Annotated in this window: 58 protein-coding genes and 1 riboswitch (2 of these 59 only partly in view); of the genes, 29 read left to right on the forward strand and 29 right to left on the reverse strand. The window is 66.2% G+C overall.

The annotated features are described in order from the left end of the window. Window positions 1-441, reverse strand: the 5' portion of a protein-coding gene (lipB, locus tag ACO05N_RS09520) for a lipoyl(octanoyl) transferase LipB (RefSeq protein ID WP_422056870.1). 219 nt of this gene lie to the left of the window's left edge; 441 of the gene's 660 nt are visible here — the first part of the coding sequence; the start codon lies at window positions 439-441; the stop codon falls past the left edge of the window. Between the two features lie 92 nt (window positions 442-533). Here lipB and ACO05N_RS09525 point away from each other — a divergent pair, with 92 nt between their 5' ends. Continuing rightward, entirely contained in the window at window positions 534-1358 is an 825-nt protein-coding gene (locus ACO05N_RS09525) for a hypothetical protein (protein ID WP_422056871.1), read from the forward strand. After that, on the forward strand, window positions 1355-2098 hold the full coding sequence (locus tag ACO05N_RS09530; protein ID WP_422056872.1) for a hypothetical protein: 744 nt from the start codon (window positions 1355-1357) through the stop codon (window positions 2096-2098). The genes ACO05N_RS09525 and ACO05N_RS09530 overlap by 4 nt, the downstream gene beginning before the upstream one ends. Here ACO05N_RS09530 and ACO05N_RS09535 read toward each other — a convergent pair. Genes ACO05N_RS09535 through ACO05N_RS09545 form a run of 3 tightly spaced genes read right to left on the reverse strand, consistent with a single transcriptional unit; the run spans window position 2062 to window position 3963 of the window. Then, complete coding sequence (locus ACO05N_RS09535; protein ID WP_422056873.1) at window positions 2062-2661, reverse strand: GNAT family N-acetyltransferase; 600 nt, start codon at window positions 2659-2661, stop codon at window positions 2062-2064. The two genes, ACO05N_RS09530 and ACO05N_RS09535, sit on opposite strands and share 37 nt — an antisense overlap. Before the next feature lies 1 nt (window position 2662). Further along, window positions 2663-3517 (reverse strand): oxygen-dependent coproporphyrinogen oxidase, encoded by an 855-nt coding sequence (gene hemF / locus ACO05N_RS09540; protein ID WP_422056874.1) that lies wholly within the window; start codon window positions 3515-3517, stop codon window positions 2663-2665. Then, window positions 3514-3963, reverse strand: coding sequence for a tRNA (cytidine(34)-2'-O)-methyltransferase (locus tag ACO05N_RS09545; protein ID WP_422056875.1), 450 nt, complete (start codon window positions 3961-3963; stop codon window positions 3514-3516). Before ACO05N_RS09545 ends, hemF begins: the two co-directional genes overlap by 4 nt. Before the next feature lie 193 nt (window positions 3964-4156). Between ACO05N_RS09545 and petA the strand changes: the two genes are divergently transcribed. The 5 genes from petA (at window position 4157) to ACO05N_RS09570 (ending at window position 8338) form a co-directional block, all read left to right on the forward strand. Then, window positions 4157-4729 carry a ubiquinol-cytochrome c reductase iron-sulfur subunit gene (petA, locus tag ACO05N_RS09550; RefSeq protein ID WP_422056876.1) on the forward strand — a complete coding sequence of 191 codons (573 nt, stop codon included), beginning with the start codon at window positions 4157-4159 and terminating at the stop codon, window positions 4727-4729. A gap of 13 nt (window positions 4730-4742) precedes the next feature. Next, window positions 4743-6029, forward strand: a complete 1287-nt coding sequence (locus ACO05N_RS09555; protein ID WP_422056877.1) for a cytochrome b — start codon at window positions 4743-4745, stop codon at window positions 6027-6029. A 14-nt stretch (window positions 6030-6043) separates the two neighbouring features. After that, window positions 6044-6877 carry a cytochrome c1 gene (locus ACO05N_RS09560; protein ID WP_422056878.1) on the forward strand — a complete coding sequence of 278 codons (834 nt, stop codon included), beginning with the start codon at window positions 6044-6046 and terminating at the stop codon, window positions 6875-6877. A 68-nt stretch (window positions 6878-6945) separates the two neighbouring features. Continuing rightward, the gene (locus ACO05N_RS09565; protein ID WP_422056879.1) at window positions 6946-7485 is read left to right on the forward strand and encodes an adenine phosphoribosyltransferase; all 540 of its coding nucleotides are present in this window, start codon (window positions 6946-6948) and stop codon (window positions 7483-7485) included. Between the two features lie 328 nt (window positions 7486-7813). Beyond that, complete coding sequence (locus ACO05N_RS09570; protein WP_422056880.1) at window positions 7814-8338, forward strand: hypothetical protein; 525 nt, start codon at window positions 7814-7816, stop codon at window positions 8336-8338. Here ACO05N_RS09570 and ACO05N_RS09575 read toward each other — a convergent pair. From ACO05N_RS09575 to ACO05N_RS09585, 3 genes are all read right to left on the reverse strand, one after another. Continuing rightward, window positions 8335-8784: a MaoC family dehydratase gene (locus ACO05N_RS09575; protein WP_422056881.1), complete on the reverse strand. Its 450-nt coding sequence runs from the start codon at window positions 8782-8784 to the stop codon at window positions 8335-8337. The genes ACO05N_RS09570 and ACO05N_RS09575 overlap by 4 nt on opposite strands. A gap of 68 nt (window positions 8785-8852) precedes the next feature. Then, on the reverse strand, window positions 8853-10145 hold the full coding sequence (locus tag ACO05N_RS09580) for a hypothetical protein (protein ID WP_422056882.1): 1293 nt from the start codon (window positions 10143-10145) through the stop codon (window positions 8853-8855). 51 nt (window positions 10146-10196) lie between these two features. Continuing rightward, the gene (locus tag ACO05N_RS09585; RefSeq protein ID WP_422056883.1) at window positions 10197-10508 is read right to left on the reverse strand and encodes a hypothetical protein; all 312 of its coding nucleotides are present in this window, start codon (window positions 10506-10508) and stop codon (window positions 10197-10199) included. A gap of 51 nt (window positions 10509-10559) precedes the next feature. Between ACO05N_RS09585 and ACO05N_RS09590 the strand changes: the two genes are divergently transcribed. Together ACO05N_RS09590 and ACO05N_RS09595 are read left to right on the forward strand one after the other, a co-directional pair. Beyond that, window positions 10560-11399 (forward strand): oxygenase MpaB family protein, encoded by an 840-nt coding sequence (locus tag ACO05N_RS09590; RefSeq protein ID WP_422056884.1) that lies wholly within the window; start codon window positions 10560-10562, stop codon window positions 11397-11399. Window positions 11400-11433: 34 nt separating this feature from the next. Further along, complete coding sequence (locus tag ACO05N_RS09595) at window positions 11434-12219, forward strand: hypothetical protein (protein ID WP_422056885.1); 786 nt, start codon at window positions 11434-11436, stop codon at window positions 12217-12219. Window positions 12220-12228: 9 nt separating this feature from the next. On the opposite strand, the gene ychF is transcribed toward ACO05N_RS09595, so the two are convergent. From ychF to ACO05N_RS09610, 3 genes are all read right to left on the reverse strand, one after another. Beyond that, window positions 12229-13329: a redox-regulated ATPase YchF gene (ychF, locus tag ACO05N_RS09600; RefSeq protein ID WP_422056886.1), complete on the reverse strand. Its 1101-nt coding sequence runs from the start codon at window positions 13327-13329 to the stop codon at window positions 12229-12231. Between the two features lie 122 nt (window positions 13330-13451). Next, window positions 13452-13916, reverse strand: a complete 465-nt coding sequence (locus ACO05N_RS09605; RefSeq protein WP_422056887.1) for a glycine zipper 2TM domain-containing protein — start codon at window positions 13914-13916, stop codon at window positions 13452-13454. A 61-nt stretch (window positions 13917-13977) separates the two neighbouring features. Then, on the reverse strand, window positions 13978-14577 hold the full coding sequence (locus ACO05N_RS09610; RefSeq protein ID WP_422056888.1) for a TIGR02466 family protein: 600 nt from the start codon (window positions 14575-14577) through the stop codon (window positions 13978-13980). Window positions 14578-14687: 110 nt separating this feature from the next. On the opposite strand from ACO05N_RS09610, the gene ACO05N_RS09615 reads away from it, so the two are divergent. Beyond that, entirely contained in the window at window positions 14688-15227 is a 540-nt protein-coding gene (locus ACO05N_RS09615; protein WP_422056889.1) for a hypothetical protein, read from the forward strand. Between the two features lie 161 nt (window positions 15228-15388). Continuing rightward, a complete protein-coding gene (locus tag ACO05N_RS09620; protein ID WP_422056890.1) occupies window positions 15389-16414 on the forward strand; it encodes a hypothetical protein in 1026 nt (341 codons plus the stop codon). 53 nt (window positions 16415-16467) lie between these two features. Here the strand turns inward: ACO05N_RS09620 and pth are convergent, their stop codons facing one another. The 3 genes from pth to ACO05N_RS09635 form a co-directional block, all read right to left on the reverse strand. After that, window positions 16468-17040 (reverse strand): aminoacyl-tRNA hydrolase, encoded by a 573-nt coding sequence (gene pth, locus ACO05N_RS09625; RefSeq protein ID WP_422056891.1) that lies wholly within the window; start codon window positions 17038-17040, stop codon window positions 16468-16470. Window positions 17041-17125: 85 nt separating this feature from the next. Further along, complete coding sequence (locus ACO05N_RS09630) at window positions 17126-17806, reverse strand: 50S ribosomal protein L25/general stress protein Ctc (protein ID WP_422056892.1); 681 nt, start codon at window positions 17804-17806, stop codon at window positions 17126-17128. Window positions 17807-17916: 110 nt separating this feature from the next. Continuing rightward, window positions 17917-18762 (reverse strand): TraB/GumN family protein, encoded by an 846-nt coding sequence (locus tag ACO05N_RS09635; RefSeq protein ID WP_422056893.1) that lies wholly within the window; start codon window positions 18760-18762, stop codon window positions 17917-17919. Window positions 18763-18843: 81 nt separating this feature from the next. Here ACO05N_RS09635 and ACO05N_RS09640 point away from each other — a divergent pair, with 81 nt between their 5' ends. The 5 genes from ACO05N_RS09640 (at window position 18844) to ACO05N_RS09660 (ending at window position 27111) form a co-directional block, all read left to right on the forward strand. After that, window positions 18844-19737: a glycine--tRNA ligase subunit alpha gene (locus ACO05N_RS09640; protein ID WP_422056894.1), complete on the forward strand. Its 894-nt coding sequence runs from the start codon at window positions 18844-18846 to the stop codon at window positions 19735-19737. Then, on the forward strand, window positions 19734-22013 hold the full coding sequence (glyS, locus tag ACO05N_RS09645; protein ID WP_422056895.1) for a glycine--tRNA ligase subunit beta: 2280 nt from the start codon (window positions 19734-19736) through the stop codon (window positions 22011-22013). Before ACO05N_RS09640 ends, glyS begins: the two co-directional genes overlap by 4 nt. Window positions 22014-22282: 269 nt before the next feature. Then, window positions 22283-24946 carry a pyruvate, phosphate dikinase gene (ppdK, locus tag ACO05N_RS09650; RefSeq protein WP_422056896.1) on the forward strand — a complete coding sequence of 888 codons (2664 nt, stop codon included), beginning with the start codon at window positions 22283-22285 and terminating at the stop codon, window positions 24944-24946. A gap of 150 nt (window positions 24947-25096) precedes the next feature. After that, complete coding sequence (locus ACO05N_RS09655; RefSeq protein WP_422056897.1) at window positions 25097-26449, forward strand: protoglobin domain-containing protein; 1353 nt, start codon at window positions 25097-25099, stop codon at window positions 26447-26449. 110 nt (window positions 26450-26559) lie between these two features. Continuing rightward, window positions 26560-27111, forward strand: a complete 552-nt coding sequence (locus ACO05N_RS09660; RefSeq protein ID WP_422056898.1) for a hypothetical protein — start codon at window positions 26560-26562, stop codon at window positions 27109-27111. A gap of 12 nt (window positions 27112-27123) precedes the next feature. Here the strand turns inward: ACO05N_RS09660 and ACO05N_RS09665 are convergent, their stop codons facing one another. The 8 genes from ACO05N_RS09665 to ACO05N_RS09700 all read right to left on the reverse strand — a co-directional run bounded on the left by ACO05N_RS09665 (window position 27124) and on the right by ACO05N_RS09700 (window position 35077). Next, a complete protein-coding gene (locus tag ACO05N_RS09665) occupies window positions 27124-27777 on the reverse strand; it encodes a hypothetical protein (protein WP_422056899.1) in 654 nt (217 codons plus the stop codon). A gap of 133 nt (window positions 27778-27910) precedes the next feature. Continuing rightward, window positions 27911-28906, reverse strand: coding sequence for a type II secretion system F family protein (locus ACO05N_RS09670; RefSeq protein WP_422056900.1), 996 nt, complete (start codon window positions 28904-28906; stop codon window positions 27911-27913). A gap of 7 nt (window positions 28907-28913) precedes the next feature. Continuing rightward, window positions 28914-29891 (reverse strand): type II secretion system F family protein, encoded by a 978-nt coding sequence (locus tag ACO05N_RS09675; protein ID WP_422056901.1) that lies wholly within the window; start codon window positions 29889-29891, stop codon window positions 28914-28916. Between the two features lie 45 nt (window positions 29892-29936). Further along, window positions 29937-31220, reverse strand: coding sequence for an AAA family ATPase (locus ACO05N_RS09680; RefSeq protein ID WP_422056902.1), 1284 nt, complete (start codon window positions 31218-31220; stop codon window positions 29937-29939). Continuing rightward, window positions 31217-31855 (reverse strand): CpaD family pilus assembly protein, encoded by a 639-nt coding sequence (locus ACO05N_RS09685; RefSeq protein ID WP_422056903.1) that lies wholly within the window; start codon window positions 31853-31855, stop codon window positions 31217-31219. Before ACO05N_RS09685 ends, ACO05N_RS09680 begins: the two co-directional genes overlap by 4 nt. Before the next feature lie 18 nt (window positions 31856-31873). Continuing rightward, window positions 31874-33508: a pilus assembly protein N-terminal domain-containing protein gene (locus ACO05N_RS09690; protein ID WP_422056904.1), complete on the reverse strand. Its 1635-nt coding sequence runs from the start codon at window positions 33506-33508 to the stop codon at window positions 31874-31876. A 1-nt stretch (window position 33509) separates the two neighbouring features. Further along, window positions 33510-34556, reverse strand: coding sequence for a Flp pilus assembly protein CpaB (gene cpaB, locus ACO05N_RS09695; protein ID WP_422056905.1), 1047 nt, complete (start codon window positions 34554-34556; stop codon window positions 33510-33512). A 50-nt stretch (window positions 34557-34606) separates the two neighbouring features. Continuing rightward, window positions 34607-35077 (reverse strand): A24 family peptidase, encoded by a 471-nt coding sequence (locus ACO05N_RS09700; RefSeq protein WP_422056906.1) that lies wholly within the window; start codon window positions 35075-35077, stop codon window positions 34607-34609. A gap of 50 nt (window positions 35078-35127) precedes the next feature. On the opposite strand from ACO05N_RS09700, the gene ACO05N_RS09705 reads away from it, so the two are divergent. From ACO05N_RS09705 to ACO05N_RS09715, 3 genes are read left to right on the forward strand one after another with little or no spacing between them, the layout of a single operon-like run. Next, window positions 35128-36072, forward strand: a complete 945-nt coding sequence (locus tag ACO05N_RS09705) for an alpha/beta fold hydrolase (protein ID WP_422056907.1) — start codon at window positions 35128-35130, stop codon at window positions 36070-36072. Further along, window positions 36069-37175, forward strand: a complete 1107-nt coding sequence (locus tag ACO05N_RS09710; protein WP_422056908.1) for an NAD(P)/FAD-dependent oxidoreductase — start codon at window positions 36069-36071, stop codon at window positions 37173-37175. The genes ACO05N_RS09705 and ACO05N_RS09710 overlap by 4 nt, the downstream gene beginning before the upstream one ends. A gap of 60 nt (window positions 37176-37235) precedes the next feature. Beyond that, window positions 37236-37409, forward strand: coding sequence for a YegP family protein (locus tag ACO05N_RS09715; protein ID WP_422056909.1), 174 nt, complete (start codon window positions 37236-37238; stop codon window positions 37407-37409). 449 nt (window positions 37410-37858) lie between these two features. On the opposite strand, the gene ACO05N_RS09720 is transcribed toward ACO05N_RS09715, so the two are convergent. The 4 genes from ACO05N_RS09720 to ispH all read right to left on the reverse strand — a co-directional run bounded on the left by ACO05N_RS09720 (window position 37859) and on the right by ispH (window position 41054). Next, on the reverse strand, window positions 37859-38341 hold the full coding sequence (locus ACO05N_RS09720; RefSeq protein ID WP_422056910.1) for a hypothetical protein: 483 nt from the start codon (window positions 38339-38341) through the stop codon (window positions 37859-37861). Window positions 38342-38571: 230 nt separating this feature from the next. Beyond that, window positions 38572-39012, reverse strand: a complete 441-nt coding sequence (gene rnhA / locus ACO05N_RS09725; RefSeq protein WP_422056911.1) for a ribonuclease HI — start codon at window positions 39010-39012, stop codon at window positions 38572-38574. Continuing rightward, window positions 39009-40004 (reverse strand): homoserine kinase, encoded by a 996-nt coding sequence (thrB, locus tag ACO05N_RS09730; RefSeq protein WP_422058729.1) that lies wholly within the window; start codon window positions 40002-40004, stop codon window positions 39009-39011. Before thrB ends, rnhA begins: the two co-directional genes overlap by 4 nt. A 96-nt stretch (window positions 40005-40100) precedes the next feature. Beyond that, window positions 40101-41054 (reverse strand): 4-hydroxy-3-methylbut-2-enyl diphosphate reductase, encoded by a 954-nt coding sequence (gene ispH / locus ACO05N_RS09735; protein WP_422056912.1) that lies wholly within the window; start codon window positions 41052-41054, stop codon window positions 40101-40103. Window positions 41055-41177: 123 nt separating this feature from the next. Between ispH and ACO05N_RS09740 the strand changes: the two genes are divergently transcribed. From ACO05N_RS09740 to ACO05N_RS09775, 8 genes are all read left to right on the forward strand, one after another. Beyond that, window positions 41178-41843: a hypothetical protein gene (locus ACO05N_RS09740; RefSeq protein ID WP_422056913.1), complete on the forward strand. Its 666-nt coding sequence runs from the start codon at window positions 41178-41180 to the stop codon at window positions 41841-41843. 125 nt (window positions 41844-41968) lie between these two features. Next, window positions 41969-42065: riboswitch (glycine riboswitch) on the forward strand. Window positions 42066-42278: 213 nt separating this feature from the next. Then, complete coding sequence (gene gcvT, locus ACO05N_RS09745) at window positions 42279-43382, forward strand: glycine cleavage system aminomethyltransferase GcvT (protein WP_422058730.1); 1104 nt, start codon at window positions 42279-42281, stop codon at window positions 43380-43382. 2 nt (window positions 43383-43384) lie between these two features. After that, complete coding sequence (gene gcvH / locus ACO05N_RS09750) at window positions 43385-43756, forward strand: glycine cleavage system protein GcvH (protein WP_422056914.1); 372 nt, start codon at window positions 43385-43387, stop codon at window positions 43754-43756. A gap of 126 nt (window positions 43757-43882) precedes the next feature. Beyond that, on the forward strand, window positions 43883-45241 hold the full coding sequence (gene gcvPA / locus ACO05N_RS09755; protein ID WP_422056915.1) for an aminomethyl-transferring glycine dehydrogenase subunit GcvPA: 1359 nt from the start codon (window positions 43883-43885) through the stop codon (window positions 45239-45241). Next, on the forward strand, window positions 45238-46806 hold the full coding sequence (gene gcvPB, locus ACO05N_RS09760) for an aminomethyl-transferring glycine dehydrogenase subunit GcvPB (protein ID WP_422056916.1): 1569 nt from the start codon (window positions 45238-45240) through the stop codon (window positions 46804-46806). The genes gcvPA and gcvPB overlap by 4 nt, the downstream gene beginning before the upstream one ends. A gap of 99 nt (window positions 46807-46905) precedes the next feature. Next, window positions 46906-47271, forward strand: a complete 366-nt coding sequence (locus ACO05N_RS09765; protein WP_422056917.1) for a hypothetical protein — start codon at window positions 46906-46908, stop codon at window positions 47269-47271. After that, complete coding sequence (locus tag ACO05N_RS09770) at window positions 47268-47909, forward strand: DUF938 domain-containing protein (protein ID WP_422056918.1); 642 nt, start codon at window positions 47268-47270, stop codon at window positions 47907-47909. The genes ACO05N_RS09765 and ACO05N_RS09770 overlap by 4 nt, the downstream gene beginning before the upstream one ends. An 89-nt stretch (window positions 47910-47998) precedes the next feature. Then, window positions 47999-48268, forward strand: a complete 270-nt coding sequence (locus tag ACO05N_RS09775) for a hypothetical protein (protein WP_422056919.1) — start codon at window positions 47999-48001, stop codon at window positions 48266-48268. Between the two features lie 116 nt (window positions 48269-48384). Here ACO05N_RS09775 and ACO05N_RS09780 read toward each other — a convergent pair whose 3' ends face one another. Then, complete coding sequence (locus ACO05N_RS09780; RefSeq protein ID WP_422056920.1) at window positions 48385-49302, reverse strand: DMT family transporter; 918 nt, start codon at window positions 49300-49302, stop codon at window positions 48385-48387. Window positions 49303-49387: 85 nt separating this feature from the next. Here ACO05N_RS09780 and ACO05N_RS09785 point away from each other — a divergent pair, with 85 nt between their 5' ends. Then, window positions 49388-50920: an aminoacyl--tRNA ligase-related protein gene (locus tag ACO05N_RS09785; protein ID WP_422056921.1), complete on the forward strand. Its 1533-nt coding sequence runs from the start codon at window positions 49388-49390 to the stop codon at window positions 50918-50920. 42 nt (window positions 50921-50962) lie between these two features. Here ACO05N_RS09785 and ACO05N_RS09790 read toward each other — a convergent pair whose 3' ends face one another. From ACO05N_RS09790 to ACO05N_RS09800, 3 genes are all read right to left on the reverse strand, one after another. Then, window positions 50963-51142, reverse strand: a complete 180-nt coding sequence (locus ACO05N_RS09790; RefSeq protein ID WP_066657273.1) for a hypothetical protein — start codon at window positions 51140-51142, stop codon at window positions 50963-50965. Between the two features lie 61 nt (window positions 51143-51203). Continuing rightward, entirely contained in the window at window positions 51204-52337 is a 1134-nt protein-coding gene (gene glpD / locus ACO05N_RS09795; protein WP_422056922.1) for a glycerol-3-phosphate dehydrogenase, read from the reverse strand. A gap of 40 nt (window positions 52338-52377) precedes the next feature. Further along, the gene (locus ACO05N_RS09800) at window positions 52378-53082 is read right to left on the reverse strand and encodes a carbonic anhydrase (RefSeq protein WP_422056923.1); all 705 of its coding nucleotides are present in this window, start codon (window positions 53080-53082) and stop codon (window positions 52378-52380) included. 130 nt (window positions 53083-53212) lie between these two features. Between ACO05N_RS09800 and ACO05N_RS09805 the strand changes: the two genes are divergently transcribed. Then, window positions 53213-54881: the 5' portion of a ribonuclease R family protein gene (locus ACO05N_RS09805; RefSeq protein ID WP_422056924.1), read on the forward strand. Its footprint extends 680 nt past the window's final position; 1669 of the gene's 2349 nt are visible here — the first part of the coding sequence; it begins with the start codon at window positions 53213-53215; its stop codon lies beyond the right edge, outside the window.

A 54881-nucleotide genomic window follows, 5' to 3' on the forward strand; every position in this document is an offset into this window, starting at 1 on the left:
CACGCCGATCGCGCCGATCTTGGCCTCGGTCCCGCCATCGCGGGTCCAGATGCCGATCCGCCCCTCCGCGCGAAACGCGTTGATGCCAAGCTCACCCAGTGCTGCGATCACCCAGCCTTCGACCGCGTGGACGTAGCAGCGCACGTCCTTGTTCCGGCGCGACAGGTCCAGCATGGCATAGCCGATCCGCTGTCCCGGCCCGTGATAGGTATAGCGCCCGCCGCGCCCGGTGGCGAACACCGGAAAGCGCGGATCGATCAGTTCGGCCGGATCTGCGCTGGTGCCGGCGGTATAGACGGGTGGATGTTCGAGCAGCCAGATCTGCTCGCGCGCTTCGCCCGCCTGGATCGCGGCGACGCGCGCCTCCATGTCCGCCAGCGCTTGCGGATAAGGCACGCGTTCTTCGGACACGCGCCATTCGATGCCTTCGATCAGTTCCATCCCCGCCAGATGCGACGCCACGCCGCCCGGCGCAAGCATGTGGCGTCACGCGCACGGATCAGCTAACGCTGCGCGGGAGGGGAGCTGTGCACATGGTCAGTATGGGTAGCGTCTGGGATCGAACTGCCGAGTTTCTGAGCGACAATCTCGGCACGTTGCTGCCGATCGCATTGCTGGCGATCTTTGTGCCGACTACGATTTCATCCAATCTGAGCGGGCTTCAGCCGACGGCGACGCCGGGGACCGCGATGCTGCTCGGCCTTGGCGTCTTCGTGCTTGCCCTGGTCAGCTTCTGGGGGCAGCTGGCGGTCACGGCTCTGGCGATCGACCCCGCCCTGGGGCGCCAGGCGAGCCAGGTGGCCACCCGCCGCTTCCCCGCCGCGTTGCTGCTGATGATCGTGATGGTTGTCGTCGGGGTCGTGCTGATGATTCCGGTCGGCATCCTGCTTGCAGTCGGCGGCGTGGACCTGACCCGGTTGCAGGGCAGCGCGATGCCGGACATTCCGCCCAGCGTTGCCCTGTGGGTATTGCTCTATTTCCTGGTGCTGCTGGTCGTCGGGTTTTGGGTCATGGCGCGGTTGGCGGTGGTCATTCCGTCTATCGTGGGCGACCGGCTGGCGATCGGGGCGATCGCGCGCTCGTGGCGGCTGACGCGCGGAGCGGCGCTCAAGATCGTCGGCGTGCTGATCCTCTATATGGTCGTCTCGATCGTCGCGAACCTTGCCGCGACCACCGCGTTCGGCGCGATCATGTATCTGGTCGCCGGGAACGGGGAGGACGGCATCTCGCTCGCCTCGGTGCTGACGACGATCGTCGGCGGGGCGGTTTCGACCGGCTTCACCGTGCTCGGCACCGCATTTCTGGCCAAGCTCTACATCGCGCTGCTCGCGCGGCACGAGGCGGCTGCAACGGCATGAAATTCTCGTTCCGCGGCGTTCTGGCGGATGCCGTGAAGCTATGGCGGACGGACCGCGAACTGATGTGGCCGATCGCCGGGGCGTTTCTGTTCCTGCCGCTGCTCGGCCTGTTTCTGCTTGCCGTGACCAGCGGGATCGAGCTTCCAGAGAATGGTGATCGCGCGCAGACGCGAGAGGTTATGAACGCATTTTTGCTGTCGAACCTGGGCTGGATGGCGCTGATCATTGCGGTCACCGAGTTCGGCGGTCTTGCGCTTCTGAGCCTGTATCTGCGTCGCGGCGAGACGGTGGGCGCCGTACTGCTCTCCAGCGTTCAGCGACTAATCCCGTTCTTTCTCATCGGCATCGTCGTGAACACGTTGGTTCAGCTCGGTACCTATCTTCTGATCGTTCCGGCGATCTATGTTTTCGGGCGCACCTGGATGATGGGCGTCGCCTTTGCAGCGGAACCGACGCGCGGGGCGTGGCAGGCGATGGTGCGCGGGTTCGAGTTGAGCGAGAAAAATGGCTGGAAGATCGGCTTTTTCGCGCTTGGTATCGCCGTGTTCATTGGCGCGAGCGCGCTGTCGATCGCGGTCGTCATCTTTGCCATCGCGGCGCCGCTGGTCGTCGGATCGCAGGGCGCCGCATCGCTTGTGTTCGTCCCGATCGCGCTGCTTGTGACGGCGTGCTGGGTGTTCTTCACTCTGGTGCGGATCGCGCTTTATCGCCGGCTGGGCGGGTCGATCAACGGGATGTGAGGAGCGGCGTCGCGGGGCAAATGCCCGGTGATGCGCGGATCGGGAAAGGTCTCGATCGCGCGCAGGAACGGCACGAAGCCGGATGCGCGGTAAAAGCCCAACGCCCTGGGATGGTCGAGCGTGCAGGTGTGAACCCACACCCGCGTCACATCGGGTCGCCATGCGCGCATCAGCGCATGCGCCATCAGCCAGCGGCCATGCCCCGCGCCGGTCAGTTCGGGAATCAGCCCGACAAACGACAGCTCGCAGGTCGCGGTCTCGCGGTAATCGAGTTCGAGCATCCCGACCTCGATCCCCTGCCGGTCGACCACCGCGAAAATCGCGATTCGCGGGTCATGGATGATCGCGCTCAGCCGCACATCGTCCATGATCAGGCGAGAGAACCACAGCCATGGCGAACCGACCCGCGCGAACAATTTCCGATACTTGTCCGGACTCGGCGCTTCCCAGCGCACCAGTTGCAGATGCGATTCGGGCATCGGGCGCGGCTTGGGCCGCTCGCGCATTTCCAGACTGGTGACGATCGTCGCCACCTCACCGGGCTTTACGGGAAGCAGGCCCATCTCAGCTCCAGGTGGCGAGCGGGGGGAGGCTCATCAGGATCGCGTCGATATTGCCGCCGGTCTTGAGGCCGAACAGCGTGCCGCGGTCATAGACCAGGTTGAACTCGGCATAGCGGCCGCGCCACTCCAGCTGCCGGGCCTTGTCGGCGTCGGTGAAGGGCGTTGTCATGCGCCGCCGTACCAGTGCGGGGAAGATGTCGAGGAAGGCGCGGCCGACATCCTGGGTAAATGCGAAATTGGCCTCCCATGCCGCAATGTCCTCACATTCGAGGTGATCGTAGAAGATGCCGCCGACCCCGCGATGGACATTGCGGTGGGGGATGTAGAAATAGTCGTCGGCCCATGACTTGAACCGGGGATAATGCGTCGGGTCATGGACATCACATGCCGCCTGCAAACGTGCATGGAAGTCCGCCGTGTCCTCATCATAGGGAATTGGGGGGTTCAAATCCGCGCCGCCGCCGAACCAGCGCTTCGTCGTCACCAGGAAGCGCGTGTTCATGTGCACCGCGGGCACATGCGGGTTGGCCATGTGCGCGACCAGGCTGATGCCGGTGGCGAAGAAACGGGGATCCTCGCCCGCGCCATGGATCGACTTGGCGAAATCGCCCTCGAATGTGCCGCCGACGGTCGAGACGTTCACCCCGACCTTTTCGAAGACCTTGCCCTTCATCACCCCGCGCACGCCGCCACCGCCCGGTTCGCCCGACGGATCGGTGCGGTCCCACGCGATGTATTCGAACACAGCGTCCGACCCGGCCTCACGCTCGATTGCCTCGAACTCGGCGCAGATCGAATCGCGCAATTGCTCGAACCACGCACGCGCGCGCTGCTGCTGGGGGTCGAGTTCGGTCATTGGGGATAGCCTTTGGTTTGCCGGAGCGCTTCGGACAGCGCGATGCCCGCCGAAACGGAGAGGTTCAAGGAGCGCATCGCCGGCTTCATCGGAATGCGCACGCGCAGGTCGGCGCGGTCATGGACAGGGTCGGGGACGCCCGCATCCTCCGATCCGAACAGCAAGATGTCGTCGGGCCGATAGGCTGACTCGTCGAAGCGCCCGGCTCCCTTGGTCGTGAACAGCACGATGCGGCTGGTGACGGTCGCAAGAAACGCATCCCAGTCGCGGTGCCGGATGACGCGGACATGGTCGATATAGTCCATGCCGGCGCGCGCGACGCGCTTGTCGTCCCATGCGAATCCCATCGGTTCGATCAGGTCGATCGGCGTATCGAAACACGCACCGATGCGCAGGACCGCACCGACATTTCCGGCAATACAGGGCTGAAACAGGGCAACACGCATCATGCTCCGATAGTGCAGAGCGTGTGCCCGTCACAACCCAGTCAAAAAGGCGGTTGGCAAAGCCGCCCCGCGCCGTCTATCAGGCCCGCCAGCCACCGGGGGCAATCCGGGGGTTTGGCGTGGCGTTCGCGCGCTGCGCTGTCCGGGACAGGGGCGTGAAAACGCCGGAAATTTGAAGTGCAAGGGCTGATGCATGGCAACGCTTGAAGAAGCTGTACCTCCGGGTGACGCGGGTGACGCGCCGGCCGATCCTCGCCGTCGCGACTATCTCGCGATCGGTGCGGTCGCCTGGGCTGGTGTCGGTGCGGGCGTAGTGGCGATCCCGCTCGTCAGCCAGATGAGCCCGTCGGCCGACGTGCTCGCGCTGTCGACCACCGAACTCGACGTGTCGGCGATCCAGCCGGGCCAGTCGGTCAAGTCGACCTTCCGCAAGCAGCCCCTGTTCGTGCGCAACCTGACGCCGAAGGAAATCGAGGAAGCGAACGCGACTCCGGTCAGCGACCTGCGCGATCCCCAGACGCTCGCCGAGCGTACCAAGGAAGGCAAGGCCAACTGGCTCGTGACGCTGGGCGTCTGCACCCATCTCGGCTGCGTGCCGCTGGGCGCGGGCGAGGGCGAGAACAAGGGCCCGTTCGGCGGCTATTTCTGCCCGTGCCACGGCTCGGCCTATGACACTGCCGGTCGCATCCGGTCCGGCCCGGCACCGACGAATCTCGTCGTTCCGGAATATGCATTCATTTCCGACACCGTAATCCGGGTCGGCTGAGGGGGCACCTGAAATGAGCTTTCCCTGGGCAAAGCAGTATGAGCCGAAGAACCCGCTGACCAAGTGGGTGGACGATCGCCTGCCGCTTCCGCGCTTCGTCTACAACGCGGTCGGCGCCGGCTATCCGGTCCCGCGCAATCTCAACTATTTCTGGAACTTCGGCGTCCTTGCCGGCATGTTCCTGGCGATCCAGATCGTCACCGGCGTCGTGCTGGCGATGCACTATGCCGCCAATGCAGGCATCGCGTTCGATAGCGTCGAGCATATCATGCGCGACGTGAATGCCGGCTGGTTCATCCGCTACGCGCACGCCAATGGCGCGTCGCTGTTCCTGCTGGTGGTCTATGTCCATATCGCCCGCGGCCTGTGGTACGGATCGTACAAGGCGCCGCGCGAGATGGTGTGGCTGCTCGGCGTGGTCATCTTCCTGCTGATGATGGCCACTGCGTTCATGGGCTATGTGCTTCCCTGGGGCCAGATGAGCTTCTGGGGCGCGCAGGTGATCACCGGCTTCTTCTCGGCGATCCCTGGCATCGGCGAGCCGATCCGCGTGTGGCTGCTGGGCGGCTTCGCACCGGATAACGCCGCGCTCAACCGCTTCTTCTCGCTCCACTACCTCCTGCCGTTCGTGATTGCCGGCGTGGTCATCCTCCACATCTGGGCGCTGCACATTCCGGGTTCGAACAACCCGACCGGCGTCGAGGTGAAGAGCGAGCAGGATACCGTCCCGTTCCACCCCTATTACACCGCCAAGGATGGCGTGGGCGTGGGCGTGGCGCTGCTGGTTTATTGCGCGCTGATCTTCTACGCGCCGAACCTGCTGGGTCACCCGGACAACTATATCCCGGCCAACCCGCTTTCGACCCCGGCGCACATCGTGCCCGAATGGTACTTCCTGCCCTTCTACGCCATTCTGAAGTCGTTCACCGTCGACTTCATCATGTCGGCGAAGCTGTGGGGCGTGCTGGCGATGTTCGGCTCGATCCTGCTGCTGTTCTTCCTGCCCTGGCTCGATTCGTCGCCGGTGCGCTCGGCCAACTATCGTCCGACCTACAAGTGGTTCCTGCTGGTGCTGCTGGTCGACGTGCTGGTGCTGGGCTATGTCGGCGGCGCGGCCCCGACCCCGGGCGTGATCCTGATCGGTCAGTTCGCGACGGCCTATTACTTCCTGCATTTCCTGGTGATCTTGCCGATCGTCTCGGCGATGGAGCGTCCGCGCCCGCTGCCGAACTCGATCACCGAGGCCGTGCTCGCCGGCAAGGGTGGCACCTCGCCGCTCCAGACCGCAGCTGCCGAATAAGAGGGGCATAGAAAATGGTTCGCATCGGCGGATTTTTGGTCGGGCTGGGGTTCGTCTTCGCCCTGTTCCTTGGGATCATCGACACCTTCTCGAACGGGCTGACCACGCCCAAGACGGTCGAGCAGGAATTCCACAAGCATGCCGAAGCGCCGGAGGGCGGCTTCAGCTTCACCGGCATGTTCGGTACCTATGACAAGCGCCAGCTGCAGCGCGGCATGCAGGTGTACAAGGAGGTTTGCGCCGCCTGTCACTCGCTGCGCCTGGTGTCGTTCCGCGACCTTGCCGCGCTCGGCTATAGCGAAGGTCAGATCAAGACCATCGCGAAGGGCTTCCAGGTGCCGTCGATCAACCCGGAAACGGGTGAGCCGGCGACCCGCGACGGCATGCCCGCCGACCGCTTCCCGTCGCCCTATGCCAATGAAGTCGCCGCGCGCGCCGCGAACAACAACGCGATTCCGCCGGACCTGTCGCTGATGGCGAAGGCGCGCCCGGACGGCAGCAACTATATCTACTCGCTGCTGACCGGCTATCAGGCGCAGCCGGCCGAGCTGCTCAAGAAGTATCCGGAGGCCAAGACGCCGGAGGGGCTGCACTACAACCCCTATTTCCACACGCTCAACATCGCGATGGCGCAGCCGCTGAAGGATGGTCAGGTGACCTATTCCGACGGCACCGCAGCCACGGCCAAGAATTATGCGGCCGACGTCGCGGCGTTCCTGACCTGGACCGCCGAACCGAAGATGGAAGCGCGCAAGAGCGCCGGTCTCGCCGTCCTGCTCTTTCTCGTCGTCTTCTGCTTCCTCGCCTATGGCGCGAAGAAGCAGATCTGGCGGAACGTGAAGGACTAAGGTCCGCCCGAACTTTTCTCCAACGGCCCGGGAAGCGATTCCCGGGCCGTTTTCTTGGGAGCGATGCCGTGACCCCCACCAACGACGATCTCGCCGCGCTGATCCGCACCATTCCGGACTTCCCCAAGCCCGGGATCATGTTCCGCGACATCACCACGCTGCTGCTCGACGCCGCTGGCTTTGCCCGCGCGGTGGAGCGGATCGTCGAGGCGGTGGACGGCCCGGTCGACCTGGTCGCGGGGATCGAAGCGCGCGGGTTCATCTTTGCAGCGCCCGTCGCGCTGGCGCTGGGGGCAGGGACGCTGCTGGTGCGCAAGGACGGCAAGCTGCCCGGCGCGACCGTGGCGGAGGATTATGCGCTGGAATATGGCACCGACCGCATCGCGATCCATGCCGATGCGGTGGCGCCCGGTGCGCGCGTGTTGCTGATCGACGATCTGATCGCGACCGGGGGGACGGCGCGTGCGGCGGTGCGGCTGTTGCGTAAGGTCGGCGCGGTGGTCACGCAGGCGGCGTTCATAATCGACCTGCCCGACCTGAGTGGCGCCGACGCGCTGCGCGCCGAGGGGATCGATGTGACCGCGCTGGTCGAATTTCCCGGGCATTGAGGTTCTAATTCCTCCCCTGAGCTTGTCTCAGGGGAGGGGGGCCGCCCGCGAAGCGGGTGGTGGAGGGGCGGCTGCGCAGACAGCGGTAAACATCGCGGCAAATCCCGCCCTCTTCGGCCAAGGGCTTGCTGCGCAAGCCGGCTCAGCAGCTGCGATATGGCCCCCGGCATATCGCTGATCGCAGCTGCGCCCCCTCCGTCATTGCTTCGCAGTGCCACCTTCCCTGCGGTGCAGGGGAGGATTCAGAAACGCCGACGTACGGAACCCCTGCCGCTTCTCCCCCGTTCTCAAGTGATTAGGGCGCGACGACGTGCCCAGGAGAAGCATCATGCTCAGTTTGCGTATCGTGAAGCTCGGCCTTGCCGGTGCTGCCGCGCTCGGCGTTGCCGCCTGTACCGACGGCTATGGCTATAGCGGCGTTTCGCTCGGCTATGGCGGCGGAGGCGGCAGCTATTATGCCGGCGATTATGGCGACCCCTATTGGGGTTGGTCGGGCGACTATTATTATCCCGGCACCGGCTATTACGTCTATGACCGCGACCGTCGCCCGGTGCGATGGACCGACAGCCAGCGCCGCTATTGGGAACAGCGCCGCCAGAACTGGCGCGGTGACCGGCGCGAGGTGCGCGAGAACTGGCGCGAGTTTGCGCAGGACCGCCGCCGTGACGACCGCGCCTATCGCCAGGATCGCCGTCAGGACCGCCGCGATTATCGCCAAGGCACCGTGACTCGACCTGAGTTCCGCGAGGAGCGGCGCGACGACCGCCGCGAATATCGGCGGGAGTATCGCGAGGACCGGCGCGAACTGCGGCGTGAGAACCGCCGCGACCGCCGCGATCGCCGCCCGCGTTAAGTCGTCGGCCGCCGCGCGACGATCGCGTTGGCGATGAAGCTCAGTACCGGCTCGTCATGCTGATTGAACACCAGCATGCGCGAGCGGGTGCGGCCCATTTCCGGGCGCTTTTCCGATTCGCGCTTTTCCAGCAACTCGGTTTCGCAGCGCAGCGTGTCGCCGGGGAAGACCGGCTTGATCCAGCGCAGTTCGTCGATTCCCGCCGCGCCGAGGCTGGCGGTCGGGCGGACCTTCATCTGCTCGACCAGCATCGCCATCGTCATCGCGGCGGTGTGCCAGCCGCTCGCAGCGAGCCGCCCGAAATGCGTCTTTGCCGCCGCCTCGTCTGAGATGTGAAAGGGCTGGGGGTCGTATTTCTGGGCGAACTCCAGCACCTCTTCACGCGTGACCGCATAGGAGCCGAAGCTCGCTTTGTCCCCGACCGTCAAGTCTTCGAAATAAATCATGCGATCAGTTTCGGACCGAAACTGGATTTTGGCAAGGGGGCAGATGCGCGCACCTGCCCCCCAACCGGTCAGTTGCCGAGCGAAAGCTTGGCGAACGCCGTGCCGCTGATCGGGCTCTTCCCATAATAGGGATCGAGCGCGTCCGGTTTGGCATAGGTCGCGACCGATCCGCCCAGCGCCAGCGTCACCGTGTCGGCCAGCGGGATGCGATAGGCATAGCCGCCCTCGAACCGTGCGACACGGAACGGCTGGTCGTGCAGCGGGTGGCTGTGGTCGGGAAACAGCTCGTCGTTGCGGACCAGTTCGGCGCGGCCGAAGAGGCTGTGACGCGCGTCGATGTCCCAGTTCGCCTCCGCCACCCAGGCGCTCAGCGTGTCGCCGGGGATTCGGTTCTTGGCTGACCAGGCGAGCGTTGCGGACAGGTCGCCGCGCGCATAGTGCACGCTGGCGGTCGTGCGGGCCTCGTCGTTGCCGCCGTGCAGCGCCTCGGGGCTTTCGAGCCGCCCATGGCTGACCTGCACCGCCCAATTGGGGGATGGGGTGAAGGTCGCGCGCAGGCTCCACGAATCGAGCTTGATCGGGTCAAAGCCCCAGCGCTCCTCGTCGGGCTCGCGGCCCTTGAACACCGACGCCTCAAGCTGGAACGGGCGCGTGCGCACACCCGCCGTCACCACGCCATAGGTGATGTGCGTCGAATCGAACCAGTGATGCGCGATCGGCGACATCGTCTGATAGCGCGCGGAACGGCGGTGCATGAAGGCGGGCGGGCCGAGCGCGGGCTCGCCGACCGGGCCACCATAGAGAAAGGCGGTGGCGCCGGGGGCGACATCGACCTCGACGCGCGCGGCAAGCTCCATGAACAAATCGTGCGGATGCTGGCGGTCGACCAACGCGCGGCCATTGGCGGTCTCGCCCGCCGCGAAGAGGTTCGGGTAGCCGCGCTTGCCCATCAGCGGGTCGAGGCTGAACATGCCGCGCAGCTCGATCCGCGCGGCATCGCCCAGCGAGCGGCTGGCGGTGACCATGCCCATGCTCTGTACAAAGGCCATGTCGTCGCCGCGCGGGCCACCCTGGCTCGTCACCGCGCCCCAGGCATAGCCATGCGCCATCAGCATCCAGTCACCCGCCATGGCGTGCAGCCCGCCATGCTGACCGCCCTCGGCGGCGGGGAGCAGGGCGGTGCCCGACGCGATCTGGGCATTGGGCTTGGGCGCGTCAGGCGCTGCGTGCGCGCCATGGTGCTCATGCTCCGCCTTGGCTGGGGCAGGGGCGGACATGTGGTGGTCGTGCTCTTGGGCAGCTGCCGCAACGGGCAGCGCCGTCGCCGCCAGCATGGCGGCGAGCGTCGTTCGATAGGTCATGATGCGTAACTCCGTGAATGATCGGGATGCGGGGTCATGCCCCGCAATCGATCACCCGCGCGGAGGGGGTGGCTCGGGCGTCAGCAGCGCGCCAGTCATCGTGCGGGTCGGGCCGATCGCATCGTGACGCGCACCGAACCCCAGCGGCGCAGCGACCGCGCTCACCTTCATCGTCGACGGTGCGATGCAGCCGACGCACAGGCTCTTGCCCATCGCCGGCGCCTTGTCGGGCTGCGGAGCGGGGGCGTCATGCTCCATCGGCATCGCCATCTCGGTCATGTCATGGCACGCCGGTGCCGCCGCCGCAGGGGCGGGGACGGTGCCAAGCACGAGTGCCAGCAGGATGAACAGCCGGAGGATCACGCCACGGCCCTTATCATTGCCGTCGCCCCCGCGCCACTCTACCTTGATGCGATGCCGCCCCCCGATCTCGCCGCCGGACTGCGCAAGCGCCTGATCGGCGTGATCCGCGCCACGTTCAACGATCAGGACAAGGGCGAAAAGCCGGTCACGCGCAGCGACAACGCCCTGTTCGCGCGCGACAGCGTCACCTGGCGCGTGCATGGCGACGTCACCACGATGATGGTCGGCGGCGTCGCGTCGCTGCTGCTGCAGATGCTGCACCCGGCGGTGCTGGCGGGGGTGTGGGACCATAGCGCGTTCCGCAAGGACATGCTCGGCCGCCTGCGCCGCACCGCGCGCTTCATCGCCGAGACGACCTATGCCGAACGCAGCATCGCCGAGGCATCGTTCGCCAGGGTATGCGAGGTGCATGAGCGCGTGGCGGGCACGCTGCCCGACGGCACGCCCTATCGCGCCGACGATCCCGAGCTGCTCGCCTGGGTGCATGTGACCGAGATGTGGAGCTTCCTCGCCGCGTGGCAGCGCTACGGCGTGCCGGTCAGTCGGGCGGAAGAGGACGTTTATTACGCCGAAACCGCGCGCGTGGCGCAGGCGCTGGGCGCCGACCCGATCCCGCGCAGCCGGTTCGAGGCAGAGGGGCTGATCACGGCCATGCGGCCCCATCTTTTGGTCGATGATCGCACCCGCGAGGTCGCACGATTCCTGCTGAACCAGCCCTCGCCGAGCCTGGCGATGGCCCCGGCACAGGCGGCGATCTTTGCCGCAGCGGTCGATCTGCTGCCCGACTGGGCGCGCGCGATGCACGGATTCCAGCGTCCCGTAGCCGCGCTACCGCTGGTGCGCGGATCGACGCTGGCGATCGCCAAGACGTTCCGCTGGGCGTTTCACTAGCGGAACCATTTTTCGGCGCTTAGGTTGTCGCGCCATGACCCACACCGCATCCGCCCCGAACAGCCGCGTGCGCGCCACCGCCGCGCTCGTCTTCGCACTCGCCCAGATCCTCGCCCCGCTGCTGCCCGCAATCGGCATCGGCAACCCGGTCGGCGAACAATCGGCGGACACGCAGACGCTGATCACGCCGGCGGGCTGGGCGTTCGCGATCTGGGGGCCGCTCTATTTCGGCACGCTGGTCTATGTCGTCTATCAGCTACTGCCGCGCCATCGCGACAGCGACCTGGTGCGCCGGATCGGCTGGCATTTCGCGCTCGCCGTGCTCGGCAACGCGCTGTGGGTGACTTATACCCAATTGTTCAGCCTCGGCTTTCCGTCGGTGCTGATCATCGTCTTCACGCTGGTCAACCTGCTGGCGATCCTGCGCATCTTCGCCAGCACCGCGACGTTCAGCCTGGGCGAACGGCTGGCGGTGGTCTTGCCGCTCAGCGCATTGGCGGGCTGGCTGACCGCCGCGACCATCGTCAACATCGCCGCAGCGCTCAACTTCCACGGCATCGCGCTGCCCGCGCCTGCGCCGCTGATCTCAGCGGCAATCCTGATCGTCGGCGGCGTGATCGTCGCGGCGGCTTTGGTCGGCACCGGCGGCAACCCGTGGTATCCGATCCCGTTCCTGTGGGCGCTGTTCGCGATCCATCAGAAAGCAGGGCAGGTGCATGACGAGATCGCCACCGCGACCATCGTCGCGGGACTGCTCGTCATCGCCACCCTGGTCGTGATGCTGGCCAGCGCAGAGCGCCGGAAACGCTATCTCGGCTGAGGCGCCCGATCAGACGTTGAAGCGGAACAGCATCACGTCGCCATCCTGGACGACATATTCCTTGCCTTCGGACCGCAGCTTGCCGTTGTCGCGCGCGCCGGTTTCGCCGTTAAACTTGACGTAATCGTCGAACGCGATCGTTTCGGCGCGGATGAAGCCGCGTTCGAAATCGGTGTGAATCTCGCCCGCCGCCTGCGGCGCCTTGGCCCCGACATGCGTTGTCCAGGCGCGCGCTTCCTTCGGCCCGACGGTGAAGAAGGTCAGCAGCTGCAGCAGCGAATAGCCTGCGCGGATCACGCGGGCGAGGCCGGTTTCGGTCAGCCCCAGCTCGGCCAGGAACTCGCCGCGCTCTTCGGCGGGCATGGTCGCGATCTCGGCCTCGATCGCGGCGGAGACGACCACGGCCTGCGCGCCCTCTGCCTTCGCCTTTTCGAACACGCGTGCCGAATAGTCGTTTCCGTCGGCTGCATGCTCTTCATTGACGTTGCAGACATAGAGCACCGGCTTGGCCGTGATCAGCTGCGCCTGCTTGAGGACGCGTTCCTCTTCGATGTCATTGGGTTCGACCAGCCGCGCCGGCATGCCCTCACGCAGCAGGTCGAGCGCGCGGCCCAGTACCGCGGCCGCGATCTTGGCTTCCTTGTCGCCCTGCGCCGCTTTCTTCTGCAGGTTCGGTACGCGCTTCTCGAGGCTTTCGAGGTCGGACAGCATCAGCTCGGTCTCGACCGTCTCGGCGTCCGCGATCGGATCGACCTTGTTGTCGACATGCTGGATATCGTCATTCTCGAAACAGCGCAGGACATGGACGATCGCGTCCACCTCACGGATGTTGCCGAGGAACTGGTTGCCCAACCCTTCGCCCTTGCTCGCGCCGCGCACGAGCCCTGCGATATCGACAAAGCCCAGCTGGGTTTCGATGATCTTGGCCGACCCGGCGATCTTGGCCAGCGCGTCCAGCCGGTCGTCGGGCACCGCGACATTGCCGACATTCGGCTCGATCGTGCAGAAGGGATAATTGGCCGCCTGCGCCGCCGCAGTCTGCGTCAGCGCGTTGAAAAGCGTCGATTTGCCGACGTTCGGCAGGCCGACAATGCCGCAGCGAAAGCCCATGGGTCTCTTGATCCTGTGATCCGGGAAAGGCGCGCAGATACGCCGGAGACAGGCAAAAGGCTAGACCATGAAAAGGCCCGCCGGTCTCGCGACCGGCGGGCCTTGTTGCTAGCACGGTCCGATCAACGGCAGCGTACGTTGCCGCGATCGATCTCCCGGCCCACGACCGCACCACCGGCACCGCCCAGGATCACGCCGAGCAGGTCGCCATTGCCGATCGCGCCGCCCAGAATGCCGCCCAGTGCGGCACCGACGACCAGCCCCGTGGTCCCGTCATTCCGGCGGCAATAGTAGCGGCCGTCGCGCCCGCGATAGACCTGATCCTGGCGGCCCAGGCGACGCTCGCGATAATTGCCCTGACGGTAGCTGCGCGACGCATCCCAGTTGCGGTCGCTCCCCCGCCAGCGATAGTCGCGGTCGCGATAGTCGCGTCGATCGTCCCAGCGCCGGTCGCGGCGCTCGTTATATTCACGGTCGCGCTGACGCTCGCGTTCTTCCCAGCTCTGCGCGTGGGCCGTGCTCGACAACAGCGGCGCCGCCGGAACCGCCAGCGTCATGGCGAGCAACGCGGTAATTGCCTTATTCATCATCAATCTCCCGATGGACGCGGTTGAACCGTGCCATCGGCGAAATGGTTCCGCGCGTGCGTCAGCGATAGTTGAAGCTGACGCTGATCCGCTCGCCCTTGCCGGTATGGGGTGTCACCTCATGCCGCAGCCAGCTTTCCCACAGGAAGATGCTGCCCGGCTGCGGTTGGGCATAGACGAAGGTCTGCAGGTCTTCCGGCGCGTCGGGACGGCGGGGCGGGGCGGCCATCAGCATGGGCAGGCGCGGATCTTCCAGCTTGAGCGCGCCCGCGCCCGGCGGCACGTCGATATAGATGGTGCCCGATACCACGCTGTGCGGGTGGATATGCCCCGAATGGGTGCCGCCGGGCTTGAGGATATTCACCCACAGGCTGTCGAGCCTGAGCTTGCGCGACAGGTCGAGCGCGCAGGCATCGGCAAAGCGCGCGACATGGCGGTTGAGGTGGCGCACCAGATCGGCAAAGCGCGGGTCGCGGTCGGGCAGATCGTCGAGCGACGCGTAGCTGGTATAGCCGCGATAGCCATGCTCCTTCGACCAGCGCTGGCCCGCGCGGTCATGGTACGCCAGGTCGCGGCAGGCATCGGCCAGTTCGGCTAGCAGCGCGGCGTCGTCGAGCTGCGTCTGCGAAAAGCGGGTGGCGAACAGCGTCTTGATCGTCATGCGACGCGCACAGCATGGACGCGGGGGCGACGCAAGCGCCCGCGTGGTTGACAGGGCGCGGCACGGCGTCAAAGTCGCGCGATCGACGAACAGGGGAGGACATCAAGTCCATGAAGACTTTCGCAATCCTCGCGCCGCTGGCGCTGGTCGCGCTCGCCGGATGTGGCGACAATGGCGCACAGGAAAAGGCGGCTGCCGAAGCCAAGGCCAAGGCCGAGGAGAAGCGCAAGGCCCGCGACCTGCAGGACAAGCTGGCGCTCAATGTGCGGTGCTATGCCGCGGTGAAGTGGCAGCAGCGCCTGCTCGACAGCCCGTTGCCCAAGAGCCTGGGGGGCGGCGCCGAGCCGTTCCTGAACTATTATCGCGGCATGATCGAAAAGACGCTGGGCGATCAGGTGATCCCCGCCGATCCGCCCAAGCCGGAGCTGTCCAAGGCCAATCTCAACACCTATCTCGACTGGGCGGTGAAGGACCAGATCGACACCAGCTTCACCAAGGGCGATCGCGGCCAGGCGCATGCGCAGGTAACCACGTGCCTGCAAAGCGGGGCGGAGTTCGGCGGGGTCGGGCCGATGGCGAAGCTTAACCCGGCGGAGCGGTTCGGCAAGGTGCAGCAGCTGCGCGGTCTGCTCGGCCAGCTGGGCAACTGACGCTGTTATTGGCCGATACGGCGAATCCCGTATCGGCGGTCTTCCGTTTCGTGGCCAGCCACGCTACCGCAGCAACCAGAGTGGCCGTGGCAACGCGGCCTGTTCATCCCGGGTAAAGGCGCCACACGCCTTCCAGACGGCCACGTTACAGGAGTCGCAGTATGATTCGCCGTTCCATCCTGATTGCCAGCACCGCAGTTGTTCTGGTCGTAGCCGGCTGCAGTGGCGGCGATGATGCCACGCCGACCCCGACTCCGACCGCGTCGTCCAGCGTGACGCCGACCCCGACGCCGACTGCGGCTCCGACCTACGCGTCGCTCCCGCTCACCGCTGCCACCGAGTTCTTCACCGTTAGCGCGGCGCTGAGCTACACCGGCGACGCGACGGCCGGCCCGGTTGCGCTGGGTGCGGCGGGCACCGACAGTTTCTCGAACCGCGTCCGCCTTGCGCTGCAGAACGTGACACCTGCGACGGATGCGCTGCCGGTCGTGGTGCGTGAAAGTACCGAGGAGGCTAGGTTTGGTACCGGCGATCTTCTGACGCCGCCCGCAGCTGGCGTACCCGAATATGTCTACCGTGAGAGCACTGCGCCGACCACGGCCGGGGCGTTCACCCAGCTCGAGCTGTACAACAACACGATCCGCGACCCGTCGACCCCAGACAGCGCGCCGGAAGGCTATCTGAAGACCTTCAAGCGCTCGAGCTACGCTGCATGGTGGCGGGGTGCGAGCACCGCCGGCGTGAAGCGCGTCACCTATGGCACCTTCGGCTATCCGACGATCCCGACCGACCTGCCGACCACGGGGACCGCCACCTACACGACGACCGTCGCGGGCCGTGCGGTGATCTCGCCTGCGGCGGGCGCCAGCTCGGTCGACAAGCTGACCGGAACGGCGACCGTTTCGGTCAATTATGCGACCGGTCTGGTGACCGTGACGATGGACCTCAGCCGCGTCACTTCGGGCGGCAACGTCGCCTATGGCACCTTCACCGGCACCGGCGCGATTCCGGTGGGCAGCACGCAGTTTACCGGCAGCTTCGGCCCGGGCAGCACGGTTGGTGGTACCTTCCAGGGTGTGGCCTATGGCTCGCAGGCGACCGAGCTCGGCATCAGCTTCGCGCTGAGCGGCACGGTGGTTGCGGGCGACAGCCGCGCGGTTGGCGTGGTCCTCGCCAAGAAGAACTGATCGAGCCTGATCCAACGAAAAGGCCGGGGAAACCCGGCCTTTTTTGTGTCCGCTCAAGACCGCTGCAGGCGCAGCGCGATATCGTTCATGAACCGCGCATCATCGCCTTTGGCCAGCCACTCCGCTTCCGCTGCGATCGCGCCGAGCAGGTCGGACAGATCCTCGATCTCCGCCTTTGCATAGTTGCCGAGGACATAGCCGGTGACGCGGTCCTTGTGCCCCGGATGGCCGATGCCGATCCGCATGCGGCGGAAGTCGGCGCCGATATGCGCGATCGCGCTGCGGATGCCATTCTGCCCCGCCGCGCCGCCGCCGCGCTTCACCTTGACCTGGAACGGGGCGAGGTCGAGCTCGTCATGGAACACGGTGACCGCCTCCGGCTCGAGCTTGTAGAAGTCGAGCGCGGCGCGGATCGCGCGGCCGCTTTCGTTCATATAGGTCGCGGGCTTGAGCAGCAGGATCTTGTCGCCGCCGATCCGCCCTTCCTGCAGCCAGCCCTGGAATTTCTTCGCGGGCGCGGAAAAGCCATGCACTTCGGCGATGGCGTCGGCCGCCATGAAGCCGACATTGTGCCGGTTCATCGCATAGTCGGGGCCGGGATTGCCGAGGCCAACCCAGAGCTGCATCGCATTACCTTTTCACAAACGAAGAGCGCCCCCGCACATGGGGTGCGGAGGCGCTCGTAATCGATCGGCACAAGCCGCGAAAGGCTTACTCGCCGTCCTTGGCCTCGCCCTCGGCAGCGTCGCCTTCAGCGGCGGGCGCTTCCTCGGTCTCGCCAGCGGCTTCTGCCTCAGCAGCCTCGGCCTGCTCGGAGACCAAAGCCGCCGGAGCCGCGATCGTCGCGATGGTGAAGTCGCGGTCTTCGATCGCGCTCGTCACGCCCTTGGGCAGGGTCACGGCCGAGATGTGCAGCGATTCGCCTAGGTCCAGACCCTTCACCGAAACGGTGATCTCGCTGGGGATCTCGGCCGCGTCACACACGACTTCGAGCTCGTGACGCACGATGTTGAGCACGCCGCCCTTGGTCAGGCCCGGCGACGCGTCTTCGTCGGCGAACACGACCGGCACCGACACGGTGACGGTGGCATGTTCGGAGATGCGCAGGAAATCGACATGGACCGGGCGTTCGGTCACGACGTCGAGCGACACGTCCTTCGGAAGCGTACGGATCGCCTTGCCGCCCAGACCTTCGATCATAACGACCGAGTTCATGAAGTGGCCGGTGTGCAGCGCCTTGTACAGCGCGCGCTCATCCAGGTGGATGCTCGTCGGTTCCTGATTGTTGCCGTAGATCACGGCGGGGACGCGGCCTTCACGACGCAGCGCCCGGGAGGCTCCCTTGCCAACCCGGTCGCGCGTCTCGGCCGACAGCGTAAGCGTGTCGCTCATATGTCGTTCCAATGCGCTAAAGTGATTCCAATTCCGCCCAGGCCTCCAGGGATGACCCTGACCGGAAGCGCGCGCCTATAGGCGAGGGGGGCGGGAAAGGCAAGCTGCGGTCAGTATACCACCCGCTCGACTTTCAATCCCCGCTCGCCCAGCAGCGCCTGCACGCTGCCCTTGCCGGCGAGATGCCCTGCGCCGACCGCGACGAACACCGTGCCGGGTTGGTGCATCCGCGCCGCGACCCAATCGGCGAAGCGCGCGTTGCGGCGGGTGATCAGTGCCTCGGCCACCTCCGGCGACGCCAGCGCGCCGCGGTTCATCTCCGCCCCGACGCTCTCGGCATCGCCCTTGGCCCAGGCGGCGACGAACTTGTCGAGCCGTGCCTTCGTCCCCGGCAGTGCCTTGACCGTTTCTTCGAGCATCGCACTCTGCGCCGCGCCGGACAGGCCGTCGAACAGCATCAACTGCCCGCGCGCCGACTCCAGCGCCTTGACCGGCTTGCCGGCGTCCTCCGCCGCCTCGGACAAGGTCGCCTCGACCCCGTCGCCGGCGTCATAGCCCGCCTGCTTCACCGCCAGCTGTGCCAGCGTCAGCGCCGCCAGCCACGGCTCCTGCTTGTCGATCGCGCCCGCCGGCATGCCCAGGTCACGCGCCGCTGCATCGACCTCCGGCGCGAACGGTGGCCCGCCGCGCGTGCCAAGTTGCGCGGTCAGCGCGGCGATCGCCTGCGGATCGGGCTTCGCGATCTCCAGCACCACCTCGTCGCTCGCGTCGAACGCCTCGCGCACGCCTTCGTCGAACCAGTGCATGCGGGGCTTGAGCACATGGACGGTGCCGAACAGATAGATGGTCGTGTCGCCATCCTTGACCACCCACAAAGCGGGGTCGGCATCCTCGCCGAAAAGCGAACAGCTTGAGAGCAGCAGGGCAGCGAGGGGGACGATCAGACGCTTCAACATTATCGCCCCTCCAAAGCCGCCCGCGCCGCCCGCGTCAACCGCAGTTGACCGCTCTTCGCCCTTTCGCCAAAGCCCGGCACCATGACCACGCCGCTCAGCTTCCAGGGCATGATCCTGCGCCTCCATGATTATTGGAGCCAGCGGGGCTGCCTGATCCTTCAGCCCTATGACATGCGCATGGGTGCCGGCACCTTCCACACTGCGACGACGCTGCGCGCGCTCGGGCCAGAGCCGTGGAACGCCGCGTTCGTCCAGCCATGCCGCCGCCCGACCGATGGCCGCTACGGCGAAAACCCCAACCGGCTGCAGCATTATTACCAGTATCAGGTGATCCTGAAGCCCAGCCCGCCCGACCTGCAGGAACTGTATCTCGGCAGCCTGACCGCGATCGGGATCGACCCGCTCAAGCACGATATCCGCTTCGTCGAGGACGACTGGGAATCGCCGACGCTCGGCGCTTGGGGTCTGGGCTGGGAAGTGTGGTGCGACGGGATGGAGGTGACGCAGTTCACCTATTTCCAGCAGATGGGCGGCTTCGACTGCAAGCCGGTGGCGGGTGAGCTGACCTACGGCCTCGAACGCCTCGCCATGTACATCCAGAACAAGGACAGCGTGTACGATCTGGCGTTCAACGACGCCGGCGTCACCTATGGCGACGTTTTCCTCGAGAACGAACGCCAGATGTCGAAGTATAATTTCGAGGTCGCCGACACCGACACGCTGTTCGAAGGCTTCCGCAAGGCGATGGCCGAGTGCGAGAATTGCCTGACCAACAACGTCCCGATCGCCGCCTATGAACAGGCGATCGAGGCGAGCCATCTGTTCAACCTGCTCCAGGCGCGCGGCGTCATCTCGGTCGCTGAACGTCAGGCCTATATCGGCCGCGTCCGCGATCTCGCGAAGGGCAGCTGCGAGGCGTATATCGAACATATGAAACCCGACTGGAGCGCCAAATATCCGGAGTGGTCGCTGTGACCGACTTCCTCCTCGAACTCCGCTCCGAAGAAATCCCCGCCCGCATGCAGGACAAGGCGCGCGAGGATCTCGTCCGCCTGTTCACCGCCGAGCTCGACAAGGCAGGCCTCAAGGCCGCGAGCCTCGTCACCTATGCGACGCCGCGCCGCCTGACGCTGATCGCGCGCGACCTGCCCGAGCAGACCGCGGCGGTGAACGAGGAGCTGAAAGGCCCGCCCGCCGACGCGCCCGATGCGGCGGTTGAGGGCTTCCTGCGCAAGGCCGGCCTGACCCGCGACGCGCTGGAAACCCGCGACGTCAAGGGCCGCGCGACCTTGTTCGCGGTGATCGACAAGCCCGGCCGCGCCACGGCGGACGTGCTGGCCGAAGCAATCCCGGCAATCGTCCGCGCCTTTCCCTGGCCCAAATCGATGCGCTGGGGCGAAGCGTCGCTGAGCACCGAAAGCCTGCGCTGGGTCCGCCCGCTGCAGGGCATCGTCGCGCTGCTCGGCGAGAGCGTTGTGGCGTGTGAGGTTGCGGGCGTAAAGTCCGGTGCCGTGACCGTCGGCCACCGCTTCCACCACCCCGACGCGATCACGATCACCAGCGCCGCGACCTATGTCGATCAGCTGCGCGACGCTTATGTCATCGTTGACCAGAATGAACGCCGCGCGACCATCGCGGTCGGCGCGAAGCTGGCAGCGAACAAGGCCGGGCTGACTCTGGTCGAGGACGAAGGGCTGCTGATCGAGAATGCGGGCCTCACCGAATGGCCGGTGCCGCTGCTCGGCCGCTTCGACGAAGCGTTTCTCGACGTCCCGCCCGAGGTGATCCAGCTGACGGCGCGCGTGAACCAGAAATATTTTGTCTGCACAAATGCCGACGGCAAGCTGGCCAACGCCTTCATCTGCACCGCGAACATCGAAGCGGCGGATGGCGGCGATCAGATCGTCGCGGGCAACCAGAAGGTGCTCGCTGCACGGCTGAGCGATGCGCGCTTCTTCTACGAAACCGATCTCAAGACGAAGCTGGATGACCTGCATCCGAAGCTCGAAAAGATCGTCTTCCACGAAAAGCTCGGCACCGTCGCCGACAAGGTCGATCGTGTGATGAAGCTAGCCGAGTGGCTGGCAAGTGAAGGCATCGTTCCAAATTGCGATCCTGTTCAGGCGCGTCGTGCGGCAGAGCTGTGCAAGGCGGACCTCGTCACCGGCATGGTCGGCGAATTCCCCGAGCTGCAGGGCCTGATGGGCGGCTATTACGCCGCCGCGCAGGGCGAAGACCCCGCCGTCGCTGCGGCGATCCGCGATCACTACAAGCCGGTCGGGCAGGGCGATGAAGTCCCGACCGCGCCGGTCACGGTGGCGGTGTCGCTGGCGGATAAGCTGGATAGCATTCTTGGATTTTTTGCAAATGGGTTCCCGCCCACTGGCTCACGCGATCCATTCGCTCTCCGTCGATCCGCTCTTGGTGCGCTGGCCCTAATAAGGGACAATGGGCTGCGGCTTGATCTCGATGAGGCGCTTTCCCAATTTGTCGGCAATTTCTTTGAAGCTATTCCCGATCCGTCTCGGCCCGAACAGGAGCATGTGTTCATCGATACCGATGAACTCAAGAAAGATCCAAACGCCCGGGTCATCACGGGAGTCGGCCGGACTTCGATTTATCGAGGCGACGCGCTTCTATTTTCAGTGCCGGGCCAATTTCTAACGATTGACGATCTTCACGCTCGCGGGGAGGGTGTTTGGGATGGCTTCGAAAAGCTTCTGGAGTTCATTCTTGAACGGGTTCGGGTGTTTCTTCGCTCGACATATGTACACGACGTCGTTGAAGCGGCGCTACCGCATCCTTCGGCGCGAGGTTCCGTTCAGCGTCTAGGGGATTATGATTTTGATCTCGTCCGCCTGCTCGCGCGCGTCCATGCGCTGCAGGCGTTCATGGCGACCGAGGACGGGGCAAACCTGCTCGCCGGCTACAAGCGCGCGGCGAATATCCTGAAGAAGGAAGGCGGCGTGCCCGAAGGGGCGGGTGCCAATCCGTCGCCCGAACCTGCCGAGGCGGCGCTGATCGCCGCGCTCGACACTGCCGAGCCCAAGGCTGCGGCTGCGGTCGAGGCGGAGGAGTTCGAAGGGGCGATGGCCGCGCTGGCGATGCTGCGTGGGCCGATCGATGCATTCTTCGCGGATGTGACGGTCAACGACGCCGACAAGGACAAGCGCGCGGCGCGGCTGGCATTGCTGGCGCGGATGCGCGACGCCGTCCACCGCGTGGCGGATTTCGGAAAGATCGAGGGGTAGCGGCAAGATAATCTTACCCCGCAAGGGGAAAGGTGGCGCCGAAGGCGGCTGAGGGGGAGGGCGGCGGTCCTGTCGCTTCTTGCCTAACTGCGGCCCCCCTCCGTCAGGCTGCGCCTGCCACCTCCCCCTAGCGGGAGTGGATTGAAAGCCGCCCCCCGCGCAGAATTTCACACGCCTGTAGCATTTCTTCCCCCTGACAACGGGGGACAAGCCCTTCCCCCTTGTTCGCACCTGCGGTACGCGCGGCCCAAGTCACGGAAGGGGTTCGAATGACTCGCAATGTGTACCGCTTCGGCGGGGATGTTTCCGACGGCGGCCAGGGGGACAAGAACCTGCTCGGCGGCAAGGGCGCGAACCTTGACGGGATGGCGTCGATCGGCCTTCCGGTGCCGCCCGGCTTCACCATTTCGACCCCGGTCTGCGCGCTCTATTACGAGAATGGCGAAAGCTTCCCCGACAGCCTGAAGGCCGAGGTCGCAACCGGCGTCGCGCATATCGAGGGGGTGACGGGCAAGCGTTTCGGCGATGCGGCGGATCCGCTGCTCGTCTCGGTCCGCTCGGGCGCGCGCGTGTCGATGCCGGGGATGATGGACACGGTCCTCAACCTCGGTCTCAACGACGCCACCGTGGTTGGGCTGGCGGACACGAGCGGCGACGCGCGCTTTGCGTGGGACAGCTATCGCCGCTTCATCCAGATGTATTCCGACGTCGTGCTCGAACTCGACCATGGCCGGTTCGAGGAAGCACTGGAGATCGCCAAGGAGGATCGCGGCTACAGCCTCGATACCGAGATGACCGCCGCCGATTGGCAGACGCTGGTCGAGGAATATAAGGCGCTGGTGCAGGAGCTGTGGGGCAAGCCGTTCCCGCAGGACGTGCATGACCAGCTCTGGGGCGCGATCGGCGCCGTGTTCGGGTCGTGGCAGTCGGAGCGCGCGAAGGTCTATCGCCGCCTCAACGACATTCCCGGCGACTGGGGCACGGCGGTCAATGTCCAGGCGATGGTGTTCGGCAATATGGGCGACACCAGCGCCACCGGCGTCGCCTTTACCCGCGACCCCGCGACCGGCGAGAACGCCTATTACGGCGAGTTCCTGATCAACGCGCAGGGCGAGGATGTCGTCGCCGGCATCCGCACCCCGCAATATCTGACGCGGGCGGCGCGTGAGCGGGCAGGGGCCAAGCCGCTGTCGATGGAAGAGGCGATGCCGGAGGCCTATGCCGAACTGGCGCGCGTGTTCGATCAGCTCGAGCGCCACTACCGCGACATGCAGGACATCGAGTTCACGGTCGAGCGCGGCAAATTGTGGATGCTCCAGACCCGCTCGGGCAAGCGCACTGCCAAGGCGGCGCTCAAGATCGCGGTCGATATGGCCAATGAAGGGCTGATCACCCGCGACGAGGCGATCCTGCGCGTCGATCCCTCGGCACTCGACCAGCTGCTTCACCCGACGCTCGATCCCAGCGCGCCGCGCGACGTGCTGACCAAGGGGCTTCCCGCCTCGCCGGGTGCGGCGTCGGGCATCGCGGTGTTCGACAGCGACACCGCCGAAAAGCGCGCTGCGGCGGGCGACGCAGTGATCCTGGTGCGCGTGGAGACCAGCCCCGAGGACATTCACGGCATGCACGCGGCCAAGGGCATCCTGACCGCGCGTGGCGGCATGACCAGCCATGCGGCGGTGGTCGCGCGCGGCATGGGCCGTCCCTGCGTCTCCGGCGCGGGCACGTTGTCGATCAAGGCGTCGGAAGGCGTGATGCGCATCGGCACGCGCGAAGTGCGCGAGGGCGAAGTGCTGACGATCGACGGCACCACCGGCGAAGTGATGCTGGGCGCCGTCCCAACGATCCAGCCCGAACTGGCCGGCGATTTCGGCACGCTGATGGTATGGGCAGATGAAGTCCGCCGCCTGAAGGTCCGCACGAACGCCGAAACCCCGCTCGATTGCCGCACCGCGCGCGAGTTCGGTGCGGAGGGCATCGGCCTGTGCCGGACGGAGCATATGTTCTTCGACGCCGCCCGCATTACCGCCGTCCGCCAGATGATCCTGGCGAGCGACGAGGCCGGCCGCCGCGCCGCGCTCGACAAGCTGCTGCCCGAACAGCGCGCCGATTTCATCGAGATTTTCGAGGTGATGGCGGGCCTGCCCTGCACGATCCGCCTGCTCGATCCGCCGCTGCACGAATTCCTGCCGCACGCGGAATCGGAGTTCGAGGAGGTGGCCAAGGCCGCCGGGCTCGACGTCGAAACGCTGCGCCGCCGCGCGGCGGAGCTGCACGAATTCAACCCGATGCTGGGCCATCGCGGCTGCCGCCTCGGCGTGACCTATCCCGAAATCTACGAAATGCAGGCACGCGCGATCTTCGAGGCGGCGTGCGCCGTCGCGGAGAAGTCGGGCGCGGCACCGGTGCCGGAGGTGATGATCCCGCTGGTCGGCACCAAGCGCGAGCTGGAGCTGATGAAGGCGGTGGTCGATCGCGCTGCGCAGGCGGTGTTCGCGCAGCAGGGGCGGACAATCGAATACCTTGTCGGAACGATGATCGAACTGCCGCGCGCAGCATTGCGCGCCGGGGAGATTGCGGAGGCGGGGGCGTTCTTCAGCTTCGGCACGAACGACCTCACGCAAACGACGCTGGGCGTCAGTCGGGACGATGCCGGGCGGTTCCTCACGACCTATGTGGAGAAGGGAATCTATGCCCGCGACCCGTTCGTCAGCCTGGATGTTGAGGGCGTGGGCGAGCTGATCAGCATCGCGGCCGAACGTGGCCGCGCGACGCGGCCCGACATCAAGCTCGGCATCTGTGGCGAGCATGGCGGTGACCCGGCTTCGATCGCCTTTTGCGAACAGACGGGCCTCGATTACGTCTCTGCCTCCCCCTATCGCGTGCCGATCGCGCGGCTGGCGGCGGCGCAGGCCGCCTTACGTTCACGTTAATCAGAACGATCTGTTCCGATTATTTTCGTACCTGCCGTCCGGAGAATATTTCGCCAGTCTAAGGATAGCATCGACGCTTCCGTCGGTGCCGTCCTGACACCCCCAGACGCATCGGATGGGAAGCCTCTAACCAATAGAGAGGTCCGCCAGATGCTGAATGACATGTTGGGTCCCCGGCTCGCCTTTATCGGCTTTGATGAGGCGCAACGGGCGACGCTGCAGGAACTGGGCCGTGAACTGGAGCCTCTGGTCGCGGCGGCGCATAAACGGCTGTACGACAAAATCGCCGACACTCCAGCGCTCCGCCATCACTTCCGCGATGCGCAGCATATGAGCGCGGCGCGCAACCTGCAGGACCAGCATTGGAAACGGCTGTGGAGCGGGCGGTTCGACCAGGATTATCTCGAAAGCGTCCGCCGCGTGGGCAAGGTCCATGCGAAGATCGGCCTCGAACCGCAATGGTATGTCGGGTCCTACGCGATCGTCGTCGACCAGCTGATCCACGACTATCTGGGATCGCAACCGCAGGGCTGGCTGAGCCGCGGCAAGGGCACGCGCGCGGACCAGATCGCGGTGCTGCTGAAGGCGGTGATGCTCGATATGGAGCTGGCCGTCACCGTCTATTTCGAGGAGGCCCAGGCCGAACGCGACCGCGCGGCAGAGGAAACCCGCAAGCGCGAGGCGGCGCTCAACACGCTGCTCGAATCGATTTCGCGCACCAGCGGTGCCGTCCTGACCGGGGCGAACGAGATTGTGGCGGCGTCGGATGATCTTGCCCGGCGGACCGAGGCGACCGCTGCGAGCCTGGAAGAGACCAACGCCTCGGTGCTGCAGATGGATGCGCGGCTGCGCGCCACTGCTGCGGCGGCCGGGGAGACGGTTGCGCGCGCGGACGGCGCGATGAGCGCGGTGACTGCGGGGCGCAGCGTGGCCGAGGATGCGGTCGCGGCGATGGGCCGGGTCAGCGAATCCGCCAAGGGTATCGACGACGTGATCGAGGGTCTCGACAAGATCGCGTTCCAGACCCGCGTGCTTGCCATGAACGCCGCCGTCGAAGCCGGTCGCGCGGGCGAGGCGGGGCGCGGCTTCGCGGTCGTCGCCGACCTTGTCTCCGCGCTCGCCATGCGCGCCGAGGAGGAGGCGAAGCGCGCCTGCGACCAGCTCACCGTGACTCAGGCGGAAGTGACGCATGCGGTCGAGGCGGTACGCCAGGTCGACGGCGCGCTGACGGGCATTTCGGAGAATGTCTCCAACGTTCACGAACTGCTCGACACCATCGCCAGCGAGAATGCCGAGCAATCGGCTGCCATCGGCGAGATCACCAGCGCGATCGCCGCGATGGACCAGACCGCGCAGCAGAATGCGGCGATGGTCGAGGAAACCTCCGCCGCCGCGCGCAACCTGATGCGGGAGATCACGACGCTGAGCGAGCAGGCCAATGGCAGCATGGGCAGCGTCGCGTCCGCCCCAGCACCCGCGCCGATGCGGCTGGCCTATGGCTGACCGCGCAGCTAGACTAGCGGGATGACGACGTGCATCGACTTGCGGCCGACCCGCCCTGACGGCCCGTGCAGGGCACCCCGGGGCTTTGCGTCTGCCGCCAGTAGCGCAGCATGAGCGGCGTCACGCCGGCGCTGATGCTGATCGGTGCGATCGCTGCGGCGCAAATGTCTCCCGTCGAACGCCTCAACGCCGATCTGCTCGCTGCGCGCACGGCGACGAGCGTGCTGGAGGCGCGTTGCGCGTCGCTCGCCCTGGCCGATCCGCCGCGCGTGCGGGCCGAGGTCGAGCGCGGGCGCGCGCCTGCCAGCGCATCGCCCGCGCGCACGCGGCTGAAGGTCGGCAAGGGCGAGGTTCTGGGCTATCGCCGGGTGCGGCTGATGTGCGGGGATCACCTGTTGTCGGAAGCGACCAACTGGTACGTCGCCAGCCGCCTGACGCCGGAGATGAACGCAGCGCTGGACAGCAGCGACGTGCCGTTTGGTCGCGTCATCCTGCCGCTGTCGCCACGCCGCGAAACCTATGCGACGTGGACGGTCAAGGCCGGTCGCACGCCTGCTGGCGGCGTCGTGATCCGCCACCGCGCCATCGTGCTCGACCAAGCCGGGCGTCCGCTCGCCGCTGTGGTCGAGCATTACCAGCGGGTGCTGCTCGGCACCCGCTGATGCGAGACTGGATCAATGGTGCGGCGCAGTGTCTGCCCGGACATGCGGGGGCAGCCATGCGTTGCCGGCCTGCGGTTCGCTCACGCTTCCTGCTGGCTCGCCCTGATCATGCGTTCCCGGCGCAGCTGGATCCGTTCCGCCCGCAGCTGTCGGCGCTGGGCCCTCTGTCGCTGGAAAGGTGGCCACGGGCGAAGCCGGGGCGACCTCCTCCTGCACGGGTGCAGGCGCAGGAGTTGCATCGACCGGCTGCGCCTCGACCGTGCCCATCGGCAGCGGGGGCGGGGGCGGACCTTCGGGGATCCAGCTGGTTTCGGGCTGCGGCGCGGGCGCCGGCGCGGGCTCGGCGGCGGCCTTTTGCTCGGCGGCTTCCTGCGCGCGTTCGATCAGCGTCGGCGCTGCTGCAGCGGCTGCGGCGGTGGCGACGACCGGCGTCGCCGATGGTGCGGGCCGCGAGTCGCGCAGTTGGCGCTCAAGGTCGCGGATGCGCGTTTGGGCGTTCGATAATTCCGTTTCATCGCGGTCGCGTGCGCTGGCATAGTTCAGCTCCGCTTCCTCGAGCTGGCGTTTCCATTTCTTGCCGCCTGAACTGCTGGCCAGGCCAAAGAGCCAGCCGGCGATCAGCGTAAAGCCAATCGCCGCCCATTCCGTGGGCGTGGTGAACAACATGGTCGCGTCTCCCCATTTCGCGTTCGAAACAGGTTAACCAAAGCGGAAGCCGAGCGCCACCCGCGGAATCGCAATGGAAACAGCACGGTGCAGCCGCCGAAACTGCATAGTGCCGCGCCGGCCGAACACGCCGTTATCCGGTCAGCAACGCGTCCTTGATCGAGCAGGCGGCCGGGCCGAGGATCACGACAAACAGCACCGGGAGGATGAACAGGATCAGTGGCACGGTCATGATCGCGGGCAGGCGCGCCGCCTTTTCCTCGGCGCGCATCATGCGTTCGTTGCGGAACTCCGCCGACAGCACGCGCAGCGCTGAGGCGAGGGGGGTGCCGTATTTCTCGGTCTGGATCATCGTCGTGACGACGCCCCGGATCGAATCGAGATCGATGCGCGTCGCCAGATTTTCAAAGGCCTGACGACGGTCGGTGAGGAAGCCGAGCTCGATCGCGGTGAGGGAGAATTCCTCGCCCAGCTCGGGATAGGCCTTGCCGAGTTCCTTGGCGACGCGGCCGAATGCCGCATCGACGGTGAGTCCCGCTTCGGCACAGATAACGAGCAGGTCGAGCGCGTCGGGAATGCCCTTGCGAATCGCGCTGGACCGCTTCTGGATCTTGTTCTTGAGATAGATATCCGGCGCCTTGTAGCTCAGAATCGCGCTGCCGGCGACGAGGCCGTAGGCCTTGAGCGGGGTCCAGTCGGAAAACATTTCGGTGCCGTAGACGAGGAACACCATCGTCCCGCCGATCACGATCGGCAGGACCAGGCGGCCGAAAATGACGGCGACGGCATAATCCTTGGACCGGATACCGGCCTGCATCAGCTTGATCTGTGCGGTCTTGACCTGCGAATCCTGCAGCACCTTGAGCGAGGACAGGAAGTCGCGGATGCGATCGGTCGTCGCGTTCTTCTGCACCAGCTTGGCGCGGCGCTTGCTGGTCGACGCGGTGATGCCGGCCTTGAGCTGTTCGCGGCGTTCGTTGAGCGCCCTGACGCGCTTCGCCATCGGATCGCGTACCGACACAGCGGCATAGATGGCGAGCAGCACGCTGAACGCGGCGATGCCGGCCAGGATGGTTGCGACGTAGAAGACGTCGACGCCGAGCAGTGTGGGACCGGTGGGATTGGTCATCATCGCATCAAATCTCGAAATTGATCATCTTGGCCATGATAAAGGCCCCGATGCCCATCCAGATGATCCCGCCGCCACCCGCGACCATCAGCCGCGGATCGATGAAGAAGCCCTGCATATAGGTGTCGTTGATCATCCAGATCATGCCGAACACGATGAAGGGCAGGGCGCCGATTATGTACGCCGATGCCTTTGATTCCGACGACATCGCCTTGATCTTGAGCTTCATCTGGCCACGCTTGCGGAGCACTTCGGCCAGGTTTGCGAGCGTTTCGGCCAGGTTGCCGCCGGTCTCGCGCTGGATGGCGATGGTGATGCAGAAGAACTGGAATTCGGGCGTGCCGAGCCGGTCGGCGGTCTCCTGCAGCGCCTGGTCGAGCGTGCGGCCGATCTTCATCTTGTCGGTGATGGAGCGGAATTCCTCACCGACCGGACCGTCGACTTCGGACCCGACCACGCCCATCGTCTCGGTGATCGGCAGGCCCGAGCGCAGGCCGCGCACGAGCAGTTCGATCGCGTCCGGGAACTTGGCGTTGAACTTGGCGATACGGTGCGAAATCAGAAAGCCGACGACCATGTGCGGGAGACCGCCGCCGACGACCACGCCGACGAGCAGCGCGAGCAGCACGGGAAGGCCCTGAACCATCAGCGCCGCCGCAATGACGACGACGATGCCGAGCGACGCCATCCCGTACTGGCCCACGGTCCAGCTCTTGCCGGTCTTGGCCAGCCGCTTGCCCAGTTCGGCCGGATTGGGGAGGAACCGTGCGGCGGCATTGTCCATGCGGCTGGCGCGATGGGTCGAAATCCGGCGCAGCTGCGCCTCGACCGCTCCCGCGCCGACCACGCCGGCATGGCGGTCGCGCAGCGAGGTCAGGCGGCGCGCGCCGGCATTCTTGGCCGACGGACCGGAAAAGGCGAGGATGAGCAGCGCCAGCACCATGAAGGTGCCGCCCGCCAGCATCATCATCGGGAGCAATTCCACCCTATCACGCCTCCGAAACAGGGCACCGGCCGCAGCCGGTGCGCATTATGCCTTCGCCTTCCGGGCGAGCTTGATCGAACTGGTCAGCTTGCCGAGCAGCGAGCTGCCGGTGCCGCCCTTTGCCTTCGCCTTGTCGCTGCGGCCTTCCTCGCCCGCGTCGGTGATCGCGATCACGCGGGTGGAGATGTCGGCCAGCGGGGCGAGCGCCTTGACGTTCTTCCCGGCCTCCGCCAGCGGCTTGCCGAGCTTGGCCGCCTGCACCGCGGTCTTGGTGTCGAGCGGGATCACATAGTCGATCTTGCGCTCGATCGACCCTTCGAAGTCCTTGCGACTGATTTCCAGCGCGCCGGTCGGGACGCGATTGGCAACGATGATCAGCTGCGTATGCGGTGCGTTCGACTTGAACCAGCTGATGATGCGGATCGCGTCGCGCGCGGCGGCGAGCGTCAGCTCGGTCACCAGCACCGCCACCTGCACGTCGGAGATGAGGTGCGGGTAGTTCACCAGCATCGAACGCGGCAGGTCGACCACGGTGCATTCGAAGGCGCTGCGGATTTCTTCCTGCAGCTGGAAGAAGGCCGCGCCGTCGGTCATCACCGGCGAGTTGATCGGAGCCTCGGCCGACAGGACCGACAGCTTGTCCGACGCCTTGACCATCGCGCGTTCGATGAACAGCCCGTCGATACGACTGGGGTTCTCGATCGCGTCGGTGAGGCCGCGACCGGGTTCCAGGTCAAGCGCCAGAGCGCCCGTGCCGAAATGAACGTCGAGGTCGAGCAGGGCGGTCGAACGTCCGCTCTTCTCGCTCATCAGCCAGGCGAGCGAGGTCGCCAGCGTCGAAGCACCGACGCCGCCACGCGTGCCGATCACGGCGACCGCACAATGCGGGCGATCCGAGGCGGCATCGACATGCTTGGGCGCATTCAGCATCGCCTGGGCGTGCACGAACGCTTCGCGCATCACGTCGGGATTGAGCGGCTTGAGCAGATAGTCCTGGATGCCCGACGCGACGAGATCGCGATACAGGCGGACATCGTTGACCTGGCCTGACGCAATCACGACCGTACCCGGCTCGCACACTTCGGCCAGCGCGTTGATATCGTTCAGCGGATCGCCGCTTTCGGACAGGTCGACGAACAGGATGTTGGGGCTGGCCGATACCGACAGGGTCTGCACGGCGTTGCGCAGGCCGCCTTTGTGAACCTTGTCGGGGTTCCAGCCCTGTTCAATCGCGATCGGACGGATCGCCTCGGCGGTCGTCTCGTCGCACACGAACGCGACGAACGGCTCGCGATGGGCGGCGCGCTGGGGGTTGAAGGGCGCGTTCACTGGCCGCCTCCGCCGGTGCCTTCGGACTTGACGGTCGTGCCGCCGGTGCCGGTCGGTGCCGCCTCGCGCAGCGCCTTGATCGACTTGCTGATCTGCGCCGGGTCCGCGGTGGGGGAGCCGGGCTCGCCGCGCACCAGATCCTCGGGCCGGGCGATCATCGATGCGAGGTTGCCGTTGACCGCGCAGCCATAGCCCGAACTGGTCTTGCCCGCGAAGCTGCCTTCGCCGGTATCGCGGCGATCGGGGCATCCCGGCACGCTCGCCTTCATCCGGCTGACGATCACGCGAACCATGCCCGGCTGTACCGCGCCCGTGGTAACCGGGGCAGGGCCGGACAGCAGCACGCCATAGCGCGCCGCTTCGCTCGCCACCTGCCGGGCTGCACCGGTGTTGCCGGGGTCGTCAACATAGACGCGGTCGCCATAGCCCAGCCGCAGCGATGCGAGCCAGCCGGCGACCCGTGCCTGTTCGCCCGATGCCAGATAGCTGCCATCGGTGGCTGCATCGAACACATAATCGGTGCGGGCGACGACCGGCTGGTTCGCCGATTCGAGGCCGGCAGTGCTGCCTGCGCCGCATGCGGACAACAGGCTGGCGGCAGCGGTCAGAAAGAGGATCGTATTACGCTTCGACATGGTCGTTCCTCGCCGCGATCAGTTGAATCCGAAGCCGGGTGCGGGGGCCGCACCACGCTTGCGCTTGTCTTTGCCGTCGCCCTTGGGCGCAGGCTGCTGCGCCGGGGTGGCGAGCGGCTGCACCGGTTCAGGACGCGGTTGGGGACCCGGCTGGACAGGAGACGTCGCGCCGAGCGCGGGCTCCGCGCCCACCGGCGGCACCATCTGTGGCGTCGGACGTTTGGCTGGGGTCGATCCGCCAAGGCGGCCGAGCAGCACGCGCTCGGCATCATCCGGCGCGCGATAGCCATCGGTCGGCAGCGCGATCTGATTCCCGTCGACCGGCTTCACCAGATAGGGGGTGATGACGATGACCAGTTCGGTCTCGTTGCGCTTGAACCCGTTCGAGCGGAACAGCGCGCCGAGCACCGGCAGATTTCCCAGCCCCGGGGTCTGGTCGATCAGATTGTCGTGCGAATTCTGGAGCAGGCCGGCGATCATCAGGCTTTGACCCGAACCCAGTTCGACCGTCGTTTCGGCGCGACGGGTGGTCAGCGCCGGGATCTGCACCCCGCCGATCGTCACCGACCCCGCGGCCGAGAGCTGCGAGACTTCGGGACGGACGCGCAGCGAGATGCGGCCATCGGCCAGCACCGTGGGCGTGTACGCCAGGCTGACGCCATATTGCTTGTATTCGACCGATACCGCGCCGAGCCCCTGGCTTACGGGAATCGGGATTTCGCCGCCGGCCAGGAACGAGCCCGTCTCACCCGACAGCGCGGTCAGGTTCGGATTGGCCAGCGTCGACACCTGTCCGTTGGTTTCACCAAGGTCGAGCGCGCCGAGGATATCCAGACCGAACAGCCGTCCGAGCCCGCCGATCGTCGTGCGCCCCGCACCCGGAGTGATCGCAGTGCCTGGCTTTTGGACGAGCGCGCCGGTGATCGGATCGGTCGTATAGCCCGTTACGGTGCCACCGACGCCGAGTGGAAGGCGGGGATCGGTGGTCCAGCTGGTCGCCGGCGAACGCCCGCTGCCGATGCCGAACTTGAACCCGCCCGACCCGTCGAGCGTGGTGAAGTTGCTGCCGATATTCTTGGCGAAGCTGCGGCTGACCTCCGAAATGCGGACCTGCAAATTGACCTGCAGCGGGGTCGCGGTCTTGAGGCGCGACAGCACCTTGGTCTCTTCGCCGACAAATGCTTGCGCCAGCCGTTCGGCTTCGGCGGCATCCTGCGGCGCAGCGACGGTCCCGGTGAGCAACACGAAGCCGTTCATTGTCGTCGCGGTGATGTCCGATTCCGGCATCGCCGTTTCCAGCATGCCCTGGACGCTGTCGAAATTATTGCCGACGCGGACGGTCGACGAGTAGATCACCTTGCCCGCCTTGGTCGTGGCATAGACGGTCGTCTCACCCGCCTTCTTGCCGAATACCCAGAGCTGGGTTGGCGAGCGGACCTGAACGTCGGCGACGCCCGGGTCGGCGACGAAGATGTCGGACATCGGCGCGTTGAGCGTCACCAGACGACCGCGGCCGGTCGCGATCTGGACCGTTTCGCGCGGTGCGGCATGGACGGTCTGTGCCAGCACCGGTGCCGGCAACGTTGCGGCCGGCATCGCCAGCACGGCCACCGCCGCGAGCGCTCCGCCCAGCTTGTTCCCCCTCACACGCATCTCAATTCTTCCCCCCAACCGGGACGACCGTGACCGAATTGCCCCGTGAAATCTTGACCACCGGTCCCTGACCCGCTGCTGCGGCGCCCGGATAGGCGCCGCCTGCCGGAGGCGCGCCGGGCCCGACCATGTCCCGGTCGTCGTCGCGCGCCTTGCCGGGCACGGTGCTGCGCTGGAAACGCGAGACATCGGCACCGGTCGAGAAGGTCGACCCGCCCTCGGCGGGGCGCGACGCGACGCGGGCGATCATCGCCTTTTCCGCCTTGGGATCATTGCCTTCGGGCATCGTGATCTCGCCCGAGGCGATGGCCTGTTCCAGCTCGCTGCCATTGTCCGCGATCGAGCGCAGCGACAGCGACAGCGTGCCGAGCGTCTGCGCGACCGCGATCTTTTCCGCGATACGCGGCGTCGCCTCGACCGTGACGGTCGAATAGGTGGCGACGACGGTCTTGCCCTGATCGTCCTGCTGCTTGTCGGTACGCTGGTCGGTGGCGAGCACGCGCAGATTGCGCAGTACCGTTTCCGACGCCTTGAGCGGCGGGCCGTCGCCGCCGCCGGGGACGGTCTGGGTCAGGATAAGGTCGACCCGGTCGCCCGGGAAGATGAAGCCGGCAACGGCGGCCTGCGCCGACACCGGCACGGTCACCGCGCGCATGCCCGGTGCGAGTGCGGCGGCAAGGAAACCGCGGTCGCCCGGCTTGACCACCGCGCCCTGCGTCAGCGGCTGGCCGGCGGGAATCGCAAAGCGGACGACGGTGCCCTGAAGCTTGCCGAGGTCGGTATCTTCTTTCTTGAAATAGGCGCCCTCGACCAGATCCTTGGGCCAGGCGACGAACTTGATCGAATCGGGGCCGAGGATGGTGCCGACAGGCAGCGCCTTGGTCGCCACCAGCACTTCGACGGCATCGACCGGCGCGGGCTGGCCCGGAACGGGCGCAGCGCCGGCAACCGGCGCGGGCGATCCCGTCATCAGGCTGCGCGCCATGAACGCGGTGATCGCCGCGACGATCAGCGCGCCGACCAGCAATATGATCTTCCGTCCATCCATGACGTCTCAGGCCTTTTCAATGTCCGACCGGGTTGCACCGGCGTTAAGCATCACCAGAAGGGGTTAAAAATCGGTTCGCGAAGTGTGAGCAGCGCCGCGATGGCGATGGCGATGCCGTAGGGAATCTCAGGCTGTTCGCTGCGCCGACGGACCCATTTTTCGATCAGCATCACCAGAGTGAGCGCACCGCCGACCAGCGACATGATCACGATCAGGCTGATGAGCTTGTCGAACGGGAACCACAGCGCGAGCGCGGCGATCATCTTGACGTCGCCGCCGCCCATCATGCCGAACTGAAACGCGGCGGCGAACAGTGCGAACACGCCAAGCGCAATGCCCAGCTGGATCGCCATCTCGGGCCAGGGGTTGAGCCCCATCGCGAACCACCACGGCAGCGCCAGCAGCGCGATCGCGGCATTCTTCCAGTTGGAGATTTCGCGGATGCGCGCGTCCTCGATACCGGCCGAAACCAGGATCAGGACCAGCAGGCCCAGCAGAATTACAGGCGCAAATTCCCCCATCTGAATGGAAGTTCTAGACGCGAGGGCTTTCCAAACCGTAACCAGCGCCCATGACCGTTTCCCAGATCGATCGCCGCGCTATTCCCGCCGGCGCCAGCGTCACCAACTGGACCGCCCGCGACGGATGGGTGCTGCGCTGTTTCGCCTGGCCCGCCAGCGGCGCGCCGCGCGGATCGATCCTGTTCCAGGGCGGGCGCGGCGATGTGTTCGAGAAATATCTGGAGAGCTTTGCGCACTGGCAGGAGCGTGGCTGGACGATCACATCGTTCGACTGGCGCGGGCAGGGGGGATCGGGGCGGCTGACCGACGCCGGCAATTGCGGGCATATCGAGGATTTCGCGCAGTACATCGCCGATTTTCGCGACTTCGTGGGCGAATGGATGGCCGCGACGCCGGGGCCGCATATCATCATGGGCCATTCGATGGGCGGGCATCTGGTGCTGCGCGGGCTGGTCGAAGGGGTGGCGCGACCTGACGCTGCGGTGCTGATCGCGCCGATGCTGGGGTTGAAGGGACCGTTCGGCGCGGCGCTGGGTGAGCGGCTGGCGCGATTGCTCGGCGGCGTTGGCAATTCGGCGCGTCCGGCGTGGAAGTCGAACGAGCGGCCTTACACCACCGATACACGCGAATCGCTGCTGACCCATGACACCGATCGCTATCAGGACGAGATTTTCTGGCAGCAGGCCAATCCCGGCAACGTCACCGGCCCGCCCAGCTGGAAATGGGTGATCGAGGCGTTCCGCTCGACGCGCGAGCTGCGCACCAACCCCGCGCTCAAGCGGATGGATGTGCCGGTGCTGGCGCTGATCGCCGAGCATGACGGGCTGGTCGATGCCAGGGCGGCGTTGGCGCAGGTCGCCAAACTGCCCGACGCGCGGGTGGTGCGTTTCGGCAAGGAAAGCGCGCACGAGATCCTGCGCGAGGCGGACAAGGTGCGGAACCGCGCGATCGGTGAGATCGACCTGTTCCTGGAAGCGCGGGCGCGACGCGGATGAAGCATTATGATGTCGCGGTGGTCGGGGCGGGGATCGCCGGCGCGAGTCTTGCCGCCGAAATCGCGCCGCACGCCAGCGTCCTGATCCTCGAAGGCGAGGCGCAGCCCGGCTATCACGCGACCGGGCGGTCGGCGGCATTCTGGTCCGAAACCTATGGCGGGCCGAACATCCAGCCGCTGGTGACGGCGTCGGGCGACTTCCTGCACCATCCGCCGGAGCGGATTGGGTCGCAGAGCTTCCTCTCTCCGCGTGGCGAGTTGTTCATCGCGCGGCGCGCGGATCGCCATGTGCTCGACGGATTTGTCGCGGCCTTTGCCGAGGCGGGGGTGGTGCTCGACGATGTCGATCCGGCACAATATTGCCCCGGCATCCTGCCCGAATGGACCGAGGCGCTGTACGATGTCGGCTGTTGCGACATCGACGTTGCCGCGTTGCATGGCGCCTATCTGGCGGCAGCGCGGCGCGACGGGGCGGAACTGGTGTGCGACGCCGCCGTCGTCGCGCTGTCGCGCGACGGCCATTGGCGGATCGAGACGCGCGCCGGGGTGTTCGCGGCCGATGTCATCGTCAACGCCGCCGGGGCCTGGGCCGAGCCGGTCGGGCTGCTGGCCGGGGCGCCGCCGACGGGGATCGCGCCGCTGCGCCGCACGATGGTGCAGCTGCGCGTCGATCCGCCCGCATCGATGAGCCTGCCGCTGGTCCGCGACGCGCATGAGCGGTTCTACTTCAAGCCCGAGTCGGGCGGACGCATCTGGCTGTCGCCGCATGACGAGATTCCGACCGCCCCGTGCGATGCCGCGCCCGAGGAGATCGATGTCGCGATAGCGATCGACAAGCTCGCCAGCGCGGTCGACTGGCGGGTCGAAGCGCTTGAGCGGCGCTGGGCGGGGCTGCGCACCTTCGCGCCCGACCGCAAGCCGGTCTATGGGTTCGACCCCGCCGTGCCCGGCCTGTTCTGGTGCGCAGGGCAGGGCGGCTTCGGCATCCAGACCGCGCCCGCCGCGTCGAAGCTGGCGGCGGCGATGCTGCTGGGCAGCGCGCCCGACCCGATGGTCGCGCATCTCGACCCCGAACGCTACTCGATCCAGCGGTTTCGCGGCTGAAACGCTGGACGGGCGGCGCGGCTTTGCTATCGTTGGCCTGTCGCAACGAGGGAGCAGATGATGGCCCACAAGTTCGTGATCGAGCAGAACAAAGCCGGCGAATATGTCGCCAAGTTCAAGTATAACAACGAAATCATCTTCTGGACCGAGGGCTATTCGAGCAAGGCGTCGGCGAAGAACGCGATCGAATCGATTCTGAAAAACGGCCCGGGCGCGCCGGTCGAAGAGAGGTGAGGCGCGGCGGCGCGTTGCGTTTGCGGACGCGGGGTGTTGCGTGTGTTCACTTGGCCTCCGTCTGCTGTGACGTGCGGAGGATTATAACCAAATAGGTTCTTGTAGGAAAGCGGGTAGCGGTTTTTGGCTGTTTGCCGGGTGTTTTTGCACGGGCAGCGGATGGCGTGGAGCATCCGCGCGGGCGATTGCGGGCGCGTGCCGCGAAACAGGTGATGCGACGATGTCGGCGAACTTCGCGTCATCGAACACCGGAGGGGTGTCGCGTTTGCGGAGGGGAATGTCGAATATTTGCACCGGCGGTGGCGCCGATCGGGCAATATCGGTCGTAAAGTCCCTGCCTGACGCCGGGGACTGTCAAATGGAGGACTGCTGACGCCCCCGTAGCAGCCATAGGTCTTCGAGATCGGTGTCGATTATAGCTGCCGTCGGCTTACGGGGCACAGGCTAATTCAATCATCGACTGCGCGCAGTTCGCGCGCCATGCGCATCAAACGATCGAGCCGAGGCAAAGTTAGAAAATCGGGGCCAAAGCGCCGGTCAATTTCGCTGCATGTCGCTGGAATGCTGCGCATGAGGCTGTGAAGTTTGTCAACGTAATGCGGATCAACCTCACCCGAAGCAGACAGTGCTGAAAGCCCAGCCAAATCTGGGAAGTTCATGATGGGCACGAGGCTTATAGAAGCTGGCATATCAGACCATTTTCTTGCGCCGGTTTCGCCAACCTCGCTGCGAAGAGCGAAACCCACACTGCCCGACAATACGCGATCGGCGGATCGCCCGCCGATCTTGCGAACTGATTGCGGCTGGACCAGTTTGAGGACCTCATGATCGATGAAATAGAGGCACTCGAGACGATTGAAGTCATCGCGAAAGCGCGCGACGCCTTCCATCCGTAGCTGGACGCCGAGTTGAATGATCTGATCCTGTCGCATGATCACAGGCTAGGGAAATGAGTGGCGGCGAACCACCATTTTCAACGGAGACCGACCGTCCGAAAGCCACCCATTTGCAGGCGCATGCGACCCTCTAATCCGTCATCCTGAACTTGGTTCAGGATCAACCTCCCGCAAGCGACGGAGCAGCGTGTGGAAGGGTGGATGCTGAAACAAGTTCAGCATGACGGGGTGGGCGCGGTGGCTTCCCACCAAAACTGCCGCCCGCCCTAACTCCGCAGCGCCGCGTCGCTCGCCAGCTGATCCGCGCGTTCGTTGTCGGGGTGGCCGGCATGGCCCTTGACCCATTGCCATTCGATGCGGTGGGGTTTGGCGGCATCGAGGAGTTCGATCCACAGGTCGCTGTTCTTGACCGGCTTCTTGTCCGCGGTGCGCCAGCCGTTGCGCTGCCAGCCTTTGATCCATTTGGTCAGGCCGTCCATGACATAGCGGCTGTCGGTCGACAGCTTGACGCGGCATGGCTTGTTGAGCGCCTTCAGCCCCTGGATCGCCGCCATCAGCTCCATGCGGTTGTTGGTGGTGTGCGCCTCACCGCCCGACAATTCCTTCTCGACCGTCCCCGCGCGCAACAGCACGCCCCAGCCGCCGCGCCCGGGATTGCCCTTGCACGCGCCGTCGGTGGCGATTTCGACGAGGGGGAGTTCGGTCATTTTGCAAAGGGATCCATCAGGTGAGCATCGCCCGCGACATGGGTGAGGGCGGGGTCAAACGTGCGATAAAAGTCGTAGCGCTTTAGGTAGGCGAGCGGATCCTTTCGGGTGACCATCGCGCCCGCAGGCGTATTCAGCCAGTCCCACGCACGGCTCAACAGAAAGCGGAGTGCCGCACCCTGCGCCAGAACTGGCAGGGCGGCCCGTTCGGCATCGCTCAATGCAATCGTGCGGTCGTAACCATCGATAAGCGCTTTGCCGACTGCTGGCATGAACTCCGTGCCGGATGCGTCGAATGACCATGCGCCATGCATGACCGCCAGATCATAGGCGCGGATATCGGTGCTCGCGAAATAGAAGTCGATCAGACCCGTGACCTCGTCGCCCAGCATCAGCACATTGTCGGGAAACAAATCCGCATGAATGGCGCTGGTAGGCAAATTTTCAGGCCAGCGCGACAGCACGCTTTCCAGCGCCTCGCTTACGCGATCGTAGAGACCCGGCTCGATCTGGTCGAGGTCGCGTCCGCAGCGCTCGAATAGGGCTGCCCAAGTCTGGGCGCCCATCGAATTCACCCGGTCCAAGGGGAAATCCTCGACTGCGCGGTGCATTTGCCCGAGGGCGCTGCCGGCTGCGTATGCCTGGGCCGGAGTGGGGTGGGACACCGACACACCCGACAGGAACTTGATCAGGCACGCCGGGCGGCCTTCGAGTGTCTGGATCGCCACGCCGTCGCGGTCGGGAATCGCGGGCGGCACGTTCAGCCCCTTGGCATCGAGATGCGCGAGCAGGTTCATGAAATAGGGGAGGTCGCCCGCATCGACCCGCTTTTCGTAGAGCGTCAGGATGAAGCGGGCTTTGGTGGTGTCGATCAGGTAATTGCTGTTCTCGACCCCCTCGGCGATGCCCTTGGCCGAGACGAGCTCGCCCACGTCATAGCGGGCGAGAAACGCGGCGAGCGATTCGGCCGGGACCTGTGTGTAGACTGCCACCATTCCTCCGTTCGCGCTGAGCCTGTCGAAGCGCCGAAGCACGCCGGTAGGGGAAAGTGCCGCCCTTCGACAAGCTCAGGGCAAACGGATGTTGGACTAAGCCGCCTCGAGCCCCTTGGGCAGCTTGAAGGTGATCGTTTCCTGCGCGGTTTCGACCATGCGTTCGGTCACGTCGTAGCGGGTGGCGATGCGGTCGATCACTTCGCGCACCAGCACTTCGGGAGCCGAAGCGCCGGCGGTGATGCCGAGCGTGCCGATGCCCGCCAGCCAGTCGAATTCGAGGTCGTCGGCGCGCTGGATCAGCTTGGACGTCGTCCCCTCGCGCTCGGCCACTTCGGCAAGGCGAAGCGAGTTGGACGAGTTGGGCGCGCCGATTACCAGCACCAGGTCGCACGACCCGGCGATCGCGCGCACTGCCGCTTGCCGGTTCGACGTGGCGTAGCAGATGTCGTCGGCCTTGGGCGCGACGATATCGGGGAAGCGCCGCTGCAGGATCGCCAGGATCGACGCGGTGTCGTCGACCGACAGCGTCGTCTGGGTGAGGAAGGCGAGGTTGTCCGGCTCGCTCGGCGCGACCGCCTCGGCATCCGCCTCGGTTTCGATCAGGGTCATTGCGCCGTCGGGGACCTGGCCGAAGGTGCCGATCACTTCCGGATGCCCTGCATGGCCGATGAACAGGATGTGGCGACCGGCGGCGACCAGCCGTTCGGCCTGGCGATGCACCTTGGACACCAGCGGGCAGGTGGCGTCGAAATAGGACAGGCCGCGATTCTGCGCGGCGGCGGGGACCGATTTGGGGACGCCATGCGCGGAGAAGACGACATGGACGCCGTCGGGCACCTGATCGAGTTCGTCGACGAAGACCGCACCCTTCGCCTTCAGCGTGTCCACGACATATTTGTTGTGGACGATCTCGTGGCGGACATAGACCGGCGCGCCGTGCAGTTCGATCGCGCGTTCGACGATCTGGATGGCGCGGTCGACTCCGGCGCAAAAGCCGCGCGGGGCGGCGATGAGGAGGTCGAGAACGGGTTTCGGGCTGTCGGTCATCGCGGCTGCCTTACGCGATCCGTGCGCGGCGGGAAAGGCGCGGGATGGCCGTTGCGGGAAGGCAAAGCGCTGCCTATGGTGCGCGCCGCCGGGCCGGGTCCGCCAGCGATGGGGGTGGCAGGCATGTCTTGTTCGGGAAAGGTGCCCCAGTTGAACGTTCGCAAACTCGCGCTTGCCGCATCGATTCCGCTGGCGCTTGCCGCATGCGCCCGTGAGGGCGATATTTCCGAAGGTGGCATCACCGCGGTACGATCTGCCTGCCCGCGCGTCGGCGTTCCGGCCGGGACCGGCGACATCACTTTGTTCAACCCCGCCGACAGCACGGCGGCGAGCGCGATCGACGTGACCGCGACGATGACCAACGTCACGTCCAATTGCGACGATAGCGGCGAGATGATCCGCAGCGACATCGCGTTCGAGGTACAGGCCAGCCGCCGCTCGACCGAGGGCGCGCGCGAGGTGACCCTGCCCTATTTCGTGACCGTGGTGCAGGGCGGCACGTCGGTCGTGTCGAAGCGCGTGGCGCAAGTGACGCTGCGATTCGAACCGGGGCAGGCGCGTGCGCAGGCGAGCGGGACCGCCAACGCCTATGTCGCGCGCGCCGCCGCGACGCTGCCTGATGATATCCGCCGCCAGATCCTGGCAAAGCGCAAGGCGGGCGACGAAACCGCGGCGCTCGATCCGCTGGCGCGCCCCGAAGTGCGTCAGGCCGTGCTGCGCGCGACGTTCGAGGCGCTGGTCGGCTTCCAGCTCACCGACGCCCAGCTGAAGTATAACGCAACGCGCTAGTTTGCCCGCCGCTTGCGCGGCGCGCGGCACCGGCCCGCGCCGGGGCGGCGCTTGTGGAAAACTTCGCGATTGACTCGAACGGTGCGGCGCAGCATTCCCGGTGCGTCGGCATCGGGCAACCGGTGAAGGCACGCGCGGGAGAGTTTGCGGGTCTCCGGACCCGGAACGCCGAAGGAGCAACCGCCCCGGAATCTCTCAGGCACCAGGGACCGCGCGGGCCACGACACTCTGGAAAGCGCTCGCTCCGTCAGGGGTGAGCCACCGAAGGGGTAAGTCCCGGACAGGCTCCGGGATCAAAGCTCTCAGGTTCCCGTGACAGAGGGGGCGACGGATGAATGGCCGCGTTGTGCGGCATTCCGTCGTCAATTCTGGAGCACGCGCGTGACCGACAGCCCTGATACCGTAGCGGGCGAGCCCGATTTCGTCGAAGAACTGATGCTGCTGCCGCTCGATGCGTGGCATCGCGCGCGCGGCGGGCGGATGGTGCCGTTCGCGGGCTATGAGATGCCCGTCCAGTATGAAGGCATCATGGCCGAGCATTTGTGGGTGCGCGAATCGGCCGGGCTGTTCGACGTGTCGCATATGGGCCAGCTGCTGCTGTCGGGCGAAGGGCTCGACGCCGAGCTGGAGAAGCTGATTCCCGCCGATGTCGCGGGCGTCGCGGTGGGGCAGCAGAAATATTCGCTGCTGCTGGCCGAGAATGGCGGCATTCTCGATGACCTGATGTTCAGCCGCTGGCCGGGTGGCATCTATATGGTCGTCAACGGCGCGTGCAAATGGGACGACATCGCCCATCTGCGCGAGCATCTGCCGGACGATATCGAGATCAATCATATGGACGAGCATGCGCTGCTGGCGCTGCAGGGTCCCAAGGCGTTCGACGCGCTGAGCCGCCATGTAACGGGCGAGTATCCGCTCGATGCCTTGGTCTTCATGAAGGGCGGCAAGTTCGAGATCGGCGGCGTACCGGCTTATATCAGCCGTTCGGGCTATACCGGCGAGGACGGGTTCGAAATCTCGATCCCCGCGGATCAGGCCGCCAAGGTCGCCGACCTGCTGTGCGGTGAGCCGGAGGTGAAGCCGATCGGCCTTGGCGCGCGCGATTCGCTGCGGCTCGAGGCCGATCTGCCGCTCTATGGCCATGACCTCGACCCCGAGACGACGCCGATCATGGCGGCGCTGAACTTTGCGGTCGCGAGCAAGCGTCGGCGCGCGGAAGCGAACTTCCCGGGTGCCGAGCGCATCCTGCACGAGCGCGAGAACGACGCGATCCAGCGCCGTGTCGGCCTGATCGTCGAGGGGCGCCAGCCGGTGCGCGAGGGTGCGCTGGTGCTGGACGATGCCGGCAACGAAGTCGGCCGCGTCACCAGCGGCGGCTTCGCCCCGACCGTGCAGAAGCCGATCGCGATGGCCTATGTGCCGACCGCGATGGCCGAAGTCGGCACGCGCGTGACGCTGAGCCAGCGCGGCAAGATCCATCATGGCGAAGTGGTGCAGATGCCCTTCGTCCCCCACCGCTATGTCCGACAGGGAGCCTGAACATGAGCCGTTACTTCACCGAAGATCATGAATGGATCGAACTCGACGGCGAAATCGCGACCGTCGGCATCACCGACTATGCGCAGAGCCAGCTGGGCGACATCGTGTTCGTCGAGGTGCCCGAGGAAGGCAAGGAAGTCGCCAAGGGCGATGACGCCGCGGTGGTCGAGAGCGTCAAGGCGGCGAGCGACGTCTATGCCCCGGTCAGCGGCACGGTGCTCGAGGGCAATCCGGCACTGGAGGACAGCCCCGCGCTGGTAAACGAAGACCCCGAAGGCGATGGCTGGTTCTTCAAGATGACGCTGAGCGACACCAGCGAGCTCGACGGGCTGATGAACGAAAGCGCGTACGCGGACTTCGTGAGCAAGCTTTAAGTCCCCCTCCCGCTTGCGGGAGGGGTTAGGGGAGGGCGTGTCCATGGCCTCACGCGCTCCGCTCTAGACGATCTGACAGGCCCTCCCCCGACCCCTCCCGCAAGCGGGAGGGGAGAAGGAAGATTGATGCGCTACCTTCCCCTTACCCCGTCCGATCGGCAGGCGATGCTCGCCGCGGTCAATGCCGCGACGATCGATGATCTGTTCGCCGATGTTCCCGAAAGCGCGCGCCTCAGCGGGCCTGTTGCGGGGCTGCCGATGCATGCCAGCGAGCTGGCGGTTGAGCGGCACATGTCGAAACTGGCGGCGAAAAACCTGTCGGCGGGAAGTGCGCCGTTCTTTCTCGGCTGTGGCGCCTACAAGCATCACGTCCCGGCCAGCGTCGATCACATCATCCAGCGCGGCGAGTTTCTGACCGCCTACACGCCCTATCAGCCGGAAATCGCGCAGGGCACGTTGCAGGTGATGTTCGAGTTCCAGACGCAGGTCGCGCGCCTGCTGGGTACCGATGTCGCCAATGCGTCGATGTATGATGGATCGACCGCGTGCTGGGAGGCGATCGGCATGGCGCGGCGCATCACCAAGCGCGCCAAGGCGATCCTGTCGGGCGGGCTGCACCCGCATTATGTCTCGGTCGCCAATACGATGGCCAAATACACCGGCGACACGCTGGTGACCGCGGTGCCGGAGCTGACTGCCGAGCCGGATACGGCCAAGCTGATCGACCTGATCGACGACGACACCTCGTGCGTCGTGGTGCAGTATCCCGACATTCTCGGTCGCATTTCCGACCTGTCGGCGCTGGCGGCGGCGTGTCAGGCGAAGAAGGCGCTGCTGGTCGCGGTGGTGACCGAGCCGGTGGCGTTGGGCGCGATCAAGTCGCCGGGCGAGATGGGCGCGGACATCGTCGTGGGCGAAGGCCAGTCGATCGGCGTCGGGCTGCAGTTCGGCGGACCCTATGTCGGGCTGTTCGGGTGCAAGGAAAAGTACGTCCGCCAGATGCCCGGTCGCCTGACCGGCGAGACGGTGGATGCGGAAGGCAAGCGCGGCTTCGTGTTGACGCTGTCGACGCGCGAGCAGCATATCCGGCGCGAGAAGGCGACGTCGAATATCTGCACCAGCTCGGTGCTGTGCGCGCTGGCGTGGTCGGTGCACATGACGTTGCTGGGCGAAAAGGGGCTGCGGCAGCTCGCGGCGCTCAACCATGCCGGCGCGAGCGCGGCGGCGGATCGGCTGGCGCAGGTTCCGGGCGTCGAGCTGGTGACCCCGACCTTCTTCAACGAGTTCACGCTGAAGCTGCCCAAGGAAGCACGCCCCGTCGTGCGCGCACTTGCCGACAAGGGCATCCTCGCCGGCGTGTCGCTGGGTCGCCTCTGTCCGGGCGAGGGGGCGTTGGAGAACGGCCTGGTCGTCGCGGTCACCGAAACCACCACGGCGGAGGATGTCGAAACCCTTGCCGCCGCTCTCCAGGAGGTGCTGGCATGAGCACGATCAACCAGAGCGGCTGGCGTCCGCAGATGAACGCGGTCGAGGGTGAGGCGGCAGCGACCTTTACCGGCAACCGCGCGCTGATGCTGGAAGAGGCGCTGATCTTCGAGATCGGATCGCTCGACACCACCGGCGTCGATTTCGCCGAAGCGCCCAAGGCGGCGTCGCGGCTGGGTGGGCTGGAGCGGCACCGCGACATCGGCCTTCCGGGTCTGAGCGAGCCGGAGGCGGTGCGCCATTACACCCGCCTGTCGCGCCAGAATTACGGGATCGACCTCGGATTCTTCCCGCTGGGCAGCTGCACGATGAAGCATAATCCGCGCCTCAACGAGCGGATGGCGCGGCTGCCCGGCTTTGCCGACATTCACCCGCTGCAGCCGGTCGACACGGTGCAGGGCGCGCTCGAGGTGATCGATCAGCTGGCGCACTGGCTGGTCACGCTGACCGGCATGAAGGCGGTCGCGATGTCGCCCAAGGCGGGCGCGCATGGCGAGCTGTGCGGTATCCTGGCGATCAAGGCGGCGCTGGAAGCGCGGGGCGAGGATCGCCGCGTGGTGCTGGTCCCCGAAAGCGCACACGGCACCAACCCGGCGACGGCGGCGTTCGCGGGCTTTACGGTCGAGGATATTCCGGCAACCCCGGACGGGCGCGTCGATGTCGCGGCGCTGACCGCGCGGCTGGGACCGGACGTGGCGGGGGTGATGATCACCAACCCCAATACCTGCGGCCTGTTCGAGCGCGACCTCAAGACGATCAGCGACGCGGTCCATGCCGCCGGCGGATACGTCTATTGCGACGGCGCGAACTTCAACGCGATTGTCGGCAAGGTGCGCCCCGGCGACCTTGGCGTCGATGCGATGCACATCAACCTGCACAAGACCTTTTCCACCCCGCATGGCGGTGGTGGGCCGGGTTCGGGGCCGGTGGTGCTGTCGGAGGCGCTGGCGCCGTTCGCGCCGCTGCCGTTCGTCGAGCAGCAGGATGGCCGCTTCGTGCTGGTCGAAGAGGAGACCGCGGGCGAGCATCACGGCTCCAGCTTTGGCCGCATGGTTTCGTTCCACGGCCAGATGGGCATGTTCACCCGCGCGCTGACCTATATCCTGTCGCACGGCGCGGACGGGCTGAAGCAGGTTGCCGAGGACAGCGTCCTCAACGCCAACTATGTCCTCCGCAGCCTGGAGGACATGCTCGACGCGCCCTTCGCTGCCAGCGGGCCGTGCATGCATGAGGCGATCTTCAGCGACCGTGGGCTGGCCGAAGGCTTCTCGACGCTCGACATCGCCAAGGGGCTGATCGACGAGGGCTTCCACCCGATGACGGTCTATTTCCCGCTGGTCGTCCATGGCGCGATGCTGGTCGAGCCGACCGAGACCGAGAGCAAGGCGGCGCTGGACCAGTTCATCGGTGCCTTCCGCTCGGTCGCGCAGCGGGCCAAGGCGGGCGACGCCGCGCTCAAATCCGCGCCGCACTTCGCGCCGCGCCGCCGGCTCGACGAGACGCTGGCCGCGCGCAAGCCGGTGCTGGTGTGGAAGGAGCCGGCCCAGGCCCAGGCCGCCGAATAACGCATTTCGTCTGTTTAACCGGGCCGGGTTTCGATCTAGTCCGGCTCCCAGGCGGGCGGTGGCTTCGGCCGCCGCCCGTTTGCTTTTGGGGAGGCGATGATGCGCGGCGCACTGGCTCTGATCGTGGCGATGATGATGACGGCACCGGCGATGGCGGGGCAGGACCCGCGCATCCCGCAGGCCGAGCAGGACGCGGACCGGATCGAAGCGCAGCGGATGTATGACGCCCAGCGGCAGCGCGATCAGGCCGAAGCGGATCGCGTCGCCCGCATCACGCTGGAGCGCAAGACCGACTACGAACTCTATCTCGCGCGGCAAAAGGCCGAGCATGAGGCCAAGATGGCAGCGTGGCGCGCCGATGTGGCGCGGCGCGAGGCAGAAGCCGCGCGGGCGCGCGGCGAGTGGGAGGCACAGGTTGCGCGGTGCAAGGCGGGCGACCGCTCCGCCTGCGCCCCCAAAAAATGAGCGACCCTACGCCGTGGATCGTCGCGGAGGACAGCGGCGCGGTGCGCAAGCATGCGCCCGCCACGCTGCGCAACCGCGAGGCGATCGCGGCGGAATTGGCGACGCTGTTGCCGGCGCGCGGCACGGTGCTGGAGGTCGCGAGCGGGAGCGGGGAGCACGCCGCGTTCTTCGCTGAGCGTTTCCCAGACCTGATCTTCGTGCCCAGCGATCCCGACGCGGCGGCGCGGGCGTCGATCGCGTCGTGGTGCGCAGGGTTTGCCAATGTCGCGCCGCCGCTGGCGATCGATGCGGCGGCGGGGGAGTGGCCGATTGCGGCCGCCGATGCGGTGCTGTGCATCAACATGGTGCATATCAGCCCGTGGGCGGCGACGGTCGGGCTGTTCCGCGCGTGCGCCGCGCTGTTGCCGTCGGGCGGGCCGCTGATCCTCTACGGCCCCTATCGCGAGGCGGGGGTGGAGACGGCGGGGTCGAACCTGGCGTTCGATGAATCGCTCAAGGCGCGCAATCCGGAATGGGGTTTGCGCGATGTGGCGGAGTTGGACCGGCTCGCGGCGGAGCACGGCTTCGCACGCACCGGGCGGGTGGCGATGCCGGCGAATAATCTGATGCTGGTGTATCGCGGCGGTGGTGGCGCGTAGGGTGGCGGTGCGGGTCGCAGCGGCGGCTTAGCGTGGGTTCGGTCCGTTACCTGCCTTTCGGCTAACGACCCCATTGCGGTCATCATCCGATGAAGTCACAATCGGCAACATCCAGTGGCGAGGTGAGCATCCGCGGAATGGGCAAGATCATTGAAGGCGTGACTCTTGCCATCTTCGGCTTTGCGCTTTTAGCAGCCTTTGGGTTTGGCGTCTCTTGGGTGGGCAATCCGCTGGCGCTGGTAGGGTCAGCTGGGATTGTAGAGACGGCGATGGTTTGCATCTTGCTCGCCACGCCGCTGCTGTTGGCTTGCGCGTGTATGTTCGGCCTCGTCCAGCTTCTCAAAGGCAAGGCGCCCTAACTATACGGTTTGGGGCGCATAACGAACGGCAGCTAGCCACCCATTTGCAGCCATTACCGAACAGACCTCGAAATCCTGAAAACAGACGCCGCAACACCCCCGCGCCAGCGCGCCCTTCAGTCTTCGTCCACATCCGCAACCGCCTCGACCGGACCCGCGCGCCGCGCCAGGCCCAGGCGTTGTTCGCGCCATGCGATGTAGAGGCCGCTGGCGACGATGATCGGGGCGCCGATCCAGGTCCATTGGCTGGGCAGCACGCCGAACAGCACATAGCCATAAAGCGTCGCCCAGATCAGGCTGGAATAGTCCATCGGCACCACGGCCGAAACCGGGGCGAAGCGCAGCGCGGCGGTGAGCGCGAGCTGGCCCGCGCCGCCGATCAGCCCGATGCCGATCAGGATCGCGAAGGTCTGCCAGTCGTGCATCTGCGCAAAGAAGGGGTAGGCGATCGCGAGCGGCGGCACCGATAGCGTCGAGAACCAGAAGACGGTGGTCGCCGGCCGCTCGGTCTTGGCCATCTGGCGTAGCTGGATCGCGATCAGCGCGACGAAGAAGGCGGCGGTCAGCCCGACCAGCGCGCCGGCGAGCGGGATATGCCCGTCGCCGGGCTGCGCGACCAGCACGACGCCGACAAAGCCCGCGATCACCGCCGCCCAGCGCCGCCAGCCGGTCTTTTCGTGCAGCACCAATGCTCCAAGGATCGTGGCGAAGATCGGCGCGGTGAAGGAGAAGGTCGTCGCCTCGGCCAGCGGGAGCAGCAGCACCGCGCCGAAATTGAACACCATGCCGGTCAGCCCGATCACGGTGCGGTTCACATGCAGCCCGAAGTGCTGCGTGCGGATCGATCGCATTCCCGGGCCCGCGGCGATCCAGGCGAGGATGAAGGGGATCGCGAACAGCTGACGAAACAACATGATCTCGGCGAGGTTGGCGCCGCCCCGCTCCGCCAGCTTGATCAGCGCGCCCATGGTCGAGAGCATCAGGATGGCGAGCAGACGCAGGCCCAGGCCGGTAAGGACGCGATCACGATGCACCTGCGAACGCCTAAGCGGGGGTGCGGCATGGGGCAACCCGCGAAGGGGCGTGACGGGCCGGATTTCCCGCGCTAATCGCGCAGCCATGATCAAACGCGCACTCAATGTCACCCGCGAAGCGGATTTCGCCGCCTGGTATCAGGCCGTCATCACCGAAGCCGATATGGCGGAGGAGAGCGGCGTGCGCGGGTGCATGGTCATCCGGCCATGGGGCTATGGCATCTGGGAGCGTATCCAGCGGCTGCTCGACGATCGCATCAAGGCGACGGGGCATGAGAATTGCTATTTCCCGCTGTTCATCCCGCTGTCCTACTTCGAGAAAGAGGCCGAGCATGTCGACGGCTTCGCGAAGGAGATGGCGGTCGTCACGCATCACCGGCTGATCCAGAAGGACGGGCGGCTGGTGCCCGATCCCGAGGCGAAGCTGGAGGAGCCGCTGGTCGTGCGCCCGACGTCCGAAACGGTGATCGGCGCGGCGATGGCGCGCTGGGTCCAGTCGTGGCGCGACCTGCCCGTGTTGATCAACCAATGGGCCAATGTCGTGCGCTGGGAAATGCGCACCCGCATGTTCCTGCGCACCGCCGAATTCCTGTGGCAGGAGGGGCATACCGCCCACGCCACGGTCGACGAGGCGCGCGAAGAGACGATGAAGATGCTGGAGGTGTATCGCGAGTTCGCCGAAACCTGCCTCGCGATGCCGGTCGTCGCGGGCGAGAAGCCGGAGAATGAACGCTTCCCCGGCGCGGTCGCGACCTACAGCATCGAGGCGATGATGCAGGACGGCAAGGCGCTGCAGGCGGGCACCTCGCACTTCCTCGGCACCACCTTCTCCAGCGCGCAGGGCATCAAGTACCAGAATGCGGAAGGCGTGCAGGAACTGGCGCAGACGACCAGCTGGGGCGTGTCGACGCGCATGATCGGCGGCGTGATCATGGTGCATGGCGACGATGACGGGCTGCGCGTGCCGCCGCGCATCGCGCCGTGGCAGATCGTGATCGTGCCGATGCTGCGCGACACGGACGAGGACGCCGCGCTGATCGACTATTGCAAGGGGCTGCAGGCCGAGCTCGCCAAGGCGTTGGCGCTGGGCGAGCCGGTGCGCGCGTTGCTCGACCTCAAGGCGGTCAAGGCCGCGACCAAGCGCTGGGGCTGGGTCAAGAAGGGCGCGCCGATGGTGATCGAGGTCGGGGGACGCGACATGGCGGGGGGCAATGTATCGGTGATCCGCCGCGACCGGCTGTATCGCGAAGACGGCAAGCTCGACAGCGCGGTGGTGGCGAAGGATGATTTCGTCGCGGGTGCGGCGGCGCTGCTAGAAGAGATCCAGGCCGGGCTGCACGCCGACGCGCGCGCTCGGCTGGATGCGAACATCGTGCGCGGGGTCGAGAGCTTCGACGCGCTCAAGGCGCATTTCGAAGGGTCGGGGAAATATCCGGGCTGGGTCGAGGTGCAGTGGAGCAAGCCCGAGGGCGCAGAGCTGGACGCGGTGGTCGAACGGATCAAGGCGCTCAAGCTGACCTTCCGCAACGTGCCGCTCGATGCTGCGCCGGCAGAAGGTGCCTGCATCTTCACCGGCAAGCCGGCGGTGGAACGCATCCTGGTCGCGCGGGCCTATTGAGCCAGAAATGACTGCCCCCGCCGAAGCGGGGGCAGTTGAAGCTTACTCGGCGCCGGTGCCGGGCTCGGTCGTCTTCGGCATCTTGCCGTCCTCGATCCGGCCTTCGTTGCGCAGATCGCGCCCTTCCTGAGCGGCCTGCTTGCCCTCGGGCGAGTCGCGATGCTCGTTCAGCTCTTCCTTTACGAAGCCTGCGGCTTCCTTCAGCTTTCCTTCGACGCTCATACTGGCCTCCTTGAGTTCAGGTTGCCGGGGTTAAGCGCTCGAACCCGCGAAAAGGTCCATGTCAGGGGAGGCGGCGGTCGCGCGTGACCGGCCGGGTGGTGAAGTGAAGTTCGGGGGCCAGTCTCGACAGCGCATGTTCGGCCAGCGCGCGGGCGGTGGTGATCTTGCCGCCGAACACCGACAGGATCGGCGCAGCGCTTGTGTCGAAGTCGAGATGATAGTCGCGCGTCACCGTTCGCGCCTCGTCCGCGCCATTGTCGTAGAGCGCGCGGATGCCGGACCAGCTGCCGGTCACGTCGGCAGCGGTGATCTGGCGCCGGAAATAGCGGTTCGCAGCGGCGCAGAGATAGGCGATCTCACCGGCATCAATGCCCGCGTCGCCGGGGTGATCCACGGGGACATCGGTGGTGCCGATCATCGTCTCCCCCCGCCACGGTGCGGCAAAGACGACGCGGCGGTCGGGCTGTTGCAGGATATAGGCATGGTCGCCCTCCCACAGCGCCGGGACAATGATGTGGCTGCCCTTGACCAGCCGCAGGCCGCTGGTCGTGGCGACACCGAGCGTGTCCAGCAGGTCGCGCACCCATGGCCCGGCGGCGTTGACGATCGCGCGGGCGTCGATCGTGCGCCCGTCGGAGAGTGTCACCGTCCAGCGGTCTGCATCCCGCTGTGCTCCCGTCACCGCTACCCCGGTGATGATCTCCGCCCCATTCCCCGCAGCATCCTGTGCATTGGCGCGGACCAGTGCCGCATCGTCGACCTGCGCGTCCCAGTAAAGAAAGCCGCTGGTCCCTGAGGTCAGCGGGGCAAGGCGCGGGTCGTCGCGACGTAGCGCGCGCGACCGCGGGAGCGAGGAGCCAAGGCCGAGCAGGTCGTAGAGATAGAGCCCCGCGCGCACCATCCAGCGCGGGCGCACAGCATGGGCATGCGGCAGGACGAACGCCATCGGGCGGATCAGCTGCGGCGCGGTCGCCAGCATCCGCTCCCGCTCGACCAGCGCCTCACGCACCAGCCGGAATTCATAGGTCTCCAGATAGCGCAGGCCGCCATGGATCAATTTGCTTGACGCGGATGAGGTGTGTGCGGCGAGGCTGTCGCGCTCGACCAGCACGACCCGGAGCCCCAGCAACGCCGCCTCGCGCGCGATCGCGCAGCCATTGATGCCGCCGCCGATGATGAGCAGATCACAGGACACCGCCGCACCCTATGCGGCGACGCGCCGGAAAGCGACCCGCCTATTCGACGTCGAAAAACTCGACGATGCCCGAGGCGAGGTGATATTCCGCGCCGACGATCTTCAGCTTGCCCGCGCGGCGCGGTGCGGCGATCAGGCGCTGGCTGGGCGCGCGCAGGTCATGCACGACCTGATGCACATTTTCGCGGATCGAATTTTCGACCAGATCGCCGGGGCTGTTGTGCGCGGTATGCACCGCCGGGACGATCGGTTCGACCATATGGCCGAGGCTGCCGGGCAGCTTGGCGTCCTTGTCCACCACCTCGATCGCGGCCTTGACCGCGCCGCACGCCGAATGGCCGAGTACCACGATCAACGGCACGCCGAGATGGACGACCGAATATTCGATGCTGCCCATCGCCTGGGCATTGGCGACGGTGCTCCCTGCATTGCGCACGACGAACAGCTGACCCACGCCGGTCTCGAAAATCTGTTCGGGCGCGGCGCGGCTGTCGGAGCAGCAGACGATCGTCGCGAATGGACGCTGCCCGGCAAGGAAGGCGCGACGCTGGCCGTCGTTCAGGCCATAATTGAACGCACGGCCCATGGTGAAGGCCTGATTGCCCTTCTTGAGCGTCGCCAGGGCGGTTTCCGGGGTAATTGTCGACGCAGCATGTCCACTCTCGGACGCGATCAGCGGGCGGGTGGCAAGCGCAGCACCGCCGGCGGCGACAGCGGCGAACAAATGGCGGCGATTGAGGCGCATCGGCGGGGCTCCCGGAGCGGAAAGGGACTGGTCCGATTGTAGAAGCGCCGCGCCTGTGCAGGTCGCAGCGGACGGGTATTTTCTGCGGCGCATTTGGTTTTGCAGCGGCGAAGAGCTATGTTGGCGGCCAATGGCAAAACAGAAAAACGCAAAGTCGAAGCCCGTTCCGGGCCTGCCGACCCGCCAACAGATCATCGATTTCATCACTTCGTCGGAGCAAGCCGCAGGAAAGCGCGAGATCGCGCGCGCCTTTGGCCTGTCCGCGCAGGAAAAGATCGCGCTCAAGGCGCTGCTCAAGGACATGAGCGACGAGGGGCTGATCGACGTCGCCCCCGGCCGCGCCTTTCACAAGATGGGCGGCGTGCCCAAGGTGACGGTGCTGCGCATCGTCGAGGCCGATGGCGACACGGTCTGGGCGGTGCCCGAACGTTGGGAGGCGGAGGGCATTCCGGTGCCCCGCCTGCGTGTGCGCGAGAAGCGCGGGCCGGGCGGCGCGCTGGGTGTCGGCGACCGCATCCTTGCGCGCACCGAAGAGGCCGGGAAGGGCCTGATCGCCCACCCGATGAAGAAGCTCGCCAAGGGCGACGGCGCGGTGCTGGGCGTCGTGCATGAAGAGGGCGGGCGGCTCTATCTGCAGGGCCTCGACAAGAAGGAGCGCACCAGCCCCGTCATCTCCGACCGCAACGGCGCCGAGCCGGGCGATTTGGTGATGGCCGAAGTGACGGGGAAGGGGCCGCGCCTGTTCGCCAAGGTCACCGAAATCCTGGGTGACCCGTTCGCGCCGCGCAGCTTTTCGCTGATCGCGATCCACAAGCATGAAATCCCGCACATCTTCTCGGAGGAATTGCTCGCCGAGGCGGAGCGGGTGGCGAAGCAGCCATTGGGCGAGGGGCGCGAGGATCTGCGCGACCTGCCGATCGTCGCGATCGACCCGGCCGATGCGCGCGACCATGACGATGCGGTGTGGGCGACGCCCGACGACGATCCCGCGAACACGGGTGGGTGGAAGGCGATCGTCGCGATTGCCGATGTGAGCTTTTACGTCCGCCCCGGATCGCTGCTCGACCGCGAGGCGCGCAAGCGGGGGAACAGCGTCTATTTCCCTGACCGCGTCGTGCCGATGCTGCCGGAGGTGTTGTCGGCAGATGTGTGCTCGCTGAAGGAGGGCGTCGATCGCGCGGCGCTGGCGTGCCACATGCGCATTGGCGCGGATGGCGAGATCAGGGACTGGCGCTTCAGCCGCGCGGTGGTGAAGCTGGCGGCGAACATCGCCTATGAGGACGCCCAGGCGGCGATCGATGCGCATGTCTCCCCTCCCGCAGAGCGGGAGGGGCCGGGGGAGGGCCTTTCCAATCAGACGGCTCTCTCGGCGGACATGCCCTCCCCTAACCCCTCCCGCGAGCGGGAGGGGGACTTGTTACCGATCCTCCAACCCCTGTGGGATTGCTGGGCCGCGCTCAACAAGGCGCGGACGAAGCGTGAGCCGCTCGACCTCGACCTGCCCGAGCGGCGGATCGTGCTCGACGAAAAGGGCCGCATTCTGTCGGTCGCGCCGCGCGAGCGGCTGGACGCGCACAAGCTGATCGAGGATTACATGATCGCCGCCAACGTCGCGGCGGCCAAGGCGCTGGAGAAGAAAAAGGCGCCGGTCATGTACCGCATCCATGAGCCGCCGAGCCGCGAAAAGCTGGTCGCGCTCAAGGAGTATTTGAAGACGCTCGATGTCGAATTTGCGCTGGGGCAGGTGATCCGGCCCAAGACGTTCAACCATGTCATCGCGCGGACCAAGGAGGCGGATT

Origin of the sequence: Sphingomonas sp., from assembly GCF_965227385.1 — a bacterium.
GTDB lineage: Bacteria > Pseudomonadota > Alphaproteobacteria > Sphingomonadales > Sphingomonadaceae > Sphingomonas.

Excerpts from the sequence above, each read along its gene's own strand:
- ACO05N_RS09770 (WP_422056918.1), top strand. The coding sequence starts at position 47,268 with ATGAGCGACCCTACGCCGTGGATCGTCGCGGAGGACAGCGGCGCGGTG.
- ACO05N_RS09660 (WP_422056898.1), top strand. The coding sequence starts at position 26,560 with ATGAGCGGCGTCACGCCGGCGCTGATGCTGATCGGTGCGATCGCTGCG.
- ppdK (WP_422056896.1), top strand. The coding sequence starts at position 22,283 with ATGACTCGCAATGTGTACCGCTTCGGCGGGGATGTTTCCGACGGCGGC.
- ACO05N_RS09580 (WP_422056882.1), bottom strand. The coding sequence starts at position 10,145 with ATGACCTATCGAACGACGCTCGCCGCCATGCTGGCGGCGACGGCGCTG.
- ACO05N_RS09775 (WP_422056919.1), top strand. The coding sequence starts at position 47,999 with ATGAAGTCACAATCGGCAACATCCAGTGGCGAGGTGAGCATCCGCGGA.
- ACO05N_RS09575 (WP_422056881.1), bottom strand. The coding sequence starts at position 8,784 with ATGATTTATTTCGAAGACTTGACGGTCGGGGACAAAGCGAGCTTCGGC.
- ACO05N_RS09720 (WP_422056910.1), bottom strand. The coding sequence starts at position 38,341 with ATGCGACAGGATCAGATCATTCAACTCGGCGTCCAGCTACGGATGGAA.
- ACO05N_RS09615 (WP_422056889.1), top strand. The coding sequence starts at position 14,688 with ATGAAGACTTTCGCAATCCTCGCGCCGCTGGCGCTGGTCGCGCTCGCC.
- gcvPA (WP_422056915.1), top strand. The coding sequence starts at position 43,883 with ATGCGCTACCTTCCCCTTACCCCGTCCGATCGGCAGGCGATGCTCGCC.
- ispH (WP_422056912.1), bottom strand. The coding sequence starts at position 41,054 with ATGACCGACAGCCCGAAACCCGTTCTCGACCTCCTCATCGCCGCCCCG.
- ACO05N_RS09570 (WP_422056880.1), top strand. The coding sequence starts at position 7,814 with ATGCTCAGTTTGCGTATCGTGAAGCTCGGCCTTGCCGGTGCTGCCGCG.
- ACO05N_RS09700 (WP_422056906.1), bottom strand. The coding sequence starts at position 35,077 with ATGGGGGAATTTGCGCCTGTAATTCTGCTGGGCCTGCTGGTCCTGATC.
- ACO05N_RS09705 (WP_422056907.1), top strand. The coding sequence starts at position 35,128 with ATGACCGTTTCCCAGATCGATCGCCGCGCTATTCCCGCCGGCGCCAGC.
- ACO05N_RS09590 (WP_422056884.1), top strand. The coding sequence starts at position 10,560 with ATGCCGCCCCCCGATCTCGCCGCCGGACTGCGCAAGCGCCTGATCGGC.
- ACO05N_RS09525 (WP_422056871.1), top strand. The coding sequence starts at position 534 with ATGGTCAGTATGGGTAGCGTCTGGGATCGAACTGCCGAGTTTCTGAGC.
- ACO05N_RS09665 (WP_422056899.1), bottom strand. The coding sequence starts at position 27,777 with ATGTTGTTCACCACGCCCACGGAATGGGCGGCGATTGGCTTTACGCTG.
- gcvH (WP_422056914.1), top strand. The coding sequence starts at position 43,385 with ATGAGCCGTTACTTCACCGAAGATCATGAATGGATCGAACTCGACGGC.
- ACO05N_RS09630 (WP_422056892.1), bottom strand. The coding sequence starts at position 17,806 with ATGAGCGACACGCTTACGCTGTCGGCCGAGACGCGCGACCGGGTTGGC.
- ACO05N_RS09740 (WP_422056913.1), top strand. The coding sequence starts at position 41,178 with ATGTCTTGTTCGGGAAAGGTGCCCCAGTTGAACGTTCGCAAACTCGCG.
- ACO05N_RS09790 (WP_066657273.1), bottom strand. The coding sequence starts at position 51,142 with ATGAGCGTCGAAGGAAAGCTGAAGGAAGCCGCAGGCTTCGTAAAGGAA.
- ACO05N_RS09785 (WP_422056921.1), top strand. The coding sequence starts at position 49,388 with ATGATCAAACGCGCACTCAATGTCACCCGCGAAGCGGATTTCGCCGCC.
- ACO05N_RS09765 (WP_422056917.1), top strand. The coding sequence starts at position 46,906 with ATGCGCGGCGCACTGGCTCTGATCGTGGCGATGATGATGACGGCACCG.
- ACO05N_RS09710 (WP_422056908.1), top strand. The coding sequence starts at position 36,069 with ATGAAGCATTATGATGTCGCGGTGGTCGGGGCGGGGATCGCCGGCGCG.
- ACO05N_RS09595 (WP_422056885.1), top strand. The coding sequence starts at position 11,434 with ATGACCCACACCGCATCCGCCCCGAACAGCCGCGTGCGCGCCACCGCC.
- ACO05N_RS09555 (WP_422056877.1), top strand. The coding sequence starts at position 4,743 with ATGAGCTTTCCCTGGGCAAAGCAGTATGAGCCGAAGAACCCGCTGACC.
- ACO05N_RS09530 (WP_422056872.1), top strand. The coding sequence starts at position 1,355 with ATGAAATTCTCGTTCCGCGGCGTTCTGGCGGATGCCGTGAAGCTATGG.
- pth (WP_422056891.1), bottom strand. The coding sequence starts at position 17,040 with ATGCAGCTCTGGGTTGGCCTCGGCAATCCCGGCCCCGACTATGCGATG.
- ychF (WP_422056886.1), bottom strand. The coding sequence starts at position 13,329 with ATGGGCTTTCGCTGCGGCATTGTCGGCCTGCCGAACGTCGGCAAATCG.
- ACO05N_RS09620 (WP_422056890.1), top strand. The coding sequence starts at position 15,389 with ATGATTCGCCGTTCCATCCTGATTGCCAGCACCGCAGTTGTTCTGGTC.
- ACO05N_RS09560 (WP_422056878.1), top strand. The coding sequence starts at position 6,044 with ATGGTTCGCATCGGCGGATTTTTGGTCGGGCTGGGGTTCGTCTTCGCC.
- gcvT (WP_422058730.1), top strand. The coding sequence starts at position 42,279 with ATGCTGCTGCCGCTCGATGCGTGGCATCGCGCGCGCGGCGGGCGGATG.
- ACO05N_RS09800 (WP_422056923.1), bottom strand. The coding sequence starts at position 53,082 with ATGCGCCTCAATCGCCGCCATTTGTTCGCCGCTGTCGCCGCCGGCGGT.
- ACO05N_RS09670 (WP_422056900.1), bottom strand. The coding sequence starts at position 28,906 with ATGACCAATCCCACCGGTCCCACACTGCTCGGCGTCGACGTCTTCTAC.
- petA (WP_422056876.1), top strand. The coding sequence starts at position 4,157 with ATGGCAACGCTTGAAGAAGCTGTACCTCCGGGTGACGCGGGTGACGCG.
- ACO05N_RS09655 (WP_422056897.1), top strand. The coding sequence starts at position 25,097 with ATGCTGAATGACATGTTGGGTCCCCGGCTCGCCTTTATCGGCTTTGAT.
- cpaB (WP_422056905.1), bottom strand. The coding sequence starts at position 34,556 with ATGGATGGACGGAAGATCATATTGCTGGTCGGCGCGCTGATCGTCGCG.
- ACO05N_RS09535 (WP_422056873.1), bottom strand. The coding sequence starts at position 2,661 with ATGGGCCTGCTTCCCGTAAAGCCCGGTGAGGTGGCGACGATCGTCACC.
- ACO05N_RS09640 (WP_422056894.1), top strand. The coding sequence starts at position 18,844 with ATGACCACGCCGCTCAGCTTCCAGGGCATGATCCTGCGCCTCCATGAT.
- ACO05N_RS09605 (WP_422056887.1), bottom strand. The coding sequence starts at position 13,916 with ATGAATAAGGCAATTACCGCGTTGCTCGCCATGACGCTGGCGGTTCCG.
- rnhA (WP_422056911.1), bottom strand. The coding sequence starts at position 39,012 with ATGACCGAACTCCCCCTCGTCGAAATCGCCACCGACGGCGCGTGCAAG.
- hemF (WP_422056874.1), bottom strand. The coding sequence starts at position 3,517 with ATGACCGAACTCGACCCCCAGCAGCAGCGCGCGCGTGCGTGGTTCGAG.
- ACO05N_RS09545 (WP_422056875.1), bottom strand. The coding sequence starts at position 3,963 with ATGCGTGTTGCCCTGTTTCAGCCCTGTATTGCCGGAAATGTCGGTGCG.
- gcvPB (WP_422056916.1), top strand. The coding sequence starts at position 45,238 with ATGAGCACGATCAACCAGAGCGGCTGGCGTCCGCAGATGAACGCGGTC.
- ACO05N_RS09635 (WP_422056893.1), bottom strand. The coding sequence starts at position 18,762 with ATGTTGAAGCGTCTGATCGTCCCCCTCGCTGCCCTGCTGCTCTCAAGC.
- ACO05N_RS09685 (WP_422056903.1), bottom strand. The coding sequence starts at position 31,855 with ATGTCGAAGCGTAATACGATCCTCTTTCTGACCGCTGCCGCCAGCCTG.
- ACO05N_RS09610 (WP_422056888.1), bottom strand. The coding sequence starts at position 14,577 with ATGACGATCAAGACGCTGTTCGCCACCCGCTTTTCGCAGACGCAGCTC.
- ACO05N_RS09715 (WP_422056909.1), top strand. The coding sequence starts at position 37,236 with ATGGCCCACAAGTTCGTGATCGAGCAGAACAAAGCCGGCGAATATGTC.
- ACO05N_RS09690 (WP_422056904.1), bottom strand. The coding sequence starts at position 33,508 with ATGCGTGTGAGGGGGAACAAGCTGGGCGGAGCGCTCGCGGCGGTGGCC.